Source organism: Variovorax sp. Varisp85 (genome assembly GCF_047304045.1).
Taxonomy (GTDB): Bacteria; Pseudomonadota; Gammaproteobacteria; order Burkholderiales; family Burkholderiaceae_C; genus Variovorax.
On the sequence record NZ_JBGLYN010000051.1, the window covers coordinates 1 to 43579 of the forward strand.

Genomic DNA, 43579 nt, shown 5'->3' on the forward strand with positions numbered 1-43579 from the left:
CCGCAGTGGCACGCTGAGTACCGTGCAGCTCAGCCTTCTCCGGGCTGTGGACCTACACCACGGAATGGGACGCGACCAGGTCATCTGCTTCCGCTCGAATTCGAAACTCTTTCTTGGACTGTAGCAAGCAATGGGTAACTGTCCCTCAAATCGAGCACGCCAGAGCAGGAATCCGTGAAGTACGGGGGGCGTCAGTCCGCGTCTCGAGTAACAAACGCCCTGGAAGGCCCACGACAGATCTCGAGTCGCATCCGCTCTTCGAAGCAATCGCCCGATGCCGAGCGTTCGATGGAAATGACGTCGGATTGATCTGTAAATGGTGGTGCGCTCAGCGCATAGTTCGTCCAGAAAACGTCTGCGAAATGGACCGTGGGTCAATTTGCCCACAGAGACCGTCATCCCGTTAGGATGCAGGCCCGGCAAGTTCAGTGGAACGGCTCTTCTAAGAAAATCAAAGATAGTCAGGCGCTGCTCCCGTGCCGACATCGCCGCCAAGGCATATTCTCCCAACTTTGGCGACCGGCGCGACGCAACTCGTTGGAGCCAATCCTGCACAACCATCAGTCGGTCGCTTCCCTTCACGCGCGTCCAGGACGTCACCATTCCATCTAACGACCACGCGTTCGCATAGCACGCACCGCAGCCCGGACATCGCATAGGCTTGTCGAAGGCGGCTGCGGCGACAGCGTATCGTGGCGACGCCCCACCGCACGACGGACATCGGTCACTGAAAGCATCACCATGGATTGGGCACCTGAGTATCCCGTCGATTTGATGGATTGACGACTGGAAGCCTTGAGCGAGGCAGGTCGGACAGTATCGAAACTGCGCGTCTGAGGCGATTTCAAAGCAAAGGTGTCCACAGTAGGCGTGTAAGGAGGAAGCTTGGAGCGCGGCGACGCTGAAGTGAGGCTTCCGGTTGGGATCGCTGCGCAACGTCAGCGACATCCAGCGGGGGTCAACCAAGCTCCGCGCGTGGACTGCACCGAATGACGATAGCGAGTTGCCCCGACCGAACAGCAGTTTGTTGATCCGCTGCGACGTAAGAACGTTCACGATCGCGAGTTTGGCAAGTCGGGTGAATGGTCCTTCATACTCAAAGAACCATCTATCACTCCAAAGCAGCCCCATCTTCATCTGAGGCGCGGTCCGTTCTCGGCTCATCGCTGCGCCACGGCTCAGGACATCGCGTCATAGACCGCCGCACGTATTGCTTCAGTCCATAGTCGGCCGCGGGCATCTGGTTGAATCGGATCGTTTGCCGCAAAGATGAAGTTACGAACAGCTGCGCTGACCCATTGCATGCCAATCGATGCACAAGAACGTTCGGCCGGTTTGGAGTATGCAGAGAATAGCGACCATGCAACTTCAGCCTCATCGCGCAAGCGCCATCCGCCATCGAATGCCTTTGGGAAGAAGAACCGGCTGTAGCAAATTCCACTTCCGTGGGGAAATTGATGCCGCTTGGGATTGTCGTACGCCTCGAACGAATCCCTTAATTCAGCCAGATTGGACAGGCCCCGAAACGTATGGCGAGAGATGAGATAGCGACCGGTCAGATCCGATCGATTGCGCCGCACAAACCTGACCTTGACATTGTTCTCAAGATTGGGATGCGCGAAGACGATCGTCACGCACACGACATCCCGTTTGCGCCAGTCGTTAGTTAGATCCCGCATCCACTCATACTCGCACTCACCCCAGTTTTGACCTTCGTCGACGAAGAGAATTGCGCGGTCGCTGAGCACCGTCCGGCAGTTCGCTATGACGTGATTGAGCAACTGGTTGCGTCGCTCGGCCATCTTGACATTCGGCCCCGGTGTTTGATCGAGGTCCGTCAGGAGATCGCCGTAGAAGATCTTTTCGTTCTGATGTTGGTGTGTCTTCGCAATGAGATCGAAGACAGGAACACCGGGGAAAGTTTGAGGCATCACCGACTCGATCATCTCTATGGTCGTGGTCTTCCCCATCCGCGGCTCCCCGAGAAAATAGGTTCCGGGATCGCGGTGCAATACGGCGGCCCTCACAGCGCGTTCCGCCTCGATGACAGGCGCGGTAGCAATCTGAACGGCATTGCAAACCACAGGGTGTGCGGCGTACATCGAGTCTCGCTCGGGTCCCGGAAGGAGCAGGTTTTCGTGCATTTTCTCTCCTTGCTTGATCGTCTCGAACTACTCAATTTCCCATGTCGGCGCTGGCATGCTGGGAGGTAGCGTTCTCACAGCTGGGCGGTTGGAAGATCGCCGGGTTGTGGCAGCTCGCGGATCCGCTAATTGCGCGTCAGTCCGGTGCAATGCGTCTGCGAGCCTTGTGGCATCGCGAGAGATCTTCTTCGAGGATTTTTTCCTGCCACGGGTTGCCGTCTCGCGCAGATCATCGATGTGCGCATCCAGCGGGTTGAGCAGGTTTTCGGCATCTCGAATGTTGGCGTTGATTGCCTTCACCAAGTCGCGAGGAACCTTGTTCTGTCTGCGCCATTCGGAGTCGATGGGGCGAAGAGTTCCGAGCAGGAGGCCATTTTCTTGGTACGCTTGGATGCTGCTCATATCCGTCTCGTTGATATGAACAATGACTGTGGCTCCCACGAAATCGAACTTGCCAGAGAGCGAGTCGCCGGTGTATCTGGCCTGATCTACCTCGATGTATGGCCGCCTTCCGAGCTTCAAATCTCCTCGTACGATTCGCCATTCGACTGTGACACCAAGTTGCGGCGTGAACGCAGTGATTGGGACGCTAGGACGCTCTACAAATGTTCGGCTTGCAGGGGAAAGGTGCTTGGCGAGCACGTCCAATGGTTTCTGTCCGCCGAGAGCTGTGTGCGGCGTGACGTTGTAGTTCGCGATACACACATCGATACGCTGCAGCACTTCTTCCCAGACGATGCATTTAGCAATCGCGTTTTCGGAGGCATTGTCTCGCAGTGGATCATGGACATTCGATCCAGTCGATGACGGAAGGCTTTGGATGCCACCTCCCTCAAAGGTCTTAAAGAAGCGTTCCACTTCCGAATTTCGCCACCATGCCCCCACTTGCCCCCAGCGGATCGTGCACCCCATCGCGCGACGCATACTGTCAACGATGCGGTTGGCGAAGTGTTGCGCGGCGTTGTCCATCGTGAGGCAAGCGAACCGACATGCGCTGAGCCCGGGGACGGTGCCGACAGGCAGTCCAGCGCCCACTTTGTAGGAGACGTCTTGTACTGTCAGCTTGAGAGGTGCCCATTCAGTGAGGCAGTTTTTGATGGCCAACTCCACATGCGCCGCGTTGATCTCGGTACAGATCCCGATTGAATAACCCACGACTGCCTTCGAGCACCCCGAATCCACCGCGACGCAAACCCAGATCCGCTCGATAGGAATTGTCTGCCTGCCTGCTGGCCCAGGGACGTCGATAGTCCCGACACAATGGATTTTGTGAGCATCAAAGCCGACGACGTCAAAGGGCGCCTCGCCGAGATGAAAGGACTTGTGGCCCGTCCCCAGGCGAAGTCGCTGCGCTGCATCGCCCCCGTACCATGTCTCAACACATGAAAGATGTCGTTCCCGGTACGCCTTGATGTAACGCTCAACTGAACGCCGCCCCTTGCTTCGGGAGTTCAACGGGTAGCAGTCCGGCCCCACATAGCACCGGCAGAGCTGTACGAATCCCTCAAAAATCTTGAAGGATTGCGGGTGTGCTGAGCCCCCTTTCTCTGAACCTCCGCGCTCGATACGCCGGTCGAGTTCCTGATGCAATTCAGGATGTTCCGAAAGAAACGCGTCAAATGCGCCGCTGCTCCCCGAGGCACCGATCGCGCGGCCTCGTGGCAGGGCCTTGTTCCTCACGTATTTTTTTGTTCTGAGGTGTGGAAGCAGCGCCCGAAAGCCAAAAATTCGGCCATCACCTGCGATTTTGAGGCATCTATTGAATGAATCAAGCAGTGTGGACCCAGAGCACCTAGCAATTCTGGCGGCCGATTTTAGGCTTCCATCCTCCAGATATCGGCGAATGCCTTTTGCTTTTCGATGAAAGATTTCACGTTCATTTTCTGTCAGCAGCGTGACGTCGCAAACTGGCCAGACATCGACATCTCGCGAGTGAAAAGGACATGTCCGGAAGGTGATACGCGTTTTCATGTCTTTTCCTCCCGCTGAAAAAACAAGGAATGCGGAGATAACGGCGCTCGTTCTAAATCGCTCGCGACAGTTCCTTTTTGCACCTCCCTGAATAGCGCCGCAGCAAACAACCCCGCCCGATCTTTCTCGCCAATCGCCAACATCTCTTCAAACCTGACTTGCTTTCGCCTCCTAATTAATGCAAGCACTGCTTGCCCTTCTTTGCCCAAGCTAAACTCTCGCACCTGCGCTATCCAGGCGACAATGCGATTCCAATTTCTTATTCTGACCGGGTTGAGATAGATTTCCTTTTCTGTAAGAATTTGGAAATTATCCGCCAACCCGTCTGCCATTTTGTTCTGAATTAGGAGTTGCCAAGTTTCATAAGCATGTTCCCTTTCGTTTATCTCACGATGTTTTAAGTATTTGATTTCCCGCCAGGTCACAGTCCCATCGATGTCGACTACTTCCACATCCACAGTCGTCGCAATGCTCTCCCCACACAACCGTGCAACCCTCTCTGCGGGGGCGTAGTCGACCCGAGCCACGCGAGGGTCAGATTCCACTAGAAGAAAGTGCGCGTACTCGAGACTGCTCCGAAGCACAACGTCCGCGTCTGCTCGAGGGCTGTAGGTGTAAATCAGATCGTTCGCTTGATGCCTTCTGGCATGGAACTGGTCTGACAGGACACCGCGCAACTGTGTCCCAAGTCTTCCACTTGGCGTGCGAGGTCTTGGCTGTGGCATGGCAGCAAAAGAAGGCTGCCCGGCCGTTTCAAAAAGACATGAAAAAGGATCCCCACGCCTTGACTACGTGCATTTCTGCGCGTATTGTCGAGGCTGAAATTTCTGCAAGGAATTTTCAGAGCTTCGGCTGCTAGAACAGCCGGAGCTCATTTTCTTTGAGCAACGGTGCGGGATGGCCTCCAAGAACAGTTGGACAAGCTTGCCATTCAAGCGAAGTTTGCTTGAGAAATCAACCTGGCTCTCCTTCCGAGAGAACCTTGCCGCGTATAGCCCGGCGAAGAACCCCCTTAGATTGTCATTTAAGTTGGCTTGTCAATTGACATTAGAATTGGCAAATAAATTGCCAGTTGGGTTGTCGCTTGGGTTAAACTGTCGCCGATAGTTGGGGCGTTTCGCTGCTGTTTTCATTCGTGCGATCTTTTCTTTTGAGCCTTTCGCACAGCGCAAACAAGTGAGCGACAAAACATCCGAATAGATGCGTTGCGCCTTGATTCGATCGATTCATCTGCGCTGCAGATCACTACGGCACAAAACAGAAATCGCGTCGCGCGCGGCAAAGTTGAGACTCCTTGTCGCGATCGGAGCGACAGGACCCGCGAAGCGCGGCCCTAAGTCCTTGAATGAGCGTGTTCTTCGCTCTTGGCTGGCGGTGTGAGATGCTGTCGGCCGACTTCAACGCCCTATCGCCATGGGCGTCCGTCATTCCACCGCGAACCAGTTGAAAAAGTGTTCCGCTGAGCAGTACGCGACGAGCGGCTGCAGCGGAAAGGCCCGCCACGGAAAATCAACGGTACTCGGCTGAAGTGCGTCAAGTACAAGATCGGCGACCCCGGGCTTCAACTGATGGCGATGATTCAAGACCTGTCCCCAGATGGAACTTCCGTTCAAATGGAGCGGCCCCTCTGCGGGTACGAGCGACTCGACATACGCCAGCGGGAAGAGCCGCGTATAGGCTTGAGTGTGATAGAGCCACGAGAAGCCGAGAACCTGTTGAACGTCGGGGTGCTGCCGACGAACTTCTGCGAACAGTGCTCGCAACTCCGCATGACGCTCGTGCGTACTACTGCTAGCAAGAGGGCTGCTGCGCCGATGGCGTGGATCCGGCATGAAGTGAAGTCGCAGTGTCCTGTCTGCACCGCCGGGGTCGTAGCTGAAGCATCCGAATGGTGATTGCCGGACTGTGGGCGCGGCGCTTGCAGCGCTCAGCGTCAGGCGCAAGAGATCGCGATGTTGCGCGCAGGACGGAATCTCTTGCAAGAATGCAGCCCAAGCGCGATCGCCCGCGGGCCCCCAAAGACCGAATCTCCGACGCAAATTCGTGCATTTGCCGATCGCGTCTGCAACTGGGACATCGGTCAGCGCGCAATAGCGTTCGGCGAACCGCAACTGCAGGTCAAGGTAAGCCTCCAACGGACTGATCGTCATGACGCGATTATTGGCTCGACCGTTGGCTTGGACTGCGGGGGGACAAAGTAGTTGGCCGGCACCCAACCAGCTTGCGCACCGCTCGTCAACACGGGATTGCTGCTTGCTTACGGGCTCCGTTCAAAGTGATGTTCATGGGACGACCCCGTGATGGGCGGATGGGATGGCCTGCGGTCATTCTTGGGCGAGCGGCTGCGACCGACCTTGCGCAGGATCAATCCCGAGCCCCCCGCGCGGCGCAAGCACTGCATCGACCGGCCTCACTTCGTAGAGCAGTTGCCCATGGATTCCGGCCAAAGAAAGCTCTTGCGTCAGCACTGTGACAAGACTGGGTGCGCAAAACTGGGGCAACTGCTCGAATGCGGCCCAGCGGAACCCGTCCATCTCGGGGCGACGTCGTCCACGGCGGTCCATGTAGAAGCTGGAACACACGCAGGATTTCGCCTCGAAATGCCTCACCAGCACCGCAAAGAGCCGAAGCTCTTTGTCCCGGCGGTAGGGAAAAAGTCCAATCTCCCTCAGCTGAGCAGGCAGCAACCGGAGGCCGCATTCCTCGAACGCCTCACGCACGGCGGTCTGCGCGCCCTGCTCCTGCCCATCGCTTGCGCCCTTGGGGATGTCCCAATACCGGCTGTCGGTCGCATGGCAAAGCAGCAGTTGCCCTGCTGCATCGAACACCAGAACGCCACAGCTGGTCGACTTTTCCATTGCACAAGCCTCACGGCATCCGTACGGTGGCATCGCTCGCGCCTCGCGCCACGGGGGCACGTTGCGGACCGCGCGGAAGAATCGGCACATAGCTGCGGGCCGAGCCGCGCATGACCAGCAAAGCGACCGTGTCGCTCTCTCTGATGGACTGGATCGCCGCATCGAAATCCGCCAGGCCGGCCACTTGCACATCGTTGACCGCGATCAGCATGTCGCCGTAGCGCAATCCCGCCCGCTGAGCCGAACCCGAGGCCGATTGCACAACGAGACCGGGATCCAGAAGGCTGATGCCCAGCACACCCTTTCGCTCCGAGAGTTCGAGCCCGAAGCGCGTCTCTTGCGGCAAGGCACGTGCGGCCAGCCGGGGCGCGAGGTCCGGTGGGATTTCGGCCACGCCTACCTGCATCGTCAACGGCGTCTTGTGGCGCCAGACTTTCAATGCGAGCAGGCTGCCCTTGCGGGCTCCGGCTACACGATCCTGTATGTCGGCATAGGGCATTGCGGCAGCGCCATCGACGGCCAGCACCACGTCGCCGCTGCGAAGCCCTGCCAGCTCGGCGGGGCTGTCCGGGTCGACGCGCACCACCAGCGCCCCCAATGCGGTATCGAGCCCGAAGGCCGGCGCGAGTTCGACGGTCAGGGGCTGGATACGGGCACCGATATGCCCCCGCATCACCCGCCCGGTGATACGAAGCTCGTCCGCAATGTGCATCGCCGTGTCGATCGGCAGGCTGAACGACATGCCGGAGTACCCCCCGCCGGGCGAGTAGGCCATCGAGTTCATGCCGACCACCCTGCCCCGTTCGTCGAACAACGGCCCGCCCGAGTTGCCCGGGTTGAGCGCGACGTCGGTCTGTATCAGCGGCACCCCGCTCCCACCTGACACGTAACGCGGATTGGCGCTCACCACGCCGGCGGTCACGCTGCGCTCGAAGCCGAAGGGGGCGCCCATCGCGGCGACCCATTCGCCCGGGCAGAGCTCGCTGCTGCGGCCCACGGTGACGACCGGCAAGTCGGACGCCGCGACCCGCAGCAGCGCCACGTCGGTGCGGCGGTCGATGCCAACCACCTCGGCATCGAAGCGGCGCTGGTCCTCGGTGACGATGGAGATAGCCTGGGCACCGGTCACCGCGTGCGCACTGGTCAGGATGTAGCCGTCGCGGCGGAAGATGAACCCCGACGCGAAACCGCGCTCCACGCCGCGGCCCCATTGCGTCGGTGCGCGCTGATCGCTGGCGGCAACCCAGTCGTTGCCCGTGCCCGCGACTGTCACGCTCACCACCGCAGGCGACTGACGCGCCGCGGCCGCCACGAAATCAGAGCCTTGCAGTCCCGACGACGTGCGCTCAAGGCACGACGATCGCGTCTGCGACCAGGTGCTCGTTCCGCCCGCCAGCGCGAATGCACCGAAGGCGGCCACGATCACGCCCCGTGCCAGGGTTGCGGCACTCATTCAACGCACCAGCAAGACTGGCACCGTGCACGCAGCCAGCACCTTGGTGGCAACCGACCCCAGCACCAGGTTGGTCAAGGTGCCATGGCCCCGCGAACCCATCATCACGAGATCGAACTGCCCCTTCTGCGCGAACGAAGCTATCTCCTCGGCGGGGTGGCCGATGCGGTGCTCGAAGCGGGCTTCGATGCCGTTCCTGGCCAGCAACGCGCGCACAGGCTCGAGCACCACCCGCGCATCGTCTTCGTAGTACCCGTGCACGATGTCCGGCCCTGCGAAGGCCGCGGCACGGTGCGGCACCGGCAGCACCGCATGGAAGACCGTGAAGGTGTGGCCCGCATTCGCCCAATCCTTGTGCGTGGTCAGGTAGGACAGCATGCGATTCGTGTAGTCGCTGCCATCGACGGCAAGCAGGATTTTCATGATGGTTCCTTCGGCGGAGACGTTCCCCGGTGCAAGGATGGTCCTCGCGCACCCGGCGCCTCGCCTTGCGCCAAATCAAGAAATCCGATGGCTCGCAGCACCTCGGCGCGACACCGCCGGTACTTGATGCAGCGCAAGGTCGCGGCTTCCGACGCTGCCTACATTGACTGTCCATGAACGCAGCAGAGGCAAGCATGAACAACGTCCTGGTGATCGTCTATTCCTACACGGGCACTTCCCGCCAGGTCGCGGAGCTCCTGTGCAGCCAGCAGAACTGGCACATCGCGAACGTCACCGAGGTGCGCCCTCGCAGCGGCGCCCTCGGCAGCTTGCGTTGCGTGCTCGACTCGTTCTTCCGGCGACAGCCCGCCATTCGCTACGACGGTCCGCCGCCCAGCGACTTCGATGCCGTCGTGCTGGTGTCGCCGATCTGGATGCTGCAACTCGCCGGCCCCATGCGCAGTTTCGTCGCGCGCCAACGCCAGCGGCTGCCCGATGTCGCCGTGCTCTCGGTCATGGGTGGACAGGGAGCACCGAACGCTGCAGCCGAGATCGGCAAGCTCCTGGGCCGCGCGCCGATCCTGAGCTCCTCGCTCACGATGCGCGAGGTCGACGACGGCAGTTGTGCGGCCCGCCTGCAGGCCTTCGGCAGCGCTGTGAGCAGTGCCGAAGATTCGCAGGCAGTGGTGCGCCCCGTGATGCTGTCGCCGCAATCGATCTGAAGGCCGAGTCCGGATCGACGTGGCCAATTTTCTCTTTCAGACAGGTGTGATACATCGCACCGCCCACCTCGCGTGGACGCTTGCCGCTGGCACTTCGCTGCTCTGTGCCTGCGCCGCGCCCAGACCTGTGCCTCCTTCGGCCCCTCGCGGACAGATAGCGGCCGCGACCGAGCCTGTTGCGGCGGGCACGAGTGGCTTCTCGTCCCTGGTTGCAAGTCGCAGCAAGTCGGTGGTCGATATCAGCACCCTGCGCATCGGACGCGACGAGACCCCGGAAGACATCGAACTGGAAATCGCCCCGGAGCACGACTTCGCCGACCGGCTGGCCTGGCCCCTGCCGGCGAGCGCGCGGATCAGCCAGATCCGCGACCTCGCCTCGGGCGTGATCATCCGCAGCGACGGCCTGATCCTCACGAGCGCCCACGTGGTCACGAACATCGACGAGGCCCAGGTCCAGCTGGACGACGGGCGCCGCTTCACGGCGCGCGTGGTCGGCGTCGACAAGCGCACCGACGTCGGCCTCCTGAAGATCGATGCGAGCGCCCTGCCCGTGGCCGTCATCGGCGACTCCTCGACGCTCAGCCCCGGCGACTGGGTGGCTGCGATCAGCTCGCCTTTCGGATTTCACGGCAGCGTGACGGCGGGCGTCGTCAGCGCTGTCGGGCGCGTCATGGGCGGCGCGGGCGAAATCCCCTTCATCCAGACCGACGTCGCCATCAATCCGGGCAGCTCGGGCAGCCCGCTGTTCAACAGCCGCGGCGAGGTCGTGGGCGTCAACTCGATGATCTACAGCGGCAGCGGCGGCTACATGGGCCTGTCTTTCGCGGTGCCGATCAACCTGTCGATGCGCATCGCCAACCAGCTGCAGGAACACGGAGCGGTGCTGCGGGCCTACCTGGGCGCCGAATTCCAGGAGATGACGCCTGCGCTGGCCCAGTCCTTCGGCCTGCCTGCTTCAACAACGGCCGGCGCCCTGGTGGTCCGCGTCGAGGCGGGCAGCCCCGCGGAAGCTGCGGGCCTGGCGCAGGGAGACGCGGTGCTGGCCCTCGACGGCAAGCCTCTATTGCACTTCATCGATCTTCCGCAGCAGATTGCGCAACGCGCGCCCGGCAGTCGGCTGCAGCTCGAGGTGTGGCGACGCGGCGCTGCCCGCATGCTCCAGGTCGCGCTGGTAGTCCAACCCGCCGTCGCCGGCACCTCTTTCGCGGCCGCGGCGCCCGAATGGAACGACGGCCTGGGCTTGAGCGTGGGCGATCTTTCCCCCGCGCAGCGGCTGCAGTTGCGCATCGACAGCGGCCTGATGGTGCGTGAGGCCGGCGGCCTCGCGCGCAGCGAAGGCATCCGTGCCGGAGACGTGGTCGTGGCCATGAACACAACGAAGCTCTATCGCCCGGAGGACTTCAAGCAAAGCCTTGCGCGGGTGCCTCCCGGAGACACGGTCGCGCTGCTGGTGATGCGCGACCGCCGGCTCGCCTATGTGGCGATCCGCCTTCCGGCCTCGCGCCGTGGCCGCCTCTGACCGCGGCGCAACACCTCCATCGCAGCCATCGCATCTCAAGGACGACACACCATGAAACACCTCGACGCAGCCGACCGCCGCTCGCTTCATCTGCAGCTCGACATGCTGAAGCGGCAGGTTCTCGACGAACTCCGCGCCTCGGTGCCCACGGCCCAGCTCCTGGAATCCGGAGGCGGTCGCGAAGTGACGACCCATGCCGACGAAGCCGAAGCGGAGCGCGCAGCCGACGTGCATCTGGCCGAGATCGAGATCGATCGCACCAGGCTCGAAGCGATCGAGCTGGCGCTCGCGCGCCTGGCGGACGGACGCTACGGCGTCTGCGAAGACTGCGGTGCCGAGATTCCGCGTGCGCGGCTGTTCGCGCAGCCCACCGCCGTCCGGTGCGCGGCCTGCCAGACGAGCGTGGAAACAGGCCACCGGCACTGAAGGGGCGAAGATCCATCACTCGCCGTCGTTCTGGCGGCGGGTTCTGGCCTTCATTCCTTCTTTGACTTCTTTGCTTTCGTGCCCTTCTCCTTCCGGTCAGACAACGGCTTTCCTTCCTTGGCCTGCTGGCGGTGTACACCGTGGAGCAGCGACTTCTTGACGCCCCCGGTCCCGGCTGGGTGCGCCGCGGCGCGGCATGCCGCCGTTGTGCGACGCGCCGGGCACCTACGTGCTGGTGCGTTGAGCCGGCAACCGGCTCAGAGGGCCGGTCCCAGGCCGATGGGCGCGGGAACGATGTTCACGATGCGCGTGAAGAGCGCGTTGTATTCGAGATCGGGCACGTGTCCGGTCATCGGGTCGCGGTTCTGGGCGAAGGCTTCGTCCAGGTCGCGCCAGTCGTTCTCGGTCAGCACGCGCTCGGCCAGCGGCAGGATCTCGCGCTCCTCCAGCGCCATGTGGCTCAGGTAGAAGTCGACATACTCGCCGACCGTTTTCTCGAATTCTTCGCGCCGCGACTCGCCCAGCATCTCGAACGCGAGCAGCGCGTGCTCGACGTTGCGGATCCTGCGCTCACCCTTGGCATGGTCGCCGTCGAGCTTGTCGAGCAGATCCCGCGAGATCGGCGTCCTGGCGCGCAGCTTGGGAAACAGCAACTCGGTTTCCTTGCGGTGGTGGCGCTTCTCCGGAAACTCGTCCACGTAGAAGAGCATGGCTCGCAGCGTCGCGAAATCGGGCAAAGTGCCCTGCTTGCGGTGTTGCTCGAGCAGCATGACGATGGAGCGGAGCATGGCGGCGAGCGCGGCGTGCTCCTGGCGAATGATGCGAACGGTGGCGTGGGTCATGAGGGTTGTCCTGTGCATGCCTCAAGGGTGGCGCTTTCGTTCGCGCGCAGGCTTGTTCCAGATCAAGCCCTGGCCGTCGGCAGGCCCCGCGCTTGATCAATGTCAAGCCGCGCGGAGCGCCCGTGCGGATACTGGACCGATCCACACCACAAACCGGAGTCGTGCCATGTACCAGCGAATTCTTGTTCCCATTGACGGCAGTTCCACATCCAGCCATGGCCTGGCCGAAGCCATCAAGCTGGCAAAGCTCACGGGCGGGCGCCTGCGCCTGGCGCACGTCATCGACGAGTTGTCCTTCGCGCTGGCCATGGATGCCTACGCGGGCCATGCCGGCAATTGGCTCGAAGAACTGCGCGGCAACGCCACGAAGCTGCTCGAGGCCGCGCGGGCCAAGGCGGTCGAGGAAGGCGTCGAAGCCGACACCGTATTGCTCGACAGCTTCAAGGGCACCGTGTACGACCAGGTGATCGCCGAGGCGGAAGCATCGAAGGCCGAGCTGATCGTGATCGGCACTCACGGCCGTCGAGGACTCGGCCGCTGGGTCATGGGCAGCAGCGCGGAGCACATCCTGCGCCTGTCGCCAGTGCCGGTGCTGCTGGTGCGTGCGCCCGAAAGCGCGAAGACCGAACACGAGCGTTTCACGCTGCCGAGCGGAACGCTCGCCAGCCAGTGAGGGTTCAGCGGTTCGCGGTCGCGGCGCGCCAGCGCGCTGCGACCAGCGCGATGTCTACGGTGTCTTCGGTGGAGACCTCGATGGTCAGCGCGCGCTCGTCGGCCGCCAGCGGGTCTTGCCATTCAAACTGACGCTCCAGCACTGAAAGGCCGGCTTCCGAGGCGTCCGTGCCTGCCGTGTCGCGCTCGGCCACGCGGCGGCGCAGCGTGGCCGGGCTTGCGCGGCAATCCAGGATCGTGAAAGGCACGCGGAGCTCGGTTGCAAGGGCTTCGAAGCTGCGTCGCTCGGCGCCGCGCAGGAAGGCCGCGTCCACGATCACTGGATAGCCCGCCAGCAGTGCATCGCGGGCGCAGGCGCGCAGCCTTTCGAAAGTCTGCCGCGTTGCCTGCGCGCCGTAGATGTCGAGCCCAAGGGCGGCGGAGCGCGCCAGCGGATCGAGGCCATACAGCCGCTTGCGCTCCACGTCCGATCGCACGCGGACAGCGCCCGCGGCGCCCAACAGTTGCAAGGCGACGCTGGATTTTCCTGAGCCCGACAAGCCGTGCGTGATCATCAGGCGGGCGCCCTCCTCCGGCTGCACCGTCATCCGCGTTGCGCAGGCCAGGTAGTCGGGCCGGGCCTCGCCATCCGGGGGCCTCGGACCCAGTCCCGTGGCCATGGCCCGCACCAGCGCCCGATAAACCTCGTAGAAGCGCCACACCTGCAGGGCCGGGTAGTCACCGCTGTGCTGCATCCAGGCGTCCAGGAAGCGGAGTGCGAGATCGTCGCGGCCGTGGGCCTTCAGGTCCATGGTGAGGAATGCAAGGTCGCTCATCACGTCGATCCAGCGCAGCGCCGGGTCGAACTCGATGCAGTCGAAAGGCATGAGCGCACCGTCGACTAGGACCACGTTGGCCATGTGCAGATCGCCGTGGCATTCGCGTATCGAGCCGCCCTGCTGGCGGGCGATCCATGCCATGCGCAGCACCTGGCCTTGCTCCCGAACCCACGTATCCAGTGCTGCAAGGGGGGCGAGGCGGCTTTCGCCGCCCTGCGCCCGCAACGCGGCCAGCGCATCCGTAGCTGCTCGAACGATCGAGTCAGGACTGCCGAAGCCTGGCACCGGCGCCGCTCGCTCCGCTGCCGCGTGCAGGGCCGCCAGCCGCTGCGCGAAGCCGTCGAGCAGCGCGGGCTGCAGCCGGTCTTCCACCAGCAGGTCGCGCAGCAGCGACGACCCCGGGAATCGCAGCATGCGCACCACGTAGTCGATCACCGTGCCGGCGCCGCCGATGCGCGGCGACTCGCGCGTGCCGCAGACCGGTGCCACGTCGACGTAGAGCGAAGGAGCAAAGCGTCGGTTGAGGCGCAGCTCCTCCTCGCAGAAGTGCTTTCGGGCCTCGACGCTGCCGAAGTCCAGGAACGGCAGGCGTACCGGCTTCTTGAGCTTGAAGGCCTGCGTCCGCGTCAGCAGCACCCAGGAAATGTGCGTTTCGACCAAGACCACGGGTTGCCCGGTCTCCCGCTGGAGTTGCTCTCGCAGTGCGTTGACCAGTGTGGTGTCCATATGGCTTGTTTGCGATTCAATGACGTTTGGAGATGGCGAAAAGGCGCCAAAGCGACCAGCCCGCAGGAAGCACGACCCACAAGGCCCACGGCGAAGACGTATCCGGCAGGCCGAACAGGGCCCCCACGCCAGGCACCGCCGTCAGCATCCCCCAGACCACGCACACGCCAACCAATAGAGCATTGAACACCGTGTTGGTGTGCGTGAGCCGGACACTGGCGCCGCGAAACCACACGAGCAGCAGCAGGTTGCCGAGCACGATCGACCCGAGGCTGGCCATGCGCAGTTCCTCGTGCGTGGCCCCCAGCGCGCGGCAGCCCCATTGCACCAGCGCCACGCCAACGAAGACCAGGGCCCCCATCGCGAACGCGCGGGCCGCCGAAGCCATCGAGAACAGCGCGTCGTCCCGGGGACGCGGCGGCACCGTCATGCTGTCGTCGGGCGCCGGCTCGGCCTCGAACACCAGCGAGCAGGCCGGGTCGATCAACAGTTCCAGCAGCACCACGTGCAGCGGCAGCAACAGCACCGGGCCGCCCATCACGACAGGGATCAGCGCCACGCCGACGATCGGCACATGCACCGCGAAGAGATAGCCCAGCGCCTTGCGCAGGTTCGCGAAGATGCGCCTGCCGGCGCGCACTGCCTCGACCAGCGAAGCGAAGTTGTCGTCCAGCAGCACCAGCGAGGCAGCTTCGCGCGCAACATCGGTGCCGCGCAGGCCCATCGCGACGCCGATGTCGGCAGCCTTGAGCGCCGGTGCGTCGTTGACGCCGTCGCCGGTCATCGCCACGATGTCCCCCTGCCGTTGCAGAGCCCGCACGATGCGCAGCTTCTGCGCGGGATCGACCCGCGCAAAGACCTGCACGTCGCGTACGCAGCGGCGCAGTGCCTCGTCGTCCATCGTGGCCAGCGCCTTGCCACTCATCACCTGCCACTCGCTTCCATCGATCAGCCCGGCTTGCTGCGCGATCGCGCGGGCTGTGAGGGCCGCGTCTCCGGTGATCATCACCACGCGAACGCCCGCGCGCCGGCATTCCTCGATGGCGCCGGGCACCTCCGCGCGCAATGGGTCCATGAAGCCGAGCAGGCCCAACGGCGCCAGGCGCAGCCCGCCGGGCAGCGCGGCGTCGTCGCCGGCTTGCGCCGCATGCCCCTCGGCCACTGCGAGCACCCGCAGGCCAGCCGCGCTCCATCGGTCGGCGGTTTCCCACAGCCGTTGCATCAGCGCCGGCTCGGCATCGCAGAGCCCGAGCACGGCCTCCGCTGCGCCCTTGACCGCCACCGTCTGCCCGGCTTCGCCGGGCGCCTGCCACCAGTGCACGACATAGGGCATGCCGTCGCGGATGCCGCGGCGCGGGCCGGGCGTCCAGCCGGCATCGCCGCCGGCCAGGCCCGCGGCTTGCGCGGTGGCGCGCACCGCGTGGTCCATGGGCTCGACGCCGCCCGTGCTGCTGGCGCGCAGCGCGCCCGCCAGCAGGCGATGAAAGCGCGCGGCCGGCTCGCCCGCGCCCGGGTTGCATTCCGCCTCCATGTCGTACAGCGCCGTGAGCGCCATGCGGTTGTGCGTCAGCGTTCCGGTCTTGTCCACGCAAAGTACCGTGGTGGTGCCGAGCGCCTCGATGGCCTGCGGCTGGCGGGTCAGCACGTTCGACCTTGCAAGGCGCCAACTGCCGAGCGCCAGCATCACACTCCACACGACCGCGAACTCCTCGGGGATCAGCGACATTGCCAGCGTCAGTCCTACCAGCAGGCCCTGCGTCCACGAGCCCTCGCGCAGCGCGAACACCGTTGCCGCGACGACGCAGGTGAAGGCCGCAAGCCAGGCGACGCGCCCCACCAGCTGGCGCAATTCCTCCTGCAGCCGGCTCGCACGGGACGCGAGCTGGGAGATCGAGCGGTGAATGGCCCCCAGTGCGGTGTGCGCGCCGGTGCCGGTCACCTCGGCCACGCCATCGCCGCGCACCACCAGGCTACCCGCGAAGAGCCGGCCGCCCTCGCCTTCGACGTTCGCGTGCTTGCCCTGCGGCATCGATTCGCCGGTGCGCAAGGACTCGTCGACCTGCAGCCCGACGGCCTCAACGATCCGCGCATCGGCGGACAACCGGTCGCCCTCGTTCACCAGAAGGCGATCTCCGCGCACCAGCTCGCGGCTCGCGATGTGCAGCGCGCGCCCCTGCCGCACGACCGTGCAGCGGGGGCTGGAGAGCTCCTTCAGCGCTTCGAGCACACGCTCGGTCCGTTGCTCCTGATAGATCGACAGCCCGCCCACCAGCAGCACCGAGAGCGCGAGCATGCCGGCGTCGCCCAGGCTGCCGAGCAGCGCATACAACGCGGCGGTCGCCAGCAGCAACAAGAACATCGGCTGCGTCAGCGCACTCCAGGCGATGCGGGCCAATCCCTTGCGGGAGACGGAGGGCAGCACGTTCGGACCGTCGCGGCGCAGGCGCTGCGCGGCCTCGGAATCGGTCAGGCCCTGAGGCGGGTTGTCGGTCACGATGGGTCCTGGGTGTCTTGCGTCAAGCGTGCCGCCATCGGCCGCCGCGGCCATCCGCGTCAGTGCGCCATCAGGACCGGCACCGTCATCTGCGCGAGGATCTGCCGCGTCACGCCGCCCAGGATCCGCTCGCGCAGGCGCGAATGGCTGTAGCCGCCCATCACCAGCAGGTCGGCGCTCAGGTCCGAAACCCGCGACAGCAACGCGTCTGCGACGTCGATTTCGGTCACCTCGGACTCGGCACGCGCCTGCACGCCGTGCCTCAGCAGGAACTGGATCATGTCCGATACCAGCAGCTGCTGCGTGTTGTCTTCGTCGCGCGGGTGGCGCAGCGACAGGAGCGTGACGCGTGTCCCGCGCCTCATCGCCGGCAATGCCGCCTGAAGGGCCATGGCGGCTTCACGCGAGCCGTCCCAGGCCGCAACGATGTTCTTCGGGATCCCCCCGAACGCACCGGCCGAAGGCACGACCAGCACCGGTCGCCCCACTTCCATCAGCACCTGCTCGGCAAGCCCGCGCACCGTGGTGTCCTTCCTGTTCGAGTCGTCTTCCTGTCCGAGCACCACGAGATCGCTCGCGCGCCCGTACCGCACAACGGCGTCCACCGTAGCGCCATCGACCAGCCGCACCTCGTACGACAAGGGCCCCGATCCGGCGATGCCTTCCCTGAACTCGCGCGCGATAGCCTCGGCTCGCCGATGCAGATAGTCGGCCGACTCGACGATGTAGTCGGTCATGCCGGTGGCGATGGCGTCGGCGGGAATCACGCCGTCGTACAGGCCCGTGGGCACCAGCCCGACCAGGTGGCTCTCGTGCGCCCGGGACCACTGGGCCGCCATCGCGGCGCACACGGAACTGCGGACCGAATGGTCCAGGTGAACGAGGATGGTTTTGAAGTTCATGGATGCCCCGCAAGGTGGTGCGCCGCGTCCTGGCGCAGGAAATGGACGTCAGACAGATGTTCGTGCCCCGGGAGCGCGCGGGGGTTGACGGCGATCAAATCAACGCCGGATCAGTGCTTCAGCACGCACTTGTCGTACAGATGCGGTGCGCGGCCTTCGGGGTCGTAGCGGCGCTTGAGCATGGTGTAGGTGCCCATGCCGTAGGCGCTGTCGAATTCCTCGCGGGTGAAGAAGCTGTCCGAGTAGAGCGACTTGATGCCCCCCAGGCGCAGCACTTCCTGTTCGACCAGGCGGTTGAAGTGCCCCGCTTCATGCGCTTCGCGGCGCTCGACCACGTCCCAGAAGCCGAAATTGACATGCAGCGTGCCCCCATCGAGCGGGTACAGCGCAAAGCAGGCGCCAGGGTCCGGCACATGCAACGGGCAGATCCAGACCGGCAGGATGCCGATCTCGCGCTGCAGGAAGTCGAGGAAGGCCGGCGCCGAGCGGATCGGGACGTCGACGTCCTGGATCACGGATTCGGTGTGCAGCCCGTGACATGCTGCCAGGCGCCTTGTCACGCTCCAGCGGGCATTCAGGCGCATGAGCCGCGTGTAGGTACGGGAGTTGAGGTGCTCACGGCCGAACAGGCGACGCACCAGCGGGTTCTGCGCGCCGAAGTTGCGCGAACACCAGAACCAGTCCGTATCCCAGCGCCACAGGTAGTCGTGCACGCTGAGGTAGTCGACCGGCATCTCCAGCAGCGAGCGGTAGTAGATGCGCTCGAACTCGTAGTTGCTCAGCCAGGGGGCGGTGTTCTCGAAGCGAGCGATGTTCAGCACCATCGACCGGGGGCCGAACACTACGCCGTCGACAAAGTCGGCATCGCCCTCGCAGGCCTCGGCCAGCGCCGCGAAGAATTCCTCGGGATGCTCGTATGCGATGTGCTCCACGCGCACATAGGGCTGCACGGGCAGCGTGCGCAGCACCAGCCGCAGTGCGTAGCCGAGCGAACCGTAGGAATTCGGAAAGCCGAAGAACAGGTCGCGATGCGCGTTGTCGGGGGTGCAGTGGACGATGCGGCCGTCCGGCAGCAGCACGTCGAGTTCCAGCACCGAGTGGTGGACCAGCCCCTGGCGCATCGATGTCGCCTCGATGCCCACGCCCGCTACCGCCCCGCCCACGGTGATGGTCTTGAGCTGGGGCACCACCGCCGGCATCATGCCGTGCCGCAGCGTTGCAGCCACCAGAGCCTCGTAGGTGGCCATGCCTTCGACCTCGACCGTGCTGCATGCGGTATCGATGCCGATGACATGGTTGAAATCGCCGAGGTCGATGAGGCGCCTCGGACCGGCCTGGCGGTCGCGGAACAGGTTCGACGTTCGCTTGGCCAGCGCGATCGGCGGCGCCGGCCCCACGCCGTCTTCGCGCATGGCCGCCATGAGGTGGCTCCTGCGTTCCGCGTGAGCCAGCGCCTCAGTGCTGCGGTTCATACAGGTGCTCCCTGCCCATCGGGTAGCTCTGCGGTGTCACATTGCCCTTGCTGAAGACGATCTGGAACAGGTGCGTGTAGCCCGCCTGCGAGCGGAACATCTCGGCGCAGCCGATCAGGTAGGTGCGCCAGATGCGCCGGAAGCGTTCGTCGAAGCGCTGCGGGTCGAGGATCTGTATGGCAGGCCAATGCGTCTCGAAGCGTTCGGCCCAGGCATCGAGCGTGGGTGCGTAGTGCCGGCGCAGGTTCTCGATGTCGAGCACCTCCAGGCCGCTGCGCTCCATTTCCACGATCACGTCGGCCAGACTGGGAATCCAGCCGCCGGGAAATACGTGCTTGCGTATGAAGAGCTCCGTCTCGAAGCGCCCGACGTGGCCGATGAAGTGCAGGATGCCGAGCCCGCCGGGCTTGAGGAACTGCGCGTGCGCCCGGATCACCTCGGGCAGCTGGTCGCGGCCCGCGTGCTCCAGCGTGCCGATGGATACGACCTTGTCGTACTGCTCGTCGACGTCGCGGAAGTCGGCTTCGCGCACCTGCAGCGAGGCTTCCAGTCCGCGCCGCTCGATCTCGTCGCGCAGCCATTCGACCTGCTCGGTGGTGGTGTTGAGGCCGACGCCGGTGGTGCCGATCTTTTCCCGCGCGGAACATGAAACCGCCGAAGCCGCAGCCGATGTCGATGAAGCGGTCTTCGGGCTTCAGCATGATCTTGCGGCACACGTGGTCGATCTTGCGGCGTTGCGCTTCCTCCAGGCTGCGGGTGCCCTCGGGCCAGTAGCCGCAGGTGTACATCATCAGTGGATCGTCGAGCCACGGCCGGTAGAAGCCGGTGCCGAGGCCATAGTGCGCGCGTGCGTTGGCCTTGGCATGGGCCGGGTCCCGGTTGGAGTGGCGCAGCTCGTGCAGGCTGTTCTCGATGCCGTTGAGCGCACCGGCCTGCTGGTCGAAGCCGGCGGTCATGCCGGCCGCCAGGGCGGCACCGAAATCGCCCTCGACGTCCACTTCCTGGTCGAAGTAGGCGTCCATCAAGCCGATGTGGCCGCGCGTCGCCGTGGCGAACAACGCGGCCTCGGTATGGAAGGTGATGGTGAAGACCGGTGGGCCCTCGCCCACGCCATGGCGACTGCCGTCGGGCATCACAACGGCGAAGCGCGTCGCGGCGCGCTGGCCGATGCCGTCGAGCATGTTGCGCAGTGGAAGGGACAGCATCGCGCGCCTAGCCGTCCAGCGGTACGCCGCCGCCGAAGCGGCAGATCCACTGGTCCGTGAGTTCGCGCTGCACTGCGCCCATCGAGCGCTGCCAGGCCGCCAGCATTTCCCATTGCTCGCGCTGTGCCAGCAACATGCTCTTGCCGACGGCCATCTGCCAATTCATCACGGATTGAAGGTAGCCGGCTCCGAATGCAGTCGGGACCGTCGGGGTTATGGAAAAGGCGTCGTTGGGCATGAGAAATGTCTCCATGAGCTGAAAGTTCGTTCTGGGCGCGGGCGATGCTTCGTCAGGCCGGTGCGCCGCGGATCGCACTGCGCAGGCGCGCCGAGGCCTGGCCGACTTCGGCTTCCACGGCCTGCCATTGCGCCGCGTCCGCGGCCTCCATTTCGGCCATCTTGTCTTCCACCACCTGCTGGCGCTGCCTCAGCTCGAGGATCTGCAGTTCCAGGTCGACCCTGCTTTCCGCACTGCGATGGGCGGAGATGCGCTCCAGCCGGGCGATGGTCTGCCGGGCCCTGTCCACATCCTTCTGCGCCTGCTCGACGATAGTGCTCTGCGTGCGGGTGATGGGGGCATGAACAAAGGCTGGCTGCGCAGCCAGCGACAGCCGGTCCGTATCCGGAAGCACAAGGCGGCTTCCGTGCACCTGCAGTTGCGCCGCGGGAACGGCGACGAGGCGCCTGGATGCCCCGAGGGGATTGCCCGTGACGACGATCAGGAAGGTCACGTGCTTGTCGGTGCCGACGATCAGGTCGAGCGCCTTGCCAAGCGTATCGCCCGACGCGTTGTACACGGGCCGTCCGAGGATGCTCTGCTTCGCGCTCCATCCAGCGATCACCTGCTCGGTTTCGGCGGTCGTGGAGCCCAGCCGCCTGGTACCGGCCACCTGCGCGCCCGCAGTACTGGCGAGCGCGAGCGCCATGCCCAGAACGGCGATGTTTCCAGCTCTCTTCATGGGAGCTCCCGGCTCATCAGGTCTTCATGGGCGTTGCCATGCCCGCATGCAGCGAGAAGTAGCGACGCGCCAGCGCGATCAGTTCGTTGGTGCTCATGTGCCCCACCGTCTCCCAGCCAACGATGTGCTGCGCAAGTTTGGGACGGTGCTTCTCGACGTAGTGGCGGAAGTCGGTTTGCGCTGTATGGGAGCCGGCAACCAGTACTTCGGCGACCCCCTTCATCGCATCGCACACCTCGCCGAAGAACTCGTGCTCGCTGCGCACGTTGCTGCCATGCTGCCGCGTGCAGTGGACATGCTCCCTGACCTGCTGCGCAAGAACCTGCGAAGCGTCGAACTGAAGGACTTGCGCTGCGTGGTGATCGACCCAGGCGACTGCATGAAAAAGCGACATTGAAGAACCCGTTGGAAAGAGGAAATGGAAGAGGCGGAAGAAAAGTCCGGCAGGCGCAAGGGCCCTACGCTTCGATGATCACTTTGAGCGCATGCGTCTCGGCGGCGCGCCCGAAGGTGTCGTAGGCATCCAGCACCTGGTCCAGCGTGAAGCGGTGCGTGATCAGCCGGGCCGGGTCCACCTTGTGGGACTGCACCGTCTTCAGCAGCATCGGCGTGGACACGGTGTCGACCAGCCGCGTGGTGATCGCGATGTTCTGCGACCACAGCCGCTCCAGGTGAAGCTCGGCCGGGTGCCCGTGAACGCCGATGTTCGCGATGGTGCCGCCGGGCGCCACGATGTCCTGGCACAGCACGAAGGTGGCCGGTATGCCGACCGCCTCGATCGACACGTCGACGCCGCGGCCGCCGGTCAGCGCGAGCACCGCCTCGGCCGCCTTGCCGTCGGTGCTGTTGATCGTGTGCGTCGCGCCGAAGCGGCGCGCAACCTCCAGCCGGCCGTCGTCCAGGTCGATCAGGATGATCTGCGACGGCGAATAGAACTGGGCCGTGAGCAGCGTGGCCAGTCCGATCGGCCCGGCGCCCACGATGGCCACCGTGCTGCCGGGCGCGACCTTGCCGTTGAGCACGCCGCACTCGAAACCGGTCGGCAGGATGTCGCTGAGCATCACCAGCGCCTCTTCGTCCGAGCCAGGCGGAACGGGATACAGGCTGGTGTCCGCATGCGGAATGCGCACGTACTCGGCCTGCGTGCCGTCGATGGTGTTGCCGAGAATCCAGCCACCGGTGGCGCAATGCGAATACATGCCGCGGCGGCAGTTCTCGCACTTGCCGCACGAAGAGATGCACGAGATCAGCACATGGTCGCCAGCCCTGAAGGCCGTGACGCCGGCGCCGACGCTCTCGATCACGCCCACACCCTCGTGCCCGAGGATGCGGCCCGGCGTGCAGGTCGGCACATCGCCCTTGAGGATGTGCAGGTCGGTGCCGCAGATGGTCGTCTTGAGTATCTTGACGATGGCGTCGCCCGGCGTCTGGATCTCCGGCTTGGGATGGTCTTCGAGCGATTTGAGGCCGGGGCCCCTGTATACGAGTGCTTTCATGCCACCACGTTATGCCTCCCCGTTCGCGCGCCCTTGAGATAGCGCAAGGAATGCCTGCGTCGCCGTGCAGATGCCTTGACGCGCCGCCACGCCGGAGGACACTGAATGCATGAACACCTTCAGCCCATCGGCTGCGATCGTCGGACTGGCCGTGGCGCTGGGCATCGGCATGATGGTCGGCATCGAACGCGAACGCCGAAAGGGCGACGGCGACCGGCGCGCGGCCGCGGGGCTGCGCACCTTCGCCGTCGTGGCGCTGGCGGGTGCTGTCGCGCAGATTCTTCCCGTCCCGGCGCTCGTTCCCATCGGGGGAGCGCTCGTCGCCACGCTGGCGGCTGTGTCGCACTGGAAGAGCCGCTCGCAAGATCCGGGCATGACCACCGAGATCGCCCTGTTCGCTACTTACCTGGTCGGCGTGCTGTGCATCATCGAGCCATCGCTTGGCGCGGCCTGCGGGACCGGCCTGGCACTGCTGCTGGCGGCGCGCCGCAGGCTGCATCGCTTTGCAACCGAGTTGCTCAGCGAGCAGGAACTGCACGACGGCATCCTGCTGGCGGCGCTCGCCCTCATCGCGCTGCCGCTCATTCCTTCCCGGCCCATCGAGATGCTCGGCGGCATCAATCCCCGGCCGCTGGCCTCCATGGTGCTGCTGATCATGGCGATACAGGCCGCGGGACAGGCAGCGGTGCGATGGCTCGGCGTGCGTGGCGGCCTGCTGGGCGCGGGCTTTGCATCAGGGTTCGTGTCGAGCACGGCCACCGTGGCCTCGTTCGGCAACCGTGCGCGCGAACAGCCACTGCACACCGGCCTGCTGGCCGGTGCTGCGGCCTTGTCTGCGGTGGCCACCTGGGTGCTTGCGCTGGCAATGACCGCCGCCTTGTCGCCGCCGGCCGGGCTCGCGCTGTTGCCGGTGGCACTTGCCGGCGCGGCAGGCGCGGCGGCCGTGGGCCTGCTGCCGCTTCTGTCTTCCCGGCCATCAGCGGCGATCGAGGCGCCCGCCAGCACGCGCACCGCGCTGCGCCCGCGCGAAGCGTTCACCGTCGCGCTCGCGCTGGCGCTGGTTGCGCTGCTGGTGGGCACGGCGCAGCGGCACTTCGGCGACACCGGCCTGCAGGTCGGCATCGCGCTCGCGGCGCTGGTCGACGCGCACGCGCCCGTGGCCTCGCTCGCCTCGCTGCACGCGGCCGGCACCTTGTCTGTGGATCAGTTCGTCCGCGGCGTGCTCGTGGCGGTCGGAACCAACACACTCACACGCTGCATGGTGGCCCTGGCTGCTGGCGGCAGGGCTTATGCGCTGCGCGTGGCAGCGGCACTGGTGGCAAGCCTGGCCTGCGCATGCGCCGTCGCGGTCTGGCTCAAGGGGTGAGCCGCTTCATACGAACGCGAGCCCGGGCGCCGCCTGCGGGCCACGGTACAGCCTGAGCGCAGGGTCCTCGACCACGTACTCCTTCACCTCGCCCTCCGGCAGTCGCTTGCGTCGCGTGAAGGTCCAGGCGTAGGCCGGCTCGATGCCGTGGCTCGCGTTGTCCGAAAGGGCAAGGCTGATGGTGCCGGCAGGCGCAATCGACAGCAGGTGCGAGTTGCGCATGCCGAGATGCCCTCGCTGCGCCTTGATCCAGCGCAAGACGCCGGGCCCGGCGGACTTCTAGAGTTCTCCTCATTCACCACATCCGTTCCTGAAATGAACACGCTGCGCTCAATCCTCGTCCACCTGGATGGCACCGAACGTGCCGAGGTGCGGCTGCGGCTCGCGCACCGGCTCGCGGCCATGCACGAGTCGGCATTGACCGCGCTCTTCGCGGTGTCCCCGTCCGTGCTGGCGGTGCTACCGCTGATGGGTGGAATTCCGTCGATGCCGATGGCCGGAGAGGTCGATCCCGATCACCGCGCCCATGCCGCAGCCGTGTTCGAGCGCCTTCTGCAAGACCATGCCAACCGTAGCGACTGGCGCGAACTGCGCGGCGAACCCGTCGTCGAGAGCTTCATCCAGCGCGCGCTCACCTGCGACCTCATGGTGCTGGGGCAGCGCAACCCGCGGGACGTGGCCGGTTTCGATGTGCCCGGCGACTTTGTCGAGGCAGTCATGCTCGGCAGCGGCAAGCCTGCATTGATCGTTCCTTTTGCCGGCAGGGTGTCCCCGAAGCCGGAGAAGGTGTTGGTCGCCTGGCGTTCGACACGCGAGTCCGCCCACGCACTTACCACTGCCCTGCCCATGCTGCAGGCGGCGAAGGAGGTCCACCTGGAGGCCTGCGCAGACAGCGAAGACCCCGTGCCGCCGATGTCCCGGCTGCGGGATTACCTGCGCCTGCACGGCATTGGGCAGGTGCAGGAGCACCGGGCCCTGGAAGACAGCAGGCACGCCGGCCAAGCGCTGCTGTCGCTGGCGGGGAAGATCGGCGCCGGACTGATCGTCATGGGCGGCTATGGCCACAGCCGTGCGCGCGAACTCGTGCTCGGAGGCGCCACCCGCACGATGCTGGAATCGGCCACGGTCCCGGTCTGGATGGCGCACTGAGCGGCGGCGCCCGCCAAAACTTCATCCGGCGGCTTTCCAGAGACGGACAAGGGCTTCGCGCGCTGGTCTCCTCCTTGTGCGCACGTGCCGCCTTCCGAGCCGCATTGGGCGGCGCGCTGCAGCGCCTCCTCGACGCGGCCGGGCAGCGCGATGTCGCGCTTGAGCCCCGTCACGAACTCAGCCGGTCCGGGCTCGTGCAACCGCCATTGCACGACTGCGCAGAGGCCGTCGGCGTCGCTGTTGCAGACATCGAATCGCCGGACCAGGCTCGGCCTCTGTCACCGTGCCTCAGCCCGGGATGCGCCAGGCCCCATCGGCCTGCCGGCATGCGCTGCCGCCGATGCTGTCGGACCGCCCGCCGACCGACACTTCCAGCTTGAAGTTGCGGCACCGGGCGCCGCGCTGGTCGAAGCTGCGCGTGGGCGTGAAAACGAAGCTGTCGCCCGTCTCGCGATTGCGCCAGACAGAGGACTCGCCGTTCGCCAGCGTTTCCAATGCACTCGCCGCGCGGCGGCGGTCGTTGTCGTCCATCGCCCTGGCCGCCACACTGCCGGGCGCCGTACCCGCGAGAGATCCGGTGAGCATGCTGCCGGCTGGTGTGCGCCCGGGAAAGCTGCCGCAGCCGGTCAGCGCCAGTGCAACGCACGAAGCGGAAATAGCCGGTGCAAGCTTCATTCGCATCTCCTGGACGCTCGGCCGTTCAGGCGTAGGAACGCAGGCGCCGCGAAAAATCGGCCAGCGGCGCGATGCCGCTCGCCTCGGCGCGCTGGCACCAGTCCTGCAACTGCCGGGCGAGCTGCTCGCCGGTGGCCGTGGAACGGCTCCATAAGGCGGTCAGTTCCCCGCGCATCGCGTACATCGTAGCCAGCGCCTGCGATGCATTCAATGCCTGCAACACCTGCTGGTAACGCGACGGGCCGAGCAGGCCCTGGTCCTTGCCCAGCAATGGTTTCACCGCCTTGAGGGCGCGTGCGGCCTCCGGCGACATGCGACGCAGCCGGTCGAGTTCCGCGACGCAGGCCTTCTTCAGCGAGCGCGTGTAGTTCGACAGCACGTCGTAGTGGCAGCGGATGACTGCCTGCACCGTGGCGAGATCGACATTCGCCTTGGGCGCAACGAGGCGCGGCGTCGGCGCCACGTGCTTCACCGTCGCGAGCCCCAGGGCCTGCAACGTGCGGATGTAGAGCCAGCCGATGTCGAACTCGAACCACTTGCTGGAGAGCTTGGCCGAGCTGGGAAAGGCGTGATGGTTGTTGTGCAGCTCTTCCCCGCCGATCAGGATGCCGATCGGAAAGATGTTCGTGCTGGCGTCACGGGCGGGCCAGTTGCGGTAACCCCAGTAGTGGCCAATGCCGTTGACCACGCCGGCCGCCCAGAATGGAATCCACGCGATCTGCGTGAGCAGTATCAGGCTGCCCGGCACGACGCCGAAGAGCACCATATCCACGATACCCATCAGCACGATGCCGAGGATCTTGTGCTTCGAGTAGAGATTGCGCTCCAGCCAGTCGTCGGGCGTGCCGTGGCCGTAGCGCTCGAGCGTTTCCGCATGCCCCGCTTCGCGCACGTAGAGGAACACGCCGCCCCACAGCACCCTGTTGAGTCCGTACACCTGCGGGCTGTGCGGGTCTTCGGGTGTTTCGCACTTGGCGTGGTGCTTGCGGTGCACCGCGGCCCACTCCTTCGTCACCATGCCGGTGGTCAGCCACAGCCAGAAGCGGAAGAAATGGCTCACCGCCGGGTGCAGTTCGAGAGCGCGATGCGCCTGGTGGCGGTGCAGGAAGATGGTGACCGAAGCGATGGTGACGTGCGTGAGCGCCAGCGCGGCCAGCACAGCGCCCCACCAGGCAAGATCGAGAGCGCCGGAATAAAGCAGGGTTTGCATTCGTACCTCGTGAATAGTGCGGACGATTCTGCGGACTGCACTGGCTCCGGGCTTTGATGCAGGTCAACACGCCAGCCTCTGGCCATTCACCTGCGAGATCACTCGCCGGGTCTTGCCGCTGCGCCCGCAATGCGCACTTTCGCCGCCATGGCAATGGGATATGGATGCCTCTGCCGCGGCCAATGCCCCGTGGAGGGTGCGCAAGGCGTCGTTCACCACAGCCCGTCGGGACGGTGAGGCCTCGACGGCTACCGGCGGCGTGTGCGAAATACCGTCCGTGTCCGAACGCCGGAACGCCTGCATCGGCGCCATGGCCAGAGCCGGCCAGTCCTCGGCCCGCATGACGGCATCCGTCTCGGCGCGGGTCAGTGCGATGCCGTCCTGCAGGATGCGCGATCCGATCGTCTCGAACATCTCGAGCGAGTGCAGCCAGATGCCGTACTGCGCCTTGCACAGCGCCAGCGGAAAAGTGAAGCCGGAGTTCATGGTGTGTCCTCTTGCCCGACGGGGCGTTCACACGAATGCTGACGCCGCACCGCCCTGCCCGGCTTGCGCGGGATCAAGGCAACACAAAGCCACGCCTCCTGTATCGGTTGTTACCGGTTTGAGCGACATCAACCCTGCACACGCTCGCATGCCCATACTGGAACGTCCGTCCACCCAGAAAGCAGCTCGACATGGCCTTCTCCCCTGCACCGGCAATTCCGGACGACGACTTCACGCTGCTCGATGCCTGGTGGCGCGCCGCCAACTACCTCTCGGCGGGCCAGATCTACCTGATGGACAACCCCCTGCTGCGCGAGAAGCTCTCGCTCTCGCACATCAAACCGCGCCTGCTGGGGCATTGGGGAACGACGCCGGGCCTGAACTTCATCTATGCGCACATGAACCGCGCCATCAATGCGCGGGACCTCGATGCCATCTTCATCGCGGGCCCGGGCCACGGCGGGCCGGGCGTGGTCGCCAACACTTACCTCGAAGGGACCTACAGCGAGGTGTATCCCGCCATCGGGCAGGATGCCGAGGGCCTGCAGCGCCTGTTCACTCAGTTCTCGTTCCCGGGCGGCATTCCGAGCCACGTCGCGCCCGAGACGCCGGGCTCCATCCACGAGGGCGGCGAGCTGGGCTATTCGCTGCTGCACGCCTACGGCGCGGTGTTCGACAACCCTTCGCTGCTGGCCTGCTGCGTGATCGGCGACGGCGAGGCCGAGACCGGTGCGCTGGCGGCGAGCTGGCACTCCAACAAGTTCCTGAACCCGCAGCGCGACGGAGCGGTACTGCCGATCCTGCATCTGAACGGCTACAAGATCGCCGGCCCCACCGTGCTGGCGCGCATCGGCGAGGAAGAACTGACGCAGTTGCTGCGTGGCTACGGGCACGAGCCGTACTTCGTCGTGGGCGACGAGCCGGCCGGGATGCACAGGCAGATGGCGGCCGTGCTCGATACAGCGCTGGACAGCATTCGCGCCATCCAGGCCAGCGCCCGCAAGGACGGTTTTCACACGAGGCCGCGCTGGCCCATGATCGTGCTGCGATCTCCCAAGGGCTGGACCGGACCGCGCCAGGTTGACGGCCTGCAGGTCGAAGGCACCTTCCGCGCGCACCAGGTGCCGCTCACCGACTTTGCAGCCAAGCCCGGCCACGTCGAACTGCTCGAACAGTGGCTGCGCAGCTACCGGCCCGAGGAGCTGTTCGATGCGCGCGGCGCCCTGCGCCCCGAAATCGCGGCTCTCGCACCCGTGGGCCTTCGCCGCATGAGTGCCAATCCGCACGCCAACGGCGGACTGCTGTTGAAGGATCTGACGATGCCGCCCTTCCGCGCACACGCCGTGCCGGTGGCTGCGCCGGGCGCGGTCGATGCAGAGGCCACGCGCGTCGTGGGCAACTTTCTGCGCGAAGTCATGCGCGCCAATGCGCAAGATCGCAACTTCAGGGTGATGGGGCCTGACGAAACCGCGTCGAACCGGCTCGGCGCCCTGTTCGAGGTGACCGAACGTACAACGACCGCCCGGATATGGCCGGGCGACGACCACCTTTCGCCCGATGGCCGCGTGATGGAAGTGCTGAGCGAACACCTTTGCCAAGGCTGGCTCGAAGGCTACCTTCTGACCGGGCGGCACGGCTTCTTCTCGTGCTACGAGGCCTTCATCCACATCATCGACTCGATGTTCAACCAGCATGCCAAGTGGCTGAAGGTCGCGCGCGGCATCGGCTGGCGGCGGCCGATAGCGTCGCTGAACTACCTGCTCACGAGCCACGTCTGGCGGCAGGACCACAACGGCTTCAGCCACCAGGACCCGGGCTTTCTCGATCACGTGGTCAACAAGAAGGCCGAGGTCGTGCGCGTGTACCTGCCGCCGGACGCCAACACCCTGCTCTCGGTGACCGACCATTGCCTGCGCAGCCGCGACTACGTGAACGTCATCGTGGCGGGCAAGCAGCCCGCGCCCCAATGGCTGGACATCGATGCCGCGACGCGCCACTGCACCGCGGGCCTGGGCATCTGGGAATGGGCGAGCAACGACGAAGGCGGCACACCCGACGTGGTCATGGCCTGCGCCGGTGACGTGCCCACGCTGGAGACGATGGCAGCGGTCGACCTGCTGCGCGAAAAGGTACCGGAGCTGAAGGTGCGGGTCGTGAACGTGGTCGACCTGATGGCGCTGCAGTCGCCTGCCGCGCACCCGCACGGCCTTTCCGATGCCGACTTCGACACCATCTTCACCACCGACAGGCCGGTGATCTTCGCGTTCCACGGCTACCCGGCGCTGATTCACCGGCTGATCTACAAGCGGCAAAACCACCCCGGCTTCCACGTCCACGGCTATTGCGAGGAAGGCACCACCACCACGCCATTCGACATGACGGTGCTCAACCGGCTGGACCGCTTTCATCTCGCCGCCGATGCCATCGCACGCGTGCCGCGCCTGTGCGACAGCACGGGGCATGTGCAGCAGCATCTGCGCGACAGGCTCCTGGAGCACCGGGCCTACATCACCCGCCACGGCCGGGACATGCCGGAGGTCGAGAACTGGCGCTGGACGCGATAGCCGGCGACAGGGCTGCAAGGGGTGCCGCCGGCCAGGCGTGCGTGCTACGCTCATGCCGATCCAGGATGTTTACAACATTCGCGCCTTATTTCCTTGCCCACGCATGAAACCTGCCTCCCACATCGCGGTGCTCGACGACGAGGTTGACATCACCCTGCTGCTGGCCAACTACCTGCAGGGCCACGGTTTCCGTGTCACCCAGGTCCACAACGGCCGGGCCCTCATGACGCTGATGGACACCGACCCCGCAGACCTCGTGCTGCTTGACCTCGGCCTGCCCGGCGAAGACGGCTTCACCATTGCGCGCCGCGTGCGCGAAAGCTGGCGCTGCGGCCTCGTCATCGTCACGGGCCGGGGCGATGCGGTGGACAAGGTGGTGGGCCTCGAGGTGGGCGCCGACGACTACGTCACCAAGCCTTTCGACCTGCGCGAGCTGGTGGCGCGCGTGAAGGCGGTGCTGCGGCGGCTGACGCCCGAGGCGCTCGCGGCCGCGCCAACCGCAGCGGTTTCTCCCGACAAGCTGCGCTTCGCCGGCTGGCAGCTCGACACCGCCGCGCGCAGCCTCAGGAATCCGCAAGGCGAGCAAGTGCCCCTGACCGGCGGCGAGTTCGACCTGCTGCAGGCCTTTGCCCGCCATCCCGGCCGCGTGCTGTCGCGCGACTTCCTGCTCGGGCAGACACGCGGTCGCGAAGCCGCCCCCTTCGATCGCACGATCGACGTGCAGGTCGGCCGGCTGCGCAAGAAGATCGAGGCGGATGCGGACGATCCGCAGCTCATCAAGTCGGTGCGAGGCGCGGGCTACATCCTGGTGCCGTCGGTTTCCCATGGCTGACGCCGCGGACAACCCGCCCTTCCTGCCCGACGCGCCCATCCAGGGCTTGCCGTCGGGCATCGACGAAGGCAGCGTGTTCCGCCTGCTCTTCATCGCCTACCCCGATTCGCTGCTGCTGGTGGACCAGTCCGGCAGCATCATGCTCGCCAACCCTTCGGCAGCCGCGCTGCTGGGCTATGCGGTGGGCGAGCTGGTGGGCCTGAATGTCGACGTGCTGGTGCCCGACAGCATCCGCCCGCGCCATGCCTCGTACCGCGAGGCCTATGGCCGCGCGCCCCGCCCTCGTCCGATGGGCACGCACATGGAGCTGGTGGCCAAGCGCAAGGACGGCAGCGAGGTCATGGTCGAGATTGCGCTCAGCCCGCTGCAGAGCCACGGGCTGCCCTTCGTCGTGGCCGCCATCCGCGACATCGGCGCCTACCCGCGCGTGAAGCAGGCGCTGCAGCGCGCGCGCTACAGCGAACACCTGGCCCAGCTGGGGCGCCTGGCGGTCGACACGCGCGACCTGCAGGTGGTGCTCCAGCACGTGCCGGAAATCATCACCACGGCCTTGCAGGTCGAGGTCGCAATGGTCTGGCTGCTCGACGGCAACCGCCTCGAGTTCCGTGTGGCCAGCGGCGTCGGTCTGGTCGCCGGCGAGGAGATAGGGGCGCGCATCGCCAACCGCCCCGACACCCCGCCGGGCTTCGTGTTCTCCCAGGGCCGGCCGGTCGTGGTGCCGGACTACCGCAAGGAAGACCGGTTTTCCGTGCCCAGGGCCTACCTCGACTCTGGCCTGGTCAGCGCGCTTGCGGTGCCGCTGACCGACCTGGGGCGCGTGATCGGCATGTTGTCGGTGCGCTCGAAGGAATCCAAGCGCTTCGGCGACGAGGAAGTCCGTTTTCTCGAATCGCTGTCCAGCCTGCTTGCCACCAGCCTGCAGCGCGTGCAGACAGAGGAGGCGCTCAACCATGCCCAGCGGCTCGAAAGCGTCGGCCAGCTCACGGGCGGCATCGCGCATGACTTCAACAACCTGCTGACCGTGATCCAGGGCAACCTCCAGGTTCTGGAAGAGTTGCCTGCCCTTGCGCAAAACGGCTACGTGCAACAGTTGCTGGGCGCTGCCAACCGGGCTTCGCGACGCGGGGCCGAACTCACCGGCAAGCTGCTGGCGTTTTCCCGGCGGCAGGTGCTGCAGCCGGTCGCCATCGATTCGCACGCGCTGCTGCACTCGCTGGCGGACATGCTGCGCCGCACGCTGGACCAGCGCATCCGCATCGAGATCGACACCGCCCCCGGTTGCCCGCCCGTGATGGCGGACCCGGGCCAGCTGGAATCGGCGCTGCTCAACATCGCGATCAATGCACGCGACGCCATGCCTGAAGGAGGCACGCTGCGCTTTTGCACCGAACTGTGCGGCGCCTTGCCGATGGCGCTGCGCAGCCAGCGCAACGACCCTCGCGGCGATGCATCGGCGCGTTTCGTCGCGATCTCCATCGCCGACAGCGGCACGGGCATGTCCGAGGAGGTGAAGGAGCACGCCTTCGAGCCCTTCTTCACCACCAAGGAGGTCGGCCGCGGCACGGGCCTGGGCCTGAGCACGGTGTACGGCTTCGTCCACCAGTCCCGGGGCGCGGTCGCGATCGACAGCAAGATCGGCCACGGCACCACGGTCACGCTCTATCTGCCGCAACAGGAGGAAGTCCGCCCGCCCGCCGCGATGGAAGAACCCGCCGGCGAGGCCATTCCATCCGGCCTGCGCGTGATGCTGGTCGAGGACGATGTGGAAGTGCGCAAGGTCGCGAACACCTTCCTGACCACGCTAGGCTGCAAGGTCTTCACCGCCGCCACGGCCGAGCAGGCGTTGTCGGCGCTGGACGCGGGCGCCGGGCCCTTCGACCTGCTGCTGAGCGACATCGCGCTGGGCGCCGGCATGCGCGGCACGCGCCTGGCCTCGGAGATTCAGCAGCGCTTTCCGCAAATGGCCGTGCTGCTGATGTCGGGCTTTTCGTCGGAACTGCTCGATGCCGACCGGGAGGTGCCGCAAAGCTGGGAATTGCTGCCCAAGCCTTACACGCGCTCTGAACTGGCGCAAGCCATGGCGAAGGTGCTTGCCGGCGGCGCTTGAACGGGGGGCGGCCGGCCCGGCTTGCTGGATTGATTACTGGAGCATCGCGGGCGCGGGCGACAGGCAGCGCTGCACGAAGGCGGACAGCGCGCGCACGTCGGGAATCTGCACGTCGCGGCGCCCCTTGGTGGCAAAGCCGATGACGTTGTCGCGCGCCAGCCGCGAGAGCGCCCGGCTCACGCTCTCGAGCGTCATGCCCAGGTAGTTGCCGATCTCGGCGCGCGTCATGCGCAGCGTGATCTCGTCGGTGCGCATGCCGCGCTCGGCCAGCGTCTCCGCCCAGTAGCGCAGGAAGTCGGCCACGCGGGCATCGGCCGGCAGTGTGCAGACGGACATCAGCGAATCCCGGTCGTGCGCGATCTCGCGGCTCATGGCGGCGTGCAGCACCTGCAGCAGTATCGGGTGGCTGGCGCAGGCGGCCAGCAGGGCCTCGTACGACACGACCCAGATCTCGCCCGTGTCCATGGCCACGGCATCGCACGAATAGCGCCCGCCGGCGATGCCGTCGAAGCCGAGCCAGTCGCCACGGAACTTCAGGCCCACCACCTGCTCGCGCCCGTCGGCCGAGAGATTCACGATCTTGAAGAAGCCCGAATTCAGGATGTAGAGATTGCCGAAGCGCTCGCCCGCCTGGTAGATCGTGTCGCCCGTGTGCACCACGCGGCGCTGGGGGGTGAGTTGCTCGCACAGCAGCTTCAGCGTATCGGCGGTGTTCCGACCCTCGCACTCCCGGCCGATGCTCGGCAATGCCAGGCCGGCCGGGACCGGTGTGGTCTTCGAGGGAGTGACGGTATTGAGCATCTGGATTCCTTGGTGGTCTGTCGCGTGTCGATGGATGGATGCTAGGAAGCCTTCGGCAACGCAATGACAACGGCTGGAGTCGGTGGGTAACGCTCGGAGAATGCAATGTGTCCGGCGTGTATCAACGGCATGGGACGTGCCGCAAATCACATATGTGCACCCCCGTGCTTTGACTTGCATCAAGTCCGGGCCCATCGGGGTCCTTAGCCTTGGCAGGCCACATATCGACCATTTCCATGCCCCTCTCCCACAAGACTTGTGCCCCCGAGGCCGCGCCGCAGCTCTCGCCGCTGGAGGTGACGAGCCTGCTGTGCCGCGCGCAGCTGCTCCAGCGCGCCGCACTGGACGGGAGCACCCCGAGGCTGCTGCGCGGCAAGAATCTGGGGCTTCTGTGCGAAATGCCGGCCGACGAGGCACAGGCGCTTTTTCGCAGCGCTGCCGAGGAAATGGGCGCGCACGTGGCGGTCATGCGCCCGGGCCTGTCGCTCGCGAGCGCACAGCAGGAAGTGCAGAACACGGCCCGCATGCTCGGCCGTCTCTACGAAGCCGTGGAATGCCAGGGCCTGGACCCCGAGCTCGTGCAGCGCATCGGCCAGTACGCCGGGATCCCCGTCTTCGACGGCGCTGCCACGAAAGCCCATCCAACCGGGCACCTTGCCGAGTTGCTCGGCGACAGGACCCCGCTGGCCGACAACCGGCGCTTCGTGCTCCAGGCCCTGCTGCTGGACGCCATCGCCTGAGCCGCCTGCCGCACGCCGCGCGCACTTGATCCAGCGCAATGCGGCCGGGCCTCCCGGTTCCTACAGTGAACTCCACGGTCGCAAACGGTTTTCACGCGACGACCGCTCCGCCATTCACTCACTGCAAGGAATCTCCCATGAAGACCGATACCCAATTGCGCAACGACATCCAGGCCGAGTTGAACTGGGCACCCGACGTCAAGACCTCCGACATCGGGGTGATCGTCAAGGACGGCGTGGTCACCCTCACCGGCCACCTGGCCAGCTACGCCGAGAAATACGCCGTCGAGCGCGCTGTGCAGCGCGTGCATGGCGTCAAGGCGCTGGCCATCGAACTGAGCGTGAAGCTGCCTTTCGACAATCAGCGCACCGATGCCGACATCGCCATGGCGGCCGAACGCGCGCTCGAGTGGAACGTGCTCGTGCCCGACGACAAGATCCACCCCATGGTGGAAAAAGGCTGGCTCACGCTGAACGGCGAAGTCGAGTGGGACTATCAGCGCAGCGCCGCCGAAAGCGCGGTATGCAACCTGATGGGCGTGACCGGCGTGTCGAACCTCGTGAAAGTCAAGCCGAAGGTGAGCCCCGCCGATATCGAGAAGAAGATTCACGACGCGCTTTCGCGCCAGGCCGACCGCGAAGCCCGCCAGCTTGCCATCACGGTCAGCGGCTCACAGGTCACGCTGCGCGGCACGGTCCATTCCTGGACCGAGCGCGACGCGGTGCAGGGTGCCGCATGGGCCACCCCGGGCGTTACGGTGGTGGTGAACGATCTGCTCGTGGACGCCTGAGCATGCGCGTCGCGCTCGTCACCGGCGGCAGCAGCGGCATCCTGTCGGCCATTCCGGCCGGCCGCCTGGCCACGCCGGGGGAGATCGCGCGCGGCGCGGCGTCCCTCGGCGCCGACGAGTCCGCGTTCGTCAACGGCATCACACTGTCGATCAACGGCGGCAAGTACATGGCCTGAGGCGGCAACGCCCGGGCGTTTTTTTCAGCGAGACCTGCCATGCATGCCATCTCCGGGACACAAGCCACTCTCGATCCCTGCGTACGGAGCGAGCCGACCATGTGCGCCATGGTGCTGAACGCAGCGCTGCTGCCGCTCGAACTGGAGCAACGCAACATCCCAAAGCCTGGGCCCGGCGAGCTTCGCCTTCGCGTTCTGGCCTGCGCGGTCTGCCGTACTGACCTGCACATCGTCGATGGCGAGTTGCCGCTGCCCGTGCTGCCGATCGTGCCGGGTCACGAGATCGTGGGCGTGGTGGAAGAGACCGGCTCCGGGGGAACAGACTATCGCGTGGGTGACCTCGTCGGCGTGCCCTGGTTGGGCCACACCTGCGACTGCTGTGCCTTCTGCGCGGAGGGCCGCGAGAACCTCTGCGACACGCCGCGCTTCACCGGCTACCACCGCGATGGCGGCTTCGCGAGCCATGTGATTGCCGAGGCCGCGTTCTGCCTTCCACTGGCCATGCCCAAAGCCGATGCCGCCCGCATTGCCCCCCTGCTCTGCGCGGGCCTGATCGGCTGGCGCAGCCTGAAGGCAGCCGGCGAAGGCGTGCGCCGGCTGGGCATCTTCGGTTTCGGCGCCGCGGCGCACCTGGTAGCGCAAGCGGCCATTGCGCAGGGTCGCGAGGTCTTCGCATTCACCCGGCCCGCGGACCTTGCGACGCAGGCCTTCGCCCGCAGCCTCGGCGCCGTGTGGGCTGGCGGCTCGAACGAGCGGCCGCCCGAGCCGCTGAACGCGGCCATCATCTTCGCGCCCGTCGGCGAGCTGGTGCCGGCCGCGCTGCGTGTCGTGCGCAAGGGCGGCCGGGTTGTGTGCGGCGGCATCCACATGAGCGACATCCCGGCCTTCCCGTACCGGCTGCTGTGGGAGGAACGCAGCGTTGTCTCGGTGGCGAACCTCACGCGCGCCGATGCGAAGGAGTTCCTGGCATTCGCGCAGGCGCATCCGCTGCAGGTGCACATCAGGACCTATCCGCTCGCGCAGGCCAACGAAGCGCTGGCCGATCTGCGCGCGGGCCGCATCGAGGGCGCCGCGGTGCTGGTGCCCTGAACGGGAGCCCGCGCGCCGGGCGCTTCAGAGCTCCCGCGATTCGCGGTAGTCGGGCACCGTGCACGGCCAGCCGTGGCGCTCCTCGATGGCCAGCCGCAATGCATCGGCAGCCACCGGCTCTCCGTGGGTCACGAACACCCGGCGCGGCGCGCGCTGTGCATCGAGCCAGGCGAGCAGCTCGTCGCGGTCGGCATGGGCCGACAGGGTCTCGAGGTTCGCGACCTCCGCGCGTACCGGCACGTAGGCGCCGTGGATCTTGATCGCGTCGGCGCCGGCCACCATGGCCGCGCCGCGCGTGCCGGCGGCCTGGAAGCCTGCGAAAAGGATGGTGTTTCTGGCGTCGGGTGCGTAGGCCTTCAGGTGGTGCAGCACGCGCCCGCCGGTGGCCATGCCGCTGGCCGACACGATGATCGAAGGAAAGCCCAGGGTGTTCAACCGCCGGGATTCCTCGATCGTGTTGACGATAGTGGTTTTCCCCTGCATGGCGGCGCATTGTTCGGCGCTCAAGCGGTGTTCGTCCAGGTGCTTGCCATAGATGCGCGTGGCATCCGCCGCCATCGGGCTGTTGAGGTATACCGGCATGTCGGGAATGCGCCGCGCCTGCTTGAGCAGCTGGATGCAATGCAGCAGCGTCTGCGCGCGTCCGACGGCAAAGGCCGGAATCACCACGATGCCTCCGCGCGCGGCCGTGCGGTTGATCACGCCCGCCAGTTCGGCCAGCGTGTCCGACGCCGGATGCCTGCGATTGCCATAGGTCGACTCCACCACCACGTAGTCTGCCGGTTCGGCGACTTCGGGCGGGCGCATCAGCAGGTCCTGGCTGCGTCCCAGGTCTCCCGAGAACAGGATGCTCGAGCCTTCCCAGCCGACGCGCAGGCTGCCGGCGCCCAGGATGTGGCCCGCCCTGTGCAGTTGCCAGGTCCAGCCGGGCCAAGGGGAGCACTCCTGGCCGAACGGGACGACCTCGAAGCGCTTGAGGGCCGCGCGCGCGTCCTGCTCGGTGTAAAGCGGCAAGGCGGGCTTGTGCTTCGAATGGCCGTGACGGTTGGCGAAGTCGGCGTCTTCCTCCTGCAGGCGGCCCGAGTCGGGCAGCAGCAGTTCGCAAAGCTCACGGGTGGCCGAGGTGCAATACACCCGGCCCTTGAAGCCGAGCTGCACCAGCCGCGGCACGAAGCCGCTGTGGTCCATGTGCGCGTGCGTCAGCAGCACGGCATCGATCGCTGCTGCGTCGACCGGCAGCGCTTCCCAGTTGCGAAGGCGCAGCTGCTTCAGCCCCTGGAAGAGGCCGCAATCGACGAGCAGCCGCCGGCCTTCGTGCGTCAGCAGGTACTTCGAGCCGGTGACGGTGCCCGTGCCGCCGAGAAAGTCGATGCGCATGGTGTGCCTCAGTGCGACATGAGCACGGGCAAGGTCATCCACTGGAGCATGGACAGCGTGGCGCCGCCCATCACCCATTCGCGCGCCCGGCTGTGGCCATAGCAGCCCATTACCAGCATGTCCGAACTCAGATCCGCGGCAAAGGACAGCAGCTTGTTGCCGACGTCGTCGTCGTTGTCGCCGCCGGGATGCAGCGTGATGTTCTGGACGCCTTGCGTCCGCAGATAGTCCTGCAGGCGCTGCAGCGAAGCCTCGGCGTCTTCGCCGTAGGCCACGACATGCACCCGGGCCGCCTTTCGCAGCCATGGCAGCGCGGCGGTCACGGCGCGCGCGGACTCGGGGGTTTCCTTCCACGCCACCAGTACGTTGCGGCCGATGGAGCCAACCGGTCCCGCATACGGCAGCACCAGTGCCGGCCGGCCGCTCTGCACCAGCACGCTGGGCAGGAAATCGCCGGGCAGTTCGCCGTCCATCGGATCGTTCCGGTCGCGCTGACCGAGGATCATCAGGTCGGCATAGAGCGCGCGCCGCGCGAAGCCCCAGGGTCCATCGCTCTCCGGCTCGGCCCAGTGCAGGCGCTGCGAACCTGCGCTGTGCTCGATGAAGGTGGCGTGCATCCTGTCGCGCGCGTCCTTGTCGATCTCCTGCATGATCGCGACCGCCTCCGCCGCGGCCTCGATGGCGTACGGGTAGCGCATGAGTGCGGAAAGGGTGCACGGCCGGGCGGTCACTTCGGCATCGAAAGTCTCCGCGAGCTGGCGCGCCAGCTTGATGCGCTCCACCGCACGGGCCGAGCCGTCAAGGTGAAGCAGGATGGATTTCGGGGTCTGCATGAGGGCTCCTTGGACTGACGGGCTTTGGATGGGACGACCTTAGGCCTGCTCGAATCGCACAGCCTTGCGCTGAATCAATCGCCCGCGAACTAACTTCCACGCGACAGCGCCGATGCTTGATCGAGCGCAAGACCGGGCCGGCACGCATGCCTAGCCTCGCACGGCCGCAAGGGCATCAAGCGGCTGCTGCTTGGCAGCGAGACGCAGCAATGCGTCATGCGATTTTGGCCGCCGCAGCTCAACGCGTCTGAAGGAACTCTCCGATCCCTTGGCGACAAGAGGCGCTAGGCCTTTTTTGCCCAGGCGCTGCACCAGCCCTTTGCGCTCACAGGCTTCCCCGGAAACAACGCGCAATTGCCAGTGGCATCTGTCGGCTTGGACTGCCAGAGTGCGCAGCCGTTGCACAGCTGGGCGTTGTCGTGCTTCGGAAACCTCTTCGCGTCGGCCTTCGCTGAATCGGCAACATATCCCAGGGCCGCGGCCTGTGGGTCTTTTTCGTCGAGTCGGGCTTCTGCGAACGCGCCGGTGGCAGAGACGGCTGCCCCCGTTGCGGCCAGCGTGAGCATGAAAGTTCGGCGGCTGGAGGATTTCATCGTGAGTCTTTCGTGGTGTGTGAAGTGGGTGTCGAGCCGTCCTGCGCGGGACTGCGCTCGTTCAAACCCGCGAGCACGAGAACGCTTGTGGCCAGAAGCGTGGCGACGCAGAACCCCAGAAATTGCAGGGTTCCGTTCAATGTAATGTTCATGGGACGACCTCGTGATGGGCGAATGGGATTGCCTGCGGTCATTCTCGAGCGAGCGGCTGCAAGTGGCCTTGCGCAGGATCAATCCCGGAGCGGTTACCCAGCATGTTCAGCAGTCCTTGTTCGCGATGCGCGGATCAGGAACGCGCGCATTGCATCGAAGCTTGCGCTGGCGCAAGGTGTTCTTCTTCTCGATCGGCAAGATCGCGTCATCCCCAAGAAGGACACAAGACATGAACGCACCCGATGTGCCGTTGCGCCTTCCGACCTATGCACCGCCGGAAACTCTCGCCTCCCTCCGTTTTCCAGAAAGGATTGCCATGAACCCGGACATTCAGCTCAGACACGATGTCTTCGCCCAGCTCAACTGGGATCCGGCCGTCAACGCCTGCGATGTCGACGTGCGCGTGACCAATGGCGTGGTGACCCTGGTTGGCAGGGTGGCCGACGAGGCCCAGCGGGCAGCCGCGGAACGCGCCGCACGCCGCACTGAGGGCCTGACGACACTGCTGAACGGACTTACCGTCCGGCCTGCAGCGGTGATCGCGCGGTGATCGCGGCCACCGGCCGGGGGCTGCTGCGCTGCATCAAGCCGCGGCCCCGCCAGTGGCCTTAGCCTTGTGCCGCCCCCACGGTGCCTCATCGCTTTCCCGAGGAATATTCCATGCCCCCTTTCAACCAGGCCTACATCGTCGGCAGCGGTATCGGCGCGCTGAGCGCGGCCGTGCTGCTGATACGCGACGCAGGCATGCATGGTTCACGCATCCGCATCCTCGAGGAATCGCCGTTGCCCGGCGGCGCACTCGACGGCGCGGGCAACGCGAGCCAAGGCTACGTGACGCGCGGCGGCCGCATGTTCACCGACGAGACTTACACCTGCCTGTGGAACGTTCTGGACAGCATCCCCTCGCTGGACACGCCTTCGCGCACGGTGCACGAGGAGGTCCGCGCCTTCAACCAGCAACTGCTTTCGCATGCGCGTGCGCGGCTGATCGACCGACACCACCGCATCATCGATGCCAGCGACCTCGGCTTCGACCTGCAGGACCGGCTGGAGCTGATGCGCCTGCTGGCCACGCCGGAACGCGCGCTGGGTGCAAAGCCCATCGAGGAATACTTCTCGCCGCACTTTCTCGACACCAACTTCTGGGCCATGTGGCGCACCACCTTCGCATTCCAGAACTGGCACAGCGCGGTCGAGCTCAGGCGCTACATGCTGCGCTTCCTTCAGGAGCTGCCGCGCATCCACACCCTGGGTGGCGTTCGCCGCACCACGCTCAACCAGTACGACACCATCGTGCGACCCATGGTGAAGTGGCTGCTGGCGCACGGCGTGCTTTTCGAGTTCGGCACGCGCGTGGTCGATGTGGACTTCGCCGACGCCAGCAGCGGCCTGCGGCTTCAGACGCTGCACGCCCTGCGCGACGGCCGCCCGCTGTCCTACCACCTGGGGCCGGACGACTGCGCTCTTCTCACGCTCGGCTCCATGACAGCCGATTCGCGCAACGGCAACGACCACCAAGCGCCCGAACTCGTGCGCGACCAGCGCGATGGCGCCTGGACGCTCTGGAAGAACATGGCCCGCAAGGCACCCGGCCTCGGCCGGCCCGAAACTTTTTGCGGCCACGTCGACGAGAGCAAGTGGGCATCGTTCACGCTGACCATGAGCAGCCCGCTTCTGCTGCAGCGCATCCAGGCCTTCTCGGGCAACGAGCCCGGCACCGGCGGCCTCATGACCTTCAAGGACTCCAGCTGGCTGATGTCGATCGTGGTTCCGCATTCGCCGCACTTCGACGAACAGCCAGACGGGGTGTACACGCTCTGGGGCTACGGCCTGCTGCAGGAAACCCAGGGCAACTTCATCGACCGGACGATGGCACAGGCGACCGGACAGGACATACTGACCGAGCTCATGCATCACCTGGGCTTCGAGGACATCCTCGAAGAGGTGCGGCAAACCACCACCGTGGTGCCCGTGATGATGCCGTACATCACCAGCGAATTCGAATGCCGGTCCCTGTCGGACCGACCGCCCGTCCGTCCTCCCGGCGCCAGCAACTTCGCCCTGCTCGGCCAGTACGTGGAGATCCCGGAGGATGTGGTCTTCACGGTCGAGTATTCGGTACGTGGCGCCATGCATGGCGTCTACGGGCTCATGGACGTGAAGAAGGAGGTGCCGCCCATCTACCACGGCATCGCCGATGCGAAGGTCGCGCTGGCCAGTCTGCGCACGCTGATGGGCTGAGCGCGCAGCAGGCTCGCCTCGACCTTGCTCAGCCGCACCAGGCCGCTACCTGCCGTGTGATGTCCGACCACAGCGCCTGCAGCGCCACCGCCGAAAGCAGCACTCCGGCCAGGCGCGCACCCCAGGTGCCACGGCCATTCCAGCGCAACCGCCGCCACAGCCAGGGCGCCAGCAGCAACGACAAGCCACTACCGGCCGCGAACGACGCCATCGCGCCGGCGCCCTGCAACGGGTCGCTGCCAAGGCTGGCCAGCATCAGCGCCGAATACAACAGCCCGCACGGCATGGCGAACCACAGTGCGCCCGTCGCCAGCACGCCCAGCGGGGTGCTGGCGGCCAGTGGCCGCAGCCGCGCCTCGAGCAGGCGGCCCGTGCGTCGCGCCCACAGTGGCTGTCGTCCCGTGGCCGCCAACATCGCACCCCAGGCGAACACGAACACATGCAACAACACCCACAGCGGTTTCAACGCCGCGATATGGGTGCCCGCCAGGGCCAGGCTGTCGACGCTCGCCGCGGCGACCGCGCCCGCAGCGGCATAGCCGGCAATGCGCCCCAAATGAAACGCGGCAGGTGCCGACGATGCCAATGCGCCGCCGCCGGCCCTGGCCGGCACGATGCGGATCACAGCCGCAGACGCCGCACCGCACATGGCCACGCAGTGCGGGCCTCCGGCCAGGCCCATCAGCAGCGCAGCGCCGGCGAGTGCGGTCTGCATGGTCAGACCACGCGCGAAAAGCGCTCGCGATGGGCGCCGCAGTACTTGTCGAACACCATGGCGACGGCGCGCACGAGGAACCAGCCCCGCGGCGTCACCTTGATGTCGTGGTCGGTCAGGCGCACCAGCCCCTGTGCGACCAGCGGCCCGAGCGCGGCGAATTCGGCCGCGAAGCAATGGCGGAAATCGACCGTGTGTGCCTCGCCCATGGCGTCGAAGTCGACATGGCCGCGGCACATCAGCGCCATGATCACGTCGCGCCGAAGCAAGTCGTCGCGCGACAATGCCAGCCCCCGCACCACCGGCAGGCGGTGTTGATCAAGCAGGTCGTAGTAGTTCTCCAGCGTCTTGGCGTTCTGGCTGTAGGTGGCGCCCATGCGGCCGATGGCGGATACGCCCAGTGCGACCAGATCGCCATCCGGCTGGGTGCTGTAGCCCTGGAAATCTCGGTGCAGCCGGCCGTTGCGCTTGGCCACGGCCAGCGGGTCGCCTGGCAACGCGAGCATGGTCAGACCACGCGCGAAAAGCGCTCGCGATGGGCGCCGCAGTACTTGTCGAACACCATGGCGACGGCGCGCA

The 43579-nt window shown here is 65.8% G+C and carries 40 protein-coding genes and 3 pseudogenes; 15 read left to right on the forward strand and 28 right to left on the reverse strand.

Features of this window, described 5'->3' with window-relative positions; all coding sequences use genetic code 11:
* Positions 1-1178 precede the first annotated feature (1178 nt).
* From ACCC97_RS19450 to ACCC97_RS19480, 7 genes are all read right to left on the reverse strand, one after another.
* Entirely contained in the window at positions 1179-2144 is a 966-nt protein-coding gene (locus tag ACCC97_RS19450; protein ID WP_413334470.1) for an ATP-binding protein, read from the reverse strand.
* A 27-nt stretch (positions 2145-2171) separates the two neighbouring features.
* Positions 2172-4115: a hypothetical protein gene (locus tag ACCC97_RS19455; RefSeq protein ID WP_413334472.1), complete on the reverse strand. Its 1944-nt coding sequence runs from the start codon at positions 4113-4115 to the stop codon at positions 2172-2174.
* Complete coding sequence (locus ACCC97_RS19460) at positions 4112-4642, reverse strand: hypothetical protein (protein WP_413334474.1); 531 nt, start codon at positions 4640-4642, stop codon at positions 4112-4114. The genes ACCC97_RS19455 and ACCC97_RS19460 overlap by 4 nt, the downstream gene beginning before the upstream one ends.
* A gap of 897 nt (positions 4643-5539) precedes the next feature.
* Positions 5540-6265, reverse strand: coding sequence for a hypothetical protein (locus tag ACCC97_RS19465; protein ID WP_007827716.1), 726 nt, complete (start codon positions 6263-6265; stop codon positions 5540-5542).
* Positions 6266-6439: 174 nt separating this feature from the next.
* The gene (locus tag ACCC97_RS19470; protein WP_413334477.1) at positions 6440-6973 is read right to left on the reverse strand and encodes an NUDIX hydrolase; all 534 of its coding nucleotides are present in this window, start codon (positions 6971-6973) and stop codon (positions 6440-6442) included.
* A 10-nt stretch (positions 6974-6983) separates the two neighbouring features.
* The gene (locus tag ACCC97_RS19475) at positions 6984-8426 is read right to left on the reverse strand and encodes a trypsin-like peptidase domain-containing protein (RefSeq protein ID WP_007827720.1); all 1443 of its coding nucleotides are present in this window, start codon (positions 8424-8426) and stop codon (positions 6984-6986) included.
* The gene (locus ACCC97_RS19480) at positions 8427-8849 is read right to left on the reverse strand and encodes a universal stress protein (RefSeq protein ID WP_007827722.1); all 423 of its coding nucleotides are present in this window, start codon (positions 8847-8849) and stop codon (positions 8427-8429) included. It abuts the gene before it with no gap.
* 194 nt (positions 8850-9043) lie between these two features.
* Here ACCC97_RS19480 and ACCC97_RS19485 point away from each other — a divergent pair, with 194 nt between their 5' ends.
* The 3 genes from ACCC97_RS19485 (at position 9044) to ACCC97_RS19495 (ending at position 11516) form a co-directional block, all read left to right on the forward strand.
* Entirely contained in the window at positions 9044-9571 is a 528-nt protein-coding gene (locus tag ACCC97_RS19485; RefSeq protein ID WP_413334479.1) for a flavodoxin family protein, read from the forward strand.
* 229 nt (positions 9572-9800) lie between these two features.
* A complete protein-coding gene (locus ACCC97_RS19490; protein ID WP_413334481.1) occupies positions 9801-11090 on the forward strand; it encodes a trypsin-like peptidase domain-containing protein in 1290 nt (429 codons plus the stop codon).
* 51 nt (positions 11091-11141) lie between these two features.
* Positions 11142-11516: a TraR/DksA family transcriptional regulator gene (locus ACCC97_RS19495; RefSeq protein ID WP_007827728.1), complete on the forward strand. Its 375-nt coding sequence runs from the start codon at positions 11142-11144 to the stop codon at positions 11514-11516.
* 257 nt (positions 11517-11773) lie between these two features.
* Here ACCC97_RS19495 and ACCC97_RS19500 read toward each other — a convergent pair whose 3' ends face one another.
* Complete coding sequence (locus ACCC97_RS19500; protein WP_413311937.1) at positions 11774-12358, reverse strand: hemerythrin domain-containing protein; 585 nt, start codon at positions 12356-12358, stop codon at positions 11774-11776.
* Positions 12359-12524: 166 nt separating this feature from the next.
* On the opposite strand from ACCC97_RS19500, the gene ACCC97_RS19505 reads away from it, so the two are divergent.
* Complete coding sequence (locus ACCC97_RS19505; RefSeq protein WP_413311936.1) at positions 12525-13031, forward strand: universal stress protein; 507 nt, start codon at positions 12525-12527, stop codon at positions 13029-13031.
* 4 nt (positions 13032-13035) lie between these two features.
* Here the strand turns inward: ACCC97_RS19505 and ACCC97_RS19510 are convergent, their stop codons facing one another.
* From ACCC97_RS19510 to ACCC97_RS19550, 9 genes and pseudogenes are all read right to left on the reverse strand, one after another.
* Positions 13036-14574, reverse strand: coding sequence for an AAA family ATPase (locus ACCC97_RS19510; protein ID WP_413334483.1), 1539 nt, complete (start codon positions 14572-14574; stop codon positions 13036-13038).
* Between the two features lie 16 nt (positions 14575-14590).
* Positions 14591-17068 (reverse strand): cation-translocating P-type ATPase, encoded by a 2478-nt coding sequence (locus ACCC97_RS19515; RefSeq protein ID WP_413334485.1) that lies wholly within the window; start codon positions 17066-17068, stop codon positions 14591-14593.
* A 59-nt stretch (positions 17069-17127) separates the two neighbouring features.
* Positions 17128-17970, reverse strand: a complete 843-nt coding sequence (locus ACCC97_RS19520; protein ID WP_413334487.1) for a universal stress protein — start codon at positions 17968-17970, stop codon at positions 17128-17130.
* A gap of 110 nt (positions 17971-18080) precedes the next feature.
* Positions 18081-19442: an FAD-binding oxidoreductase gene (locus tag ACCC97_RS19525; RefSeq protein ID WP_413334489.1), complete on the reverse strand. Its 1362-nt coding sequence runs from the start codon at positions 19440-19442 to the stop codon at positions 18081-18083.
* Positions 19426-20647 (reverse strand): annotated as a pseudogene (locus ACCC97_RS19530) (class I SAM-dependent methyltransferase). Before ACCC97_RS19530 ends, ACCC97_RS19525 begins: the two are co-directional and overlap by 17 nt.
* 7 nt (positions 20648-20654) lie before the next feature.
* Complete coding sequence (locus tag ACCC97_RS19535; RefSeq protein ID WP_413334491.1) at positions 20655-20885, reverse strand: hypothetical protein; 231 nt, start codon at positions 20883-20885, stop codon at positions 20655-20657.
* Between the two features lie 52 nt (positions 20886-20937).
* Positions 20938-21606, reverse strand: coding sequence for a PRC-barrel domain-containing protein (locus ACCC97_RS19540; protein ID WP_413334493.1), 669 nt, complete (start codon positions 21604-21606; stop codon positions 20938-20940).
* Positions 21607-21622: 16 nt separating this feature from the next.
* Positions 21623-22000: a hypothetical protein gene (locus tag ACCC97_RS19545; RefSeq protein WP_413334495.1), complete on the reverse strand. Its 378-nt coding sequence runs from the start codon at positions 21998-22000 to the stop codon at positions 21623-21625.
* 64 nt (positions 22001-22064) lie between these two features.
* Positions 22065-23102, reverse strand: coding sequence for a zinc-dependent alcohol dehydrogenase family protein (locus ACCC97_RS19550; RefSeq protein ID WP_413334497.1), 1038 nt, complete (start codon positions 23100-23102; stop codon positions 22065-22067).
* A 109-nt stretch (positions 23103-23211) separates the two neighbouring features.
* Here ACCC97_RS19550 and ACCC97_RS19555 point away from each other — a divergent pair, with 109 nt between their 5' ends.
* On the forward strand, positions 23212-24468 hold the full coding sequence (locus ACCC97_RS19555) for an MgtC/SapB family protein (RefSeq protein ID WP_413334499.1): 1257 nt from the start codon (positions 23212-23214) through the stop codon (positions 24466-24468).
* 42 nt (positions 24469-24510) lie between these two features.
* Here ACCC97_RS19555 and ACCC97_RS19560 read toward each other — a convergent pair.
* Positions 24511-24705: pseudogene (locus ACCC97_RS19560) on the reverse strand (hypothetical protein); the annotation flags it as partial.
* Between the two features lie 78 nt (positions 24706-24783).
* On the opposite strand from ACCC97_RS19560, the gene ACCC97_RS19565 reads away from it, so the two are divergent.
* Positions 24784-25617 carry a universal stress protein gene (locus tag ACCC97_RS19565; RefSeq protein ID WP_007827751.1) on the forward strand — a complete coding sequence of 278 codons (834 nt, stop codon included), beginning with the start codon at positions 24784-24786 and terminating at the stop codon, positions 25615-25617.
* A gap of 288 nt (positions 25618-25905) precedes the next feature.
* On the opposite strand, the gene ACCC97_RS19570 is transcribed toward ACCC97_RS19565, so the two are convergent.
* The 3 genes from ACCC97_RS19570 to ACCC97_RS19580 form a co-directional block, all read right to left on the reverse strand.
* A complete protein-coding gene (locus tag ACCC97_RS19570; RefSeq protein WP_413334501.1) occupies positions 25906-26292 on the reverse strand; it encodes an RT0821/Lpp0805 family surface protein in 387 nt (128 codons plus the stop codon).
* Between the two features lie 25 nt (positions 26293-26317).
* Complete coding sequence (locus tag ACCC97_RS19575; RefSeq protein ID WP_413334503.1) at positions 26318-27502, reverse strand: fatty acid desaturase; 1185 nt, start codon at positions 27500-27502, stop codon at positions 26318-26320.
* Positions 27503-27565: 63 nt separating this feature from the next.
* Entirely contained in the window at positions 27566-27988 is a 423-nt protein-coding gene (locus ACCC97_RS19580) for a hypothetical protein (protein WP_413334505.1), read from the reverse strand.
* A gap of 191 nt (positions 27989-28179) precedes the next feature.
* Here ACCC97_RS19580 and ACCC97_RS19585 point away from each other — a divergent pair, with 191 nt between their 5' ends.
* The 3 genes from ACCC97_RS19585 (at position 28180) to ACCC97_RS19595 (ending at position 33491) form a co-directional block, all read left to right on the forward strand.
* Positions 28180-30552 carry a phosphoketolase gene (locus ACCC97_RS19585; protein WP_007831982.1) on the forward strand — a complete coding sequence of 791 codons (2373 nt, stop codon included), beginning with the start codon at positions 28180-28182 and terminating at the stop codon, positions 30550-30552.
* A gap of 103 nt (positions 30553-30655) precedes the next feature.
* Entirely contained in the window at positions 30656-31384 is a 729-nt protein-coding gene (locus ACCC97_RS19590; protein WP_413334507.1) for a winged helix-turn-helix domain-containing protein, read from the forward strand.
* Positions 31377-33491: a PAS domain S-box protein gene (locus tag ACCC97_RS19595; protein WP_413334509.1), complete on the forward strand. Its 2115-nt coding sequence runs from the start codon at positions 31377-31379 to the stop codon at positions 33489-33491. Before ACCC97_RS19590 ends, ACCC97_RS19595 begins: the two co-directional genes overlap by 8 nt.
* A gap of 33 nt (positions 33492-33524) precedes the next feature.
* Here ACCC97_RS19595 and ACCC97_RS19600 read toward each other — a convergent pair whose 3' ends face one another.
* The gene (locus ACCC97_RS19600) at positions 33525-34292 is read right to left on the reverse strand and encodes a Crp/Fnr family transcriptional regulator (RefSeq protein ID WP_413334511.1); all 768 of its coding nucleotides are present in this window, start codon (positions 34290-34292) and stop codon (positions 33525-33527) included.
* 236 nt (positions 34293-34528) lie between these two features.
* On the opposite strand from ACCC97_RS19600, the gene ACCC97_RS19605 reads away from it, so the two are divergent.
* From ACCC97_RS19605 to ACCC97_RS19620, 4 genes are all read left to right on the forward strand, one after another.
* On the forward strand, positions 34529-35032 hold the full coding sequence (locus tag ACCC97_RS19605; RefSeq protein WP_413334513.1) for an ornithine carbamoyltransferase: 504 nt from the start codon (positions 34529-34531) through the stop codon (positions 35030-35032).
* Between the two features lie 137 nt (positions 35033-35169).
* The gene (locus tag ACCC97_RS19610) at positions 35170-35823 is read left to right on the forward strand and encodes a BON domain-containing protein (RefSeq protein WP_007831990.1); all 654 of its coding nucleotides are present in this window, start codon (positions 35170-35172) and stop codon (positions 35821-35823) included.
* A 2-nt stretch (positions 35824-35825) separates the two neighbouring features.
* Complete coding sequence (locus ACCC97_RS19615) at positions 35826-35999, forward strand: hypothetical protein (protein WP_413311904.1); 174 nt, start codon at positions 35826-35828, stop codon at positions 35997-35999.
* Positions 36000-36098: 99 nt separating this feature from the next.
* Positions 36099-37088: a zinc-dependent alcohol dehydrogenase family protein gene (locus ACCC97_RS19620; protein ID WP_413334522.1), complete on the forward strand. Its 990-nt coding sequence runs from the start codon at positions 36099-36101 to the stop codon at positions 37086-37088.
* Positions 37089-37112: 24 nt separating this feature from the next.
* Here ACCC97_RS19620 and ACCC97_RS19625 read toward each other — a convergent pair whose 3' ends face one another.
* From ACCC97_RS19625 to ACCC97_RS19640, 4 genes are all read right to left on the reverse strand, one after another.
* The gene (locus ACCC97_RS19625) at positions 37113-38465 is read right to left on the reverse strand and encodes an MBL fold metallo-hydrolase RNA specificity domain-containing protein (RefSeq protein ID WP_007831997.1); all 1353 of its coding nucleotides are present in this window, start codon (positions 38463-38465) and stop codon (positions 37113-37115) included.
* Between the two features lie 8 nt (positions 38466-38473).
* Positions 38474-39298, reverse strand: coding sequence for a universal stress protein (locus ACCC97_RS19630; RefSeq protein WP_413334515.1), 825 nt, complete (start codon positions 39296-39298; stop codon positions 38474-38476).
* A gap of 284 nt (positions 39299-39582) precedes the next feature.
* Complete coding sequence (locus tag ACCC97_RS19635; RefSeq protein ID WP_042673185.1) at positions 39583-39891, reverse strand: high-potential iron-sulfur protein; 309 nt, start codon at positions 39889-39891, stop codon at positions 39583-39585.
* Positions 39888-40043, reverse strand: coding sequence for a hypothetical protein (locus tag ACCC97_RS19640; protein ID WP_007832004.1), 156 nt, complete (start codon positions 40041-40043; stop codon positions 39888-39890). Before ACCC97_RS19640 ends, ACCC97_RS19635 begins: the two co-directional genes overlap by 4 nt.
* A gap of 14 nt (positions 40044-40057) precedes the next feature.
* On the opposite strand from ACCC97_RS19640, the gene ACCC97_RS19645 reads away from it, so the two are divergent.
* The gene (locus tag ACCC97_RS19645; protein ID WP_237726071.1) at positions 40058-40594 is read left to right on the forward strand and encodes a BON domain-containing protein; all 537 of its coding nucleotides are present in this window, start codon (positions 40058-40060) and stop codon (positions 40592-40594) included.
* 110 nt (positions 40595-40704) lie between these two features.
* Positions 40705-42285, forward strand: coding sequence for an oleate hydratase (locus ACCC97_RS19650; protein WP_413334518.1), 1581 nt, complete (start codon positions 40705-40707; stop codon positions 42283-42285).
* 28 nt (positions 42286-42313) lie between these two features.
* Here the strand turns inward: ACCC97_RS19650 and ACCC97_RS19655 are convergent, their stop codons facing one another.
* Together ACCC97_RS19655 and ACCC97_RS19660 are read right to left on the reverse strand one after the other, a co-directional pair.
* Entirely contained in the window at positions 42314-43000 is a 687-nt protein-coding gene (locus tag ACCC97_RS19655) for a sulfite exporter TauE/SafE family protein (protein WP_413334520.1), read from the reverse strand.
* Positions 43001-43002: 2 nt separating this feature from the next.
* Positions 43003-43515 (reverse strand): annotated as a pseudogene (locus ACCC97_RS19660) (coproporphyrinogen III oxidase); the annotation flags it as partial.
* Between the last annotated feature and the right edge of the window lie 64 nt (positions 43516-43579).

Coding starts and splice junctions, on each gene's coding strand:
- ACCC97_RS19450 (WP_413334470.1), bottom strand. CDS start 2,144: ATGCACGAAAACCTGCTCCTTCCGGGACCCGAGCGAGACTCGATGTAC.
- ACCC97_RS19455 (WP_413334472.1), bottom strand. CDS start 4,115: ATGAAAACGCGTATCACCTTCCGGACATGTCCTTTTCACTCGCGAGAT.
- ACCC97_RS19465 (WP_007827716.1), bottom strand. CDS start 6,265: ATGACGATCAGTCCGTTGGAGGCTTACCTTGACCTGCAGTTGCGGTTC.
- ACCC97_RS19470 (WP_413334477.1), bottom strand. CDS start 6,973: ATGGAAAAGTCGACCAGCTGTGGCGTTCTGGTGTTCGATGCAGCAGGG.
- ACCC97_RS19475 (WP_007827720.1), bottom strand. CDS start 8,426: ATGAGTGCCGCAACCCTGGCACGGGGCGTGATCGTGGCCGCCTTCGGT.
- ACCC97_RS19480 (WP_007827722.1), bottom strand. CDS start 8,849: ATGAAAATCCTGCTTGCCGTCGATGGCAGCGACTACACGAATCGCATG.
- ACCC97_RS19485 (WP_413334479.1), top strand. CDS start 9,044: ATGAACAACGTCCTGGTGATCGTCTATTCCTACACGGGCACTTCCCGC.
- ACCC97_RS19495 (WP_007827728.1), top strand. CDS start 11,142: ATGAAACACCTCGACGCAGCCGACCGCCGCTCGCTTCATCTGCAGCTC.
- ACCC97_RS19500 (WP_413311937.1), bottom strand. CDS start 12,358: ATGACCCACGCCACCGTTCGCATCATTCGCCAGGAGCACGCCGCGCTC.
- ACCC97_RS19505 (WP_413311936.1), top strand. CDS start 12,525: ATGTACCAGCGAATTCTTGTTCCCATTGACGGCAGTTCCACATCCAGC.
- ACCC97_RS19510 (WP_413334483.1), bottom strand. CDS start 14,574: ATGGACACCACACTGGTCAACGCACTGCGAGAGCAACTCCAGCGGGAG.
- ACCC97_RS19520 (WP_413334487.1), bottom strand. CDS start 17,970: ATGAACTTCAAAACCATCCTCGTTCACCTGGACCATTCGGTCCGCAGT.
- ACCC97_RS19525 (WP_413334489.1), bottom strand. CDS start 19,442: ATGAACCGCAGCACTGAGGCGCTGGCTCACGCGGAACGCAGGAGCCAC.
- ACCC97_RS19535 (WP_413334491.1), bottom strand. CDS start 20,885: ATGCCCAACGACGCCTTTTCCATAACCCCGACGGTCCCGACTGCATTC.
- ACCC97_RS19540 (WP_413334493.1), bottom strand. CDS start 21,606: ATGAAGAGAGCTGGAAACATCGCCGTTCTGGGCATGGCGCTCGCGCTC.
- ACCC97_RS19545 (WP_413334495.1), bottom strand. CDS start 22,000: ATGTCGCTTTTTCATGCAGTCGCCTGGGTCGATCACCACGCAGCGCAA.
- ACCC97_RS19550 (WP_413334497.1), bottom strand. CDS start 23,102: ATGAAAGCACTCGTATACAGGGGCCCCGGCCTCAAATCGCTCGAAGAC.
- ACCC97_RS19555 (WP_413334499.1), top strand. CDS start 23,212: ATGAACACCTTCAGCCCATCGGCTGCGATCGTCGGACTGGCCGTGGCG.
- ACCC97_RS19565 (WP_007827751.1), top strand. CDS start 24,784: ATGAACACGCTGCGCTCAATCCTCGTCCACCTGGATGGCACCGAACGT.
- ACCC97_RS19570 (WP_413334501.1), bottom strand. CDS start 26,292: ATGAAGCTTGCACCGGCTATTTCCGCTTCGTGCGTTGCACTGGCGCTG.
- ACCC97_RS19575 (WP_413334503.1), bottom strand. CDS start 27,502: ATGCAAACCCTGCTTTATTCCGGCGCTCTCGATCTTGCCTGGTGGGGC.
- ACCC97_RS19580 (WP_413334505.1), bottom strand. CDS start 27,988: ATGAACTCCGGCTTCACTTTTCCGCTGGCGCTGTGCAAGGCGCAGTAC.
- ACCC97_RS19585 (WP_007831982.1), top strand. CDS start 28,180: ATGGCCTTCTCCCCTGCACCGGCAATTCCGGACGACGACTTCACGCTG.
- ACCC97_RS19590 (WP_413334507.1), top strand. CDS start 30,656: ATGAAACCTGCCTCCCACATCGCGGTGCTCGACGACGAGGTTGACATC.
- ACCC97_RS19595 (WP_413334509.1), top strand. CDS start 31,377: ATGGCTGACGCCGCGGACAACCCGCCCTTCCTGCCCGACGCGCCCATC.
- ACCC97_RS19600 (WP_413334511.1), bottom strand. CDS start 34,292: ATGCTCAATACCGTCACTCCCTCGAAGACCACACCGGTCCCGGCCGGC.
- ACCC97_RS19605 (WP_413334513.1), top strand. CDS start 34,529: ATGCCCCTCTCCCACAAGACTTGTGCCCCCGAGGCCGCGCCGCAGCTC.
- ACCC97_RS19610 (WP_007831990.1), top strand. CDS start 35,170: ATGAAGACCGATACCCAATTGCGCAACGACATCCAGGCCGAGTTGAAC.
- ACCC97_RS19615 (WP_413311904.1), top strand. CDS start 35,826: ATGCGCGTCGCGCTCGTCACCGGCGGCAGCAGCGGCATCCTGTCGGCC.
- ACCC97_RS19620 (WP_413334522.1), top strand. CDS start 36,099: ATGTGCGCCATGGTGCTGAACGCAGCGCTGCTGCCGCTCGAACTGGAG.
- ACCC97_RS19625 (WP_007831997.1), bottom strand. CDS start 38,465: ATGCGCATCGACTTTCTCGGCGGCACGGGCACCGTCACCGGCTCGAAG.
- ACCC97_RS19630 (WP_413334515.1), bottom strand. CDS start 39,298: ATGCAGACCCCGAAATCCATCCTGCTTCACCTTGACGGCTCGGCCCGT.
- ACCC97_RS19635 (WP_042673185.1), bottom strand. CDS start 39,891: ATGAAATCCTCCAGCCGCCGAACTTTCATGCTCACGCTGGCCGCAACG.
- ACCC97_RS19640 (WP_007832004.1), bottom strand. CDS start 40,043: ATGAACATTACATTGAACGGAACCCTGCAATTTCTGGGGTTCTGCGTC.
- ACCC97_RS19645 (WP_237726071.1), top strand. CDS start 40,058: ATGGGCGAATGGGATTGCCTGCGGTCATTCTCGAGCGAGCGGCTGCAA.
- ACCC97_RS19650 (WP_413334518.1), top strand. CDS start 40,705: ATGCCCCCTTTCAACCAGGCCTACATCGTCGGCAGCGGTATCGGCGCG.
- ACCC97_RS19655 (WP_413334520.1), bottom strand. CDS start 43,000: ATGCAGACCGCACTCGCCGGCGCTGCGCTGCTGATGGGCCTGGCCGGA.